The sequence below is a fragment of the Pseudomonas sp. MIL9 genome (genome assembly GCF_016887925.1).
Lineage (GTDB): Bacteria > Pseudomonadota > Gammaproteobacteria > Pseudomonadales > Pseudomonadaceae > Aquipseudomonas > Aquipseudomonas mohnii.
Window position 1 is genome coordinate 1 of sequence record NZ_JAFEHE010000012.1, and the last position, 57,671, is coordinate 57,671.

Sequence of the window (57,671 nt, forward strand, 5' to 3'; positions counted from 1 at the left end):
CTCGCTGTCGTTGGCTTCTATAAGAATGCCACCGTGGCGCACAGACGCCTCGGCTTGGGCGAGTCCATTCAATTACATGCCCTTTTATAGCCTCGCCCAGGCTCCGCATACCCTCTCCTACCCCCCAAGGGATATATACGCCGCAAAACCCTCATTGTTAGTTTGGCCCCCGACGCACTGATTCATCACTGCAAGGGAGCCCGCCTCGTGAACGACAACCAGCCAAGCGATATCGAATTCTGCAACGTGGTCAAACGCTACGGCCAGGTACAGGCTGTCAGTGGTTTGAATTTCGCCGTGCGGCGCGGTTCGTTCCATTCTTTCCTCGGCGGCTCGGGCTGTGGCAAAACCACCACCCTGCGCATGATCGCCGGGTTCGAACAGCCCACCAGCGGTGAAGTGCGCCTGGCGGGCAAGAGTGTGGCCGGCGTTCCGGCCTTCGAGCGGCCGGTGAACATGGTGTTCCAGCATTACGCGCTGTTCCCGCACCTGACCGTGGCACAGAACATCGCCTATGGCCTGCGCTATCGCACCCCGCGCCCCGACAAAAAACAACAGCTACGCATGGCCGATGAAGCCCTGGAAATGGTGCGCCTGAGCGGCTTCGGCCAGCGCAAACCGAGTGAGCTTTCCGGCGGCCAACAACAGCGCGTGGCCCTGGCCCGGGCACTGGTCAACAAGCCCACCGTGCTGCTGCTCGATGAACCGCTGGCGGCACTGGACCGCAAGTTGCGCAAGGAGATGCAGTCGGAATTGCTGCGCTTGCAACGTGAGGTCGGCATCACCTTCGTGCTGGTCACTCACGACCAGGAAGAAGCGCTGTCCATGAGCGACAGCATCAGCGTGATGCACAACGGCTCGATCATCCAGACCGCCACCCCGGAACAACTGTACGAAGCTCCGGCCAGCCGCTACGTGGCCGACTTTATCGGTGAGTCCAACCTGTTCAACGGCACCGTCCGCCATCTGAACGGCAGCTCGGTGGTCCTGCGCACCGAGCAGGGACTGGAACTCACCAGCCCGCTGACGCCCACCGGCAAGGCCCTGAGCGCGAACGCCGACGGCTGCATCGCCGTGCGCCCTGAACTGATCAGCATTGCCGGTGCCAGCGCCGACATGGCGCGGGAGGTGACCCTGCAAGGCTGCGTCGAGGACCGCATTTACCTGGGCAACACCACCGAATACCGCGTGCGCACCCAGGCCTTCGGCGTGGTCTGCGTGCGCGTGCCGCGCCAGCAGGACCACGGCGCCAATGCATTCGAACACGGCGCGGCTGTACGCGTCGGCTGGGATCACGCCAATGGCCTGGCCATGGCGTTGTAAGTCGTCGATTCGTTTCATCAACCGGATGGGGAGCGTGCTATGGACCAGAAGACCTTTATCAAAACCCTGCGCAGCTGGCAGAACGGCTCGATCAGTCGCCGCGACTTTCTTGGCCGTACCGGCCTCGGAATCGCCGCGGCGGTGGTCGCCACCCATATGCCCGGCCTGCTGACCTCAACGGCCGAGGCCGCCGAGCAGGGCAAACTGGGGGATCGCCTGTCGCTGGCGACCTGGCCGAACTACCACAGTCAGGAAAACCTCGACGCGTTCGCCAAGACCACAGGTGCGCGCGTATCGATGAGCGTGTTCGGCTCCAACGAAGAAATGCTCGCCAAGTTGCAGGCCGGCGGCAGTGGCTGGGACGTGCTGGTGCCGACCAACTACACCATCAGCACCTACGTCGGCCTGGGCTTGATCGAGCCCCTGGACCTGTCGCGCATTCCCAATTTCGATGCCTCGGCGTTCCAGCAGAAGTTCATGGCCCAGGGCACGGTCGACGGCAAGGTCTACGCGGTGCCGAAGAACTGGGGCACCACCGGCATGCTCTACGACACCGGCAAGCTGAAGAACGGCCCGACCAGCTGGAAAGAATTCTGGGCCGCCGCCCAGGGGCCTGCCAGTGGCCGCACCATGGTCCACGACTATCAACTCACCGCCATCGGCAACGCCCTGAAAAGCTTCGGCTACAGCTTCAACTCCCTGGACCCGAAAGAACTGGCCGATGCCGAAAAACTGCTGATCGAAGTCAAGCCACACCTGTTCGCCATCAACTCCGACATCCAGCCGTCGATGCGCAGTGGCGACGCCTGGCTGGCCATGTCGTGGACCGGTGACGCCTCGCAGCTGCATCGCGACAACGCGCAGATGCAGTTCGAGCTGGGCAAGGAAGGCGGCGAGCTGTGGAGCGACTTCTTCGCCATTCCGAAAAACTCGGAGCACAAGGACGCCGCCTACGCCTTCATCAACTACCTGCTCGACCCGCAGCACAACAAGCTCGAAGTGCTGAGCCACGGCTACCCGAGCGGTGACAAGCGAGTCGATGCCCTGCTGCCGACGGCCATGCTCAGCGATCCGATCATGTACCCGGCCGCCGAAGCCCTCAGCCCACTGGAATTCGGTGCGGCAGCGACGCTCACCAGCCCGGCCCGCGCCGAACTGATGGCCCGTTTCAAATCCGCCTGATCACTTGCCATGGCCAACGAGGAGTCGCCCATGAATGCCGCCGCCCACCCGCAAACGGTGCAGCCGGGCAGTGCCCTGTCAGTCGAGGTGCGCCCACGGCGCAGTCTCGGCCGGCGGATCACCCTGCTGATGCTCTTGCCTTCGACCCTGTGGTTCCTGCTGCTGTTACTGATGCCGCTGGTGATCATCCTGGTCTTCAGTTTCGGCGAGCGCAGCGCCGTGGGCGGGTATGCCGGGGGCTTCACGCTGGCCAACTACCTGAACCTCGGTTCGCGGGCGGCGGCGTTCGGCAACACGCTGGTGTTGGCGCCACTGGGCACCCTGGTGTGCCTGGTGGCGGCCTACCCGCTGGCGTACTTCCTCGCCGTCAAGGTCAGCAAAAACCGTTCGCTGTTGCTGACGCTGGTGATCGTGCCGTTCTGGACCAGTTTCCTGATCCGCACCTACGCGTGGATTTTCATCCTCAGCGGCAAGGGCATTCCGGCGCTGCTGGCCAGCCTTGGCCTGGAAGATGTGCGGCTGATCAACACGCCCTGGGCCGTGCTGATCGGCATCGTCTACGGCTACTTGCCGCTGATGGTGTTCCCGATCTACGTCAGCCTGGAAAAACTCGACAAGCGCCTGCTCGAAGCCTCGGCGGACCTGGGTGCCAGTGCCTTCGAGAGCTTTCGCAGGATCACCCTGCCCCTCTCGGCACCGGGGATCATCACCGGGGTGATGCTGGTGTTTATCCTGCTGATGGGCGAGTTCCTGATCCCGGCCATTCTCGGTGGCGGCAAGGTGTTCTTTGTCGGCAACGCGCTGGTCGACCTGTTCCTGCAATCGCGCAACTGGCCCTTCGGCAGTGCGCTGGCGATGACCCTGGTGGCGATGATGTTGCTGATCATCGGCCTGTATTTGAAGCTCGTGGCGCGCTACGGCGGCCGCCCTGCCGACGGAGGCCTGTGACATGTGGCTGCGCAGCTATTCGACTTCGCTGTACCTGTTTCTCTACGCGCCGATCGCCCTGATCATCCTGTTCAGCTTCAACGCCGGGCGTAGTGGCCTGGCCTTCGAGTGCTGCTCGGTGCAATGGTTTGGCCGTGCCTTCGACAACCCGTTCATCATGGAAGCCCTCGGTCACAGCGCCTTCATTGCCTTCTGTTCGGCGGTGCTGGCGACGCTGTTCGGCACCCTCGCGGTGTTCGGTCTGCAGCGCGCCGGACGCAAGGTTCGCCTGCTGTTCGATGCCCTGACCTATTGCGCGATCATTGTCCCGGGCATCGTCATCGGCATCTCGACCCTGATTGCCTTCATCAGCCTGTTCGACCTGATCAACCCGCTGCTGGCGAGCTGGATGCCCAGCGTGCCACGGTTGAACATGGGGTTCTTCACCGTGATCGCCGCGCACTCGCTGTTCACCATGGCGCTGGTCATGGTGATCGTGCGCAGCCGTGTCGACTCGCTGGACAAGGCGCTGCTGGAAGCCTCCGCCGACCTGTACGCCCCGCCCATGCAAACCTTCTGGCGGGTGACCCTGCCGCAGATCAGCCCTGCGATCATGGCCGGGTTCCTGCTGGCGTTCACCTTCAGCTTCGACGACTTCATCATCGCCTTCTTCGTCGCCGGTTCCGAGACGACGTTGCCGATCTACATTTTCTCTTCCATCCGCCGCGGCGTGACGCCAGAGATCAACGCGATCTCGACGGTCATCATCTGCGTGTCGCTGGCACTGTTATTCACTTCCCGCTCTCTGCAAAACCGCCAGACCGGCGTTCAGGAGTCGCACCATGCGTGATCAGCTATACATCAACGGCGAGTGGGTCAGCCCGGACCTGGGCGGCTATCTGGAGGTCGTCGACCCGGCCACCGAACACGTATTCCACCGGGTGGCGGCCGGCACCGAAGAGGACGTCGACCATGCCGTGCGCGCCGCCAGGCGCGCCTTCGACAATGGCTGGAGCCAAACCACCGGCGCCGAGCGCGCGCAGTGGCTGGAGGCCCTGGCCGATGAACTGGAAAGTGGCCAGTCCGCGCTGGCGGAACTGGAGGTGCGCGACAACGGCAAACCCTTGCCCGAAGCGCAGTGGGACATCGGCGATGCGATCGGCTGTTTTCGCTATTACGCCGGCCTGGCCCGTGAACTCGACGAACAGCAGGACCAGCCCCTGGCATTGCCGGACGCCCGTTTCCGCTGCCGTATCCGCCACGAGCCGATTGGCGTGGCCGGGCAGATCATCCCGTGGAACTACCCGCTGCTGATGGCCGCCTGGAAAGTGGCTCCAGCCCTGGCGGCGGGCGCCACGGTGGTGTTGAAGCCGTCCGAGCTGACGCCATTGACAGCGCTGGAGCTGGCCGCCGCCGCTGACCGTATCGGCCTGCCGGCGGGCGTGCTCAACGTGGTCACCGGGCTCGGCGCCGAGGCTGGCAGCCCGCTGACCGAGCACCCCGGCGTGGACAAACTGGCCTTCACCGGCAGCGTGCCCACGGGCGCGAAAATCATGTCGGCCGCGGCCCGTGACATTAAGAACATCAGCCTCGAACTGGGCGGCAAGTCGGCGTTCATCGTGTTCGACGACGCGGATGTCGAAGCTGCCGTGGAGTGGATTCTGTTCGGAATCTTCTGGAACCAGGGCCAGGTGTGCAGCGCCACCTCGCGCCTGTTGGTGCAGGACAGCATCGCCCCGCGTTTGATTGAACGACTGGTGGAAGAAACCCGCAAGATCACCATCGGCCCGGGCCTGGAGCCGGGCGTGCTGCTGGGGCCTCTGGTCAGTCAGGGCCAGTACGACAAGGTGCTCGGTTTTATCGATCAGGGCCTGGCCAGCGGTGCGCGCCTGCTCACCGGCGGCCGCCGGCCAGCACATTTGCCAGAGGGTTACTTCATCGAGCCGGCGATCTTCGACGAACCGGGACACAGCAGCATTCTCTGGCGCGAAGAAGTCTTCGGCCCGGTGCTGTGCATCAAGCGCTTCAACACCGAAGAACAAGCCGTGCAAATGGCCAACGCCAGCCGCTTCGGCCTCGCCGCTGCGGTGATGAGCGCCGACCTGCAACGCAGCGCACGGGTGGCCAACCAGTTGCGCGCCGGGATTGTCTGGGTCAACTGCTCGCAACCGACCTTCGTCGAAGCGCCGTGGGGCGGCATGAAACACAGCGGGATCGGCCGTGAGCTGGGGGAATGGGGCCTGCACAATTATCTGGAGGTCAAGCAGGTCACCGAGTACGTCAGCGAGCAACCCTGGGGCTGGTATTTGAAGTAAACAGACCGACCGCTTCGCGAGCAGGCTTGCTTCCACAATGTGATCTTCAACGACCTCAAAAACCGAGGTTGCTCACGGTCCCTGTGGGCGCTGGCTTGCCCGCGATGACGTCGGCACCGCCCACAAAACTGTCGACCGCCAGGCCGCCGTTGCGAACAGTCTCGCTCCCACACTCGTCGTGAAGGGTTAAGATGAAACGCCCTTCAATACACGACGGAGTTGATCAATGCGCATTGCTTTGCTGTCCGATGTCCACTTGTCCGTCAACGCGATCCCTTTTCCCGTCGTGGATGCCGATATTGTCGTGCTCGCCGGAGACATCGCCCGGCCGGCTGCCGCCATCGAGTGGGCCAAAGCCTGTCCTGCTCCGATCGTGTACGTCGCCGGCAATCATGAGTTTTATGGCAGCGACCTGACCTCCACCTGCGAGCAGTTGAAACGGTTGTCCCAAGGCACAGCGATTCACGTATTGGAGCGCTCGGAGTATGTCCACGACGGCGTACGGTTTTTGGGCTGCACCTTGTGGTCTGACTATCGTTTGTTCGATGACGCACAGGACCGGGCCCAGGGCGTAGACCTGGCGACGGCGCTCATCCGCGACTTCAGCCACATCAAAATCTCCCCCGATTTTCCCGACCTGTTCACGCCGGCCATCTCCCAGTTGATGTTCCTGCAGACCGTCGCCTGGCTGGATGAATGCTTCAGCCGCGACAGCGCCCTTCCCACGGTGGTGGTTTCCCATTTCGCGCCGACACGCTCGAGCATCAGCCCGGCCTTCGCGAATTCACCGATCAATTCGAGTTTTGTTTCAGACCTCGAACAGCGGATCAAGGACTGGCAGCCGGCGCTTTGGTTGCATGGCCACACCCACGGGAGCTTTGATTATCGAGTGGGCAACACCCGCGTCATTTGCAATGCCCGGGGCTACGCAAAAAATGGCATCAATGAAAACCCGGACTTTGATGATGCCTGTGTGATTGAGCTGGATACCTGACGCGTCAATCATGCGCGCTGAGGGTCGTCCCTATTCGACATTCAGCTGCTTTCACGCCATGGCCGCCGCACGCGCGTGGTACAACAGCCCTGTCTACCAGGACGCGCGCAGTATCGGCTTGACCGCCCCACCCGGGTGGTATTGAGTCCACGAACCACGTGATCACAGCAAACACACTATGGGGGTCCATCTCGTGAGCAATAAGCCCTACGTCCCACCCAAGGTCTGGATAAACGACGCCCCGTCCGGCGGCCAGTTCGCCAGCATCAACCGCCCAACTGCGGGCCCGACCCATGACAAGGCGTTGCCGATCGGCAAGCATCCCCTGCAGCTTTATTCACTGGCCACACCCAATGGCGTGAAGGTGACCATCCTGCTTGAGGAACTGCTGGCGCTGGGCAAAACCGGCGCCGAGTACGACGCCTGGCTGATCCGCATCGGCGAGGGAGATCAGTTCTCCAGCGGCTTCGTCGAGATCAATCCGAACTCGAAGATTCCGGCGCTGCTGGACCGCAGCGTCGAGCCGCCGATCCGTGTCTTCGAGTCCGGTTCGATCCTGCTTTACCTGGCGGAAAAGTTCGGCGCCTTCCTGCCCACCGATCCCGCAGGGCGCACCGAAACCCTGAACTGGCTGTTCTGGCAGATGGGTGCGGCGCCCTACCTGGGTGGCGGGTTCGGGCACTTTTACGCCTATGCGCCGGAGAAGTTCGAGTACCCGATCAACCGTTTCGCCATGGAAGCCAAGCGTCAGCTGGACGTCCTCGACCGCCGTCTTGCCCAAAGCCCGTACCTGGCCGGTGACCGCTACACCATCGCCGATATCGCGGTCTGGCCCTGGTACGGCCAGTTGGTGCGGGACAAGGTGTACTCGGCTGCCGAGTTTTTGTCTGCGCATGAGTACACCCATGTGCAACGCTGGGCCGAGGAGATTGCCAACCGGCCGGCGGTCATTCGGGGTCAGCGTGTCAACCGGACGTGGGGGGATGAGGCGAGCCAGGTGCCTGAACGGCATCAGGCCGAAGATCTGAATTAACCGCGCCCGCTAGCCACCGCCTCAAGCAGCAGCGTCCCAGTCGGCGGCAAGGTCGACTGGGACGCTTGCCAACGACATGACCATTACGCCACGGAAGAGGCGGTCGTTCCGGAATCAGGGCCAGCGTCCCGATCAATCCGCCTGCACGGTGACCTGATGCTGCTCACCCAGGCCGGTAATGCCCAGGCGAATGGTCTGGCCGGGGCGCAGGAAGACAGGGGCAGGCTTGATCCCCAGGCCCACGCCAGGCGGTGTGCCGGTGGAAATCACATCGCCAGGTTGCAGGCTCATGCATCGACTGAGGTAGGCAATCAGCTGTGGCACAGTGAAGATCAATGTCCGCGTATTGCCTTGCTGGTAGCGGTGGCCGTCGACCTCCAGCCACAGGTCCAGCACATGGGGATCGGCGACTTCATCGCGGGTCACCAGCCACGGGCCGAGCGGGCCGAAGGTGTCGAAGCCTTTGCCCTTGTCCCAGGTGCCGCCGCGCTCCAGTTGCCACTCGCGCTCCGACACGTCGTTGATGACGCAATAACCGGCGACGTGCTCCATGGCGTTCGCCTCGTCGATGTAGCGCCCGCCTTTGCCGATGACCACCCCGAGTTCGACTTCCCAATCGGTCTTGAGCGAGCCGCGCGGGATCTCGATGTTGTCATTGGGGCCGCCGATGGCACTGGTCCATTTGCTGAAGATGATCGGCTCTTTCGGCACTTCCATGTTCGACTCGGCCGCATGGTCGGCGTAGTTCAAACCGATGCAGATAAATTTACCGACCTGCCCGACACAGGCACCGATCCGTGGCAGCCCTTCAACGAGGGGCAAGCTCAGCGGGTCGATGGCCGCAAGCGCCGCCAGGCTGTCCGGGTACAGGACCTGTCCGGCGATATCCGGCACATGACCCGAGAGATCGCGGAGCCGATTGTCGGCATCCAGCAGGCCGGGCTTCTCCGAACCTTTTTCGCCATAACGCAACAGTTTCATGGGGTTCTCCTGCTTGATCGAAAAATACTGACCGGTTTCAGATGCTCATGCCGCCATCGATGACATGCACACCACCGGTGGTGTAGCTGGACGCGTCGCTGCCCAGGTACAAGGCCAATCGGGCAATTTCCTCGGGGCTACCGATACGCCCCATCGGCTGGCGGTCGAGGAATTGCTGGTAGACCCGGGTTTCGTCGACGCCCTGTTGTGCCGCCTGGGCCGAGATACGCTGGCGCAACGACGGAGACTCCACGGTGCCGGGGCAGATCGCGTTGCAGCGAATGCCCTGGCCGATGAAGTCCGCCGCGACGGCCTTGGTCAGCCCCACCACCGCCGCCTTGCTGGCAGCATAGGCGAACCGGTTGGGTACGCCCTTGATGCTGGACACCACCGACGACATGTTGATGATCGAGCCGCCGCCACGCGCCAGCATGCCCGGCAGAAACGCGCGGATCATCCGGTACATGGCGGTGACATTGATGTCCATCGAACGCGCCCAGGCCGCTTCGTCGCACTCTAGGATGTTGCCGCTGTGCACGTAGCCAGCGCAGTTGAACAGCACATCCAGGCCACCGATACGTTCACAGGCCTGGCTGATGGCGCTCGCCGACGTCACGTCCAGCGTGAGGGCGGTGATGCCTTCGACACCTTCCAGCGCGCGGATATCGATATCACTGGCAAACACCTCGGCACCGGCCCGGGCAAAGGCGATGGCGCTGGCCATGCCGATGCCCTGCCCGGCCGCCGTGACCAGCACCCGCTTGTGTTGCATGTTCATGCTGTTTCCAGTTTGGCAGTGGCGATGGCGACTTTCGGGGACCGGCCGAGCATCGAGGCGGGAATGGCCAGGATCAGCCCACCGCTGACGAACAGGCACAGCGCCAATACGTAAGTGCCATTGTTGATATTACCGGTGAGGTTTTCCGCCACGGCGGTGATCATCGAACCGGTGAAGCCGGACAGGTTGCCGAAGGCGTTGATCATGCCGATACCGGCCGCTGCGGCGACGCCGGACAAGACTGTCCCCGGCAGGGTCCAGTAAATCGGCATCAGGCTGAGAATCCCCGAGGCGGATACGCTAAGAAACAGCACGGACAGCACCAGGTTGTCGGCGAAATAGGCGCTGAGCATCAGCCCCAGGCCACCGATGAACGCCGGAATCGCCGCATGCATGCGTCGCTCTCCGGTACGGTTGGAGTGCCGCGCATTGAGCAGCATCGCGACCACGGCCACCGCGTAAGGAATGGCGGTCAGCAAACCGATGTGCAGGCTGTTGGTGATACCGGTGCTCTTGATGATCGAAGGCATCCAGAACGCCAGGCCGTAAAAGCCGGTGTTGAAGGTCAGCAGGATCAGGACCAGCAACCACACCCGCGGATTGAAGAACACTTCGCTCAGGCGTGAAGCCTTGCCCTGGTTATCGGTTTGCAGATTGGCCTTGAGCATGGCCTTTTCTGCCGCGGACAGCCATTTGGCGGAATCGATGTTGTTCGCCAGGCAGACGATCACGACGAACGCCATGATGATCGAAGGAATGCCCTCGATGATCAGCATCCACTGCCAGCCGGACATGCCGTGCACGCCTTGCATGCTGTTCATCAACCAACCGGACAGTATTCCGCCCAGGGTCAGGCTGATCGGCATGGCCATCAGGAACCCGGACATCACGCGGCTCTGGCGGTGAGTCGGAAACCAGTAGTTGAGGTACAGAATCACCCCTGGGAAGAAGCCCGCTTCACAAATGCCCAACAGGAAGCGCAGCATGTAGAACATCGTGCTCGATTCGATGTGGAACACGCCCGCCAGCGGCACGGTGAATGCCACGGCCATGGAGATCACGGCCCAGGTCAACATGATCCGGGCGATCCAGAAGCGTGCGCCGAAGCGATGCAGCAACAGGTTGCTCGGTACTTCAAACAGGAAATAGCCCCAGAAGAACATACTGGCGCCCAAGGCGTAGACGGTGTTGCTGAATTGCAGCTCGTTGAGCATGTCGAGCTTGGCGAAGCCGATGTTGACCCGGTCCAGATACGCGGCCATGTAGCACAGGAGCAGGACGGGAAGGATGCGCCAGATGACTTTGCGGTAGGTCCGGTCTTCAAAGTCTTGTTCGCTGGCTTGCGCCTGCGCGGGCAAATGCTCGGATATGGTTTGCATGGAGGTAACCCCTGGGCATGTGGACATGCCTGATTGTTTTTATCGAATGGGTTACGCCGAGTGAGCGGTTCACTCGGCGGTGATGCCGGCTACAGCGCCTGGGTGGTTTTCTCTCCGTTGACCAGGCGCGTCAGCCCCAGTGGATTGCGGTTTTTGAGCGCCTCGGGGAGCAAGGCGTCGGGGAAGTTCTGGTAGCACACCGGGCGCTGGAAGCGGTCGATGGCCAGGGTGCCCACCGAGGTGCCACGGGCATCGGAAGTCGCCGGCCAGGGGCCGCCGTGAACCATGGCATCGCAGACTTCCACGCCGGTGGGATACCCGTTGACCAGCACGCGGCCGACCTTCTGTTCGAGTACGGCCACCAGGTCGGCAGATTGCTCCAGCTCCGCCGGTTCACCGATCAGGGTGGCGGTCAGTTGCCCGCGCAACCCTTGCAGGGCCGCCAATAGCTCAGTCCGGTCAGCCACCTCGACCACCACGGTGGCCGGGCCGAAGATTTCTTCCTGGAGCAATTCGTTGCCCGTCAGCAACAGGTTGACATCCGCCTGGAACAATTGCGCCCGGGCCTGATTGCCTGCCTGCGCCTGCCCGGCCAGATGGGTGATCTGCGGATGCGCGAGCAAGGTTTCGCAACCGTGCACATAACTGCGCAGGCCGCCGGCGTTGAGCATGGTTTGCGCCGGCTGATCGGCCATCAGGGCACTGAGTGTCTGTACGAAGCGGGTGAATGCCGCAGAGCGTATGCCGATGACCAGGCCGGGATTGGTACAGAACTGCCCGGCGCCCATCACCACCGACGCGGCCAGCTCGCTGGCGATACGCTCGCCACGTACTTGCAGGGCCTCGGGCAAGACCAGCACCGGGTTGATGCTGCTCATCTCGGCGAACACCGGGATCGGTTGCGCACGTGCAGCCGCCATGTCACACAGCGCCCGGCCGCCCTTGAGCGAGCCGGTGAAGCCGACCGCCTGGATCTGTGGATGCTTGACCAGCGCTTCACCGACGCCAGCACCGAAAATCATGTTGAACACACCCGCCGGCATCCCGGTTTTCTCGGCGGCACGAATGATCGCTTCGGCGACCCGTTGCGCCGTCGCCATATGCCCGCTGTGGGCCTTGAACACGACCGGGCAGCCGGCAGCCAGCGCGGCGGCGGTGTCACCACCGGCGGTGGAGAAGGCCAAGGGAAAATTACTGGCGCCGAACACCGCCACCGGGCCGATGCCCAGGCGGCATTGACGCAGATCGACTCGCGGCAAAGGTTGGCGTGCCGGAAGCGGCAGGTCGATGCGGGCGCCGTAGAAGTCACCGCGCCGCAACGCCTGGGCAAACAGACGCATCTGACCGCTGGTACGGGCTCGTTCGCCCTGGATACGGGCGGCTGGCAACGCGGTTTCCTGGCTGACCAGGGCGACGAAATCATCGCCCAGCGCATCCAGTTCAGCGGCGATCGCTTCGAGAAATTGCGCCCGGCGCTCGGCGGACAGATTGCGGTAAATCGGGCTGGCCTGGGCGGCAGCCGAGGCAGCGGCGTCCACTTCCTCGACCGTAGCCTGAATGAAAGCCGTGGGCAGTGGTTGCCCGGTGGTCGCATCAATGCTGTGCAGCACCACCGACCCGGCGGCGCTACGGCCACCGGCGATGAAATTGTGTCCGGACAGTTCGGGCATGACAGTCTCCTGACCCTGATTGGAAGCTGGTCGATACTCTACTGTCGCGAACCGATTCTTTCCCAATGGCATTTTTGGATTAACCGATAACGAAACGTTATCGAAAATCGCGTTTTTTTGGCAGCGGCCAGCCCCGCAGGAGCCGGCACGTTTCAATTGGCCGTATCGCTGGCCAGCCGCGCGTTTTCCTTGAGGATCTCGGCGAACTCCAGGGCCGCACCGAGCAGATGCTCGCCCTTGCGCGTGAGGATCCCGTAGTCCTGTGGCACCAGGTGCAACGGCGTATCCAGGGTTTTCAACTGTCCGCTGTCGAGCAGCGGATTGACCATGGCGTTGGGCAGCATCCCGATCATCGCCCCGCGTTGCAGGACCTGGAGAAAGGTCTGCATGGAAATGGTATCGACGGTGTTTTTCGGCATCCCTACCCCGGCTTCGGCGAAGGCCAGCTCCATGCGTGCGCGAATCGGCGTGCCGACCGGGTAGAGAATCCAGGGCAAATCCACCAATTGCTGCAACGAGGTCGGGCCAGCGCCGGCCAATGGATGACGGCTGTTGACCACGATGCAGAACGGCTCGGGCGCCAGTGGCTGGAAATCATAGCGCTGCTGCTGGCTTTGTTCGGTGAAGCGGGCAACCGCCAGATCGAGCTTTTTCTCTTCGAGCATTTCCATCAGGTGATTACTGGTTTGCTCCACCACTTCAATCGACAGCAAGGGCCAGCGTTGCTTGATCTGCAGGATCGCCTCCGGCAGCGCCACCGCCGTGGCGGCAAAAATCCCGCCGACCTTGAGGTGACCATGACCGCCCTCGCGCAGACTGCCGATCTGCTCGACGAACGAGCGGGCATCGTTCAGTGCGATCTGCGCGTAACGCAGCACATGCTCGCCCAGCGCCGTGGGCGGCATGCTCCGCGGCTGGCGTTCGAACAGGGCAAAGCCGAGCAGGCTTTCGATTTCCTTGAGCATCTTGCTGATGGCCGGCTGGCTGAGGTTCATCTGCTGCGCCGCCAGGTGCATGTTGCGCGTGCGCCCCAGCGTGTCGATCAGCAACAGATGGCGGAATTTGAGCCAGCCGCAGACGCTGGAGAAGGACAGTTCTGACATGGGCATTCCCCGAAGAAGCAATAACCGGAAGTTATCGAATACTGAATATATCTCATTGGAGTTTATCGACTGGCCGCCCTAGCGTGAAGGCTTTACGAACCAGGAAGATTCCTCATGTCGCTACTGCTTACGCCTGAAAACACCCTGCCGGTCGACGGTGTGGCCGGTACTCTGATCGGCCGCGCCTGGGTTCCCGGCCAGATCGCCGGGCCATCGCCGATTGTCCTGCGCGCGGACGGTGTGTTCGATCTGTCGGACCGTTTCGCGACCTTGAGTGACTTGTTGGAATCGGACTCGCCGCTGTCGGCCGTACGCCAGACTCCCGGCACCTTCATCGCCAGTGTCGAGGCCCTGCTGGCCAACACCGGCCCCGATGCTGATCCGACCAGGCCTTACCTGCTGCCGCCCCTGGATTTACAGGTGATCAAGGCGGCCGGTGTCACCTTCGCCGCCAGCATGATCGAGCGGGTGATCGAGGAGCAGGCCGGCGGTGACGCCGCAAAGGCCGAAGCCGTTCGCGCCACCGTGCATGGGGTCATCGGTGACAACCTGCGTTCGATCGTGCCCGGCTCCGAGCAGGCCATGCGTTTGAAAGCCTTGCTGATCGAACAGGGCATGTGGTCGCAATACCTTGAAGTCGGTATCGGTCCGGACGCGGAGATTTTCACCAAGGCCCCGGTACTCGCCGCCGTCGGCAGCGGCAGCCGCATCGGCATTCACCCCGGTTCGCAGTGGAACAACCCGGAACCGGAAGTGGTGCTGGCGGTGAACAGCCGTGGCCAGATCCATGGCGCAACCCTGGGCAACGATGTGAACCTGCGGGATTTCGAAGGCCGTAGCGCCCTGTTGCTGAGCAAGGCCAAGGACAACAACGCTTCCTGCTCCATCGGGCCGTTGATTCGCCTGTTCGATGAACACTTCAGCCTCGACGACGTGCGTGCCTGCGTGGTCGACCTCGAGGTGCAGGGCGAGGACGGTTACCGGATGCAGGGCTCGAGCTCCATGAATCAGATCAGCCGCGACCCGCAGGACCTGGCCAGCCAGACCCTCAACGCCAATCACCAATACCCTGACGGCTTCCTGCTGTTTCTCGGTACTCTGTTCGCCCCGACCGAGGATCGCGATCATGCCGGAAGCGGCTTCACCCACAAACTCGGCGACCGGGTCAGCATCAGCAGCCCGTTGCTCGGCAGTCTGCACAACCGCGTCACCCACAGCTGTGACGCCGAGCCCTGGACCTTTGGCGTGAGCGCCCTGCTGCGTAACCTGGCTGCCCGAGGACTGCTCGCTCGCTGAAGCGACCACAGATTGTCGATTCATCCAATGACAAGAGAGACCCGATCATGAGTGACATTCCAAAACGCCGCCTGCGCAGCGAGCAATGGTTCAACGACCCTGCCCACGCGGACATGACTGCCCTGTACGTCGAACGCTACATGAACTACGGCATGACCCGTGAAGAGTTGCAGTCGGGCCGCCCGATCATCGGTATCGCCCAGACCGGCAGCGACCTGACGCCGTGCAACCGCCATCACCTGGAACTGGCCCAGCGGGTCAAGGCCGGCATTCGTGACGCCGGGGGCATTCCCATGGAGTTTCCGGTGCACCCGATCGCCGAGCAATCCCGTCGACCGACCGCCGCGCTGGACCGTAACCTGGCCTATCTGGGGCTGGTGGAAATCCTCCACGGCTACCCGCTGGACGGCGTGGTGCTCACCACCGGTTGCGACAAAACCACCCCCGCCTGCCTGATGGCCGCCGCGACCACCGACCTGCCCTCCATCGTCCTGTCCGGCGGGCCGATGCTCGACGGTCACCACAAGGGTGAACTGATCGGCTCCGGCACCGTGCTCTGGCACGCACGCAATCTGATGGCGGCCGGGGAAATCGATTACGAAGGCTTCATGGAAATGACCACCGCAGCATCGCCTTCGGTGGGCCACTGCAACACCATGGGCACCGCCCTGTCGATGAATGCACTGGCCGAAGCCCTGGGCATGTCGCTGCCCGGCTGCGCAAGCATTCCGGCGCCCTATCGGGAACGCGGACAAATGGCCTATGCCACCGGCAAGCGCATCTGCGAACTGGTGATGCAGGACGTCCGCCCGTCACAGATCATGACCCGCGAGGCCTTCGAGAACGCCATTGCCGTGGCCTCGGCACTGGGTGCCTCAAGCAACTGCCCTCCGCACCTGATCGCCATCGCCCGGCACATGGGCGTCGAATTGAGCCTGGATGACTGGCAGCGCATTGGCGAAGACGTGCCGCTGCTGGTCAACTGCATGCCGGCCGGCAAGTACCTGGGCGAAGGTTTCCACCGCGCGGGCGGTGTGCCGGCGGTCATGCATGAACTGCAAAAAGCCGGGCGACTGCACGAAGACTGCGCCACGGTCAGCGGCAAGACCATCGGCGAAATCGTCAGCGGCACCCTGACCAGCAACGCCGACGTGATCTATCCCTTCGAGACCCCGCTCAAGCACCGCGCCGGTTTCATCGTGCTCAGCGGCAACTTCTTCGACAGCGCGATCATGAAGATGTCGGTGGTCGGCGAGGCGTTCCGCAAGACCTACCTGTCCGAACCCGGCGCGGAAAACAGCTTCGAAGCACGGGCCATCGTGTTCGAAGGGCCGGAGGACTATCACGCGCGGATCGACGACCCGTCGCTGGATATCGACGAACGCTGCATCCTGGTGATTCGTGGCGCTGGCACCGTGGGCTATCCCGGCAGTGCCGAAGTGGTGAACATGGCCCCGCCGGCGGCACTGATCAAGCAAGGCATCGACTCCCTGCCCTGCCTGGGCGACGGGCGCCAGAGCGGCACTTCCGCCAGCCCGTCGATCCTCAACATGTCGCCGGAAGCGGCGGTCGGTGGCGGCCTGGCGTTGCTGAAAACCAACGACCGCCTGCGCGTCGACCTCAACGCCAGATCGGTCAACCTGCTGGTCGATGAAGCCGAAATGGCCCGGCGCCGCGCCGAGTGGACGCCGAACATCCCCGCCTCGCAAACCCCCTGGCAGGAGCTTTACCGCCAACTGGTCGGGCAACTGTCCACCGGCGGCTGCCTGGAACCGGCGACCCTGCACCTGCGAGTCATCGCCCGCAGTGGCGGCGAGCCTCGGCATTCGCACTGACGGGTCGCTGCACGGCTCTGCTGTCCCGGCACCGGCCGGGTTGGCAGGCCGTAGTGACTGTCCATGCGCTTCACTCCACGACAAAAGACAGGGCCGCCAATAGCAATCATTCGGCGCCAAAGGCCTCTTACCATCCTGGTTCTTCATCCAAAAACAAGAGAAGAACCATGGCCGCCATCCTTCAGAAACAGGGCGACAGCACCGATTTTTCGGTCGCCGCCGTCGCCGACACACACCGCATGAGTAAACCCTCGCTGACGATGGCCTGGTGGGGCATTTGCAGCGCGATGTTCTGGCTTGTCGTTTCCGCCACCCTGGCGATGACCTTCGGCACTCAAAACGCGATCATCGGCCTGCTGTTGTCGGTCGTGACCTACGCCGCCATCAATGGCGTGATTGCGCGCTATGCGATCAAGACCGGACTGTCGGTCGCGCTGTTTTCGCGGGTGCTGTTCGGGCGCAAGGGCGCGGTCCTCGCGACCTTGATCTTCTTCGCCACCGCGACCTATTACAGCGTGTTCGAAGGCTCGGTGATTGCCATTGCAATTCAACAGTACGTGCCGTCCTTGTCGATCAATCAGGCCTACCTGTTGGTGGTGCTGTACAGCGTGCCGTTGATTTTCGGCAGCGTGCAAAACTGGATGGACAAGCTCAACGGCGTGTTGCTGCCCTTCTACCTGATCGGTCTGGTCGCGCTGGTCGCGGTGACCATCGAACAATACGGCTACAGCGCGGCCTGGCTGCAGATGGGACCGGCGAGCGGCCCGGTGGCGAATGGCTGGTGGGATTGTTTCAGCTACTTCATGGGCGTGTGGATCCTGATGATGTACACCTGGGACTACGCTCGTTTCGGCCGCAAGGAAGACGCCACCTACCACGCCCGCTTCAACTTCGGCCTGCCCTTCTACACCTTCACCTTTTTGATCAATGGCCTGGTCGGGATTTTCCTGGCCGGGACCATTCCTACCCCCGGCGGCCTGAGCGAGGTGTCGGTGGTGATGGCGATCGTCGAGCTGATGGGGATCTGGGGCCTGATCTTCGTCTGGATCAGCCAGACGCGCATCAACTCGGCGAACTTCTACCTGGCGGCCACCAACATGCAGGCCTTTTTCGGCGGCATCGGACTGGCGAAAGTGCCTTACATCGCCTGGGCCATCGCCGTCGGCGTGCTGGTTTACACCCTGATGCGCCTGAACGTTTTCGCTTACATCCTGCAGGCGCTGTCGTACCAGAGCATCTTCGTGGTGGCCTGGGTGGCGATTGCCCTGGCGCACATTTTCTCGCCGCGCTACCCCCAACTGTTCCAGGACCGGATCGAATACCAGGTGGACAGGGTCAGCGCCTTCAACCCCTGTGGCCTGGGGGCGTGGTTCCTTGCCGCCGCCCTGGGCATTGCGCTGCTCAACTGTGGCCATGCGGCCCTGGCCACCTGGTCCGCACCCGTGACCTTCCTCAGTGCCTTCAGCGCCTATTGGCTGCTGCTGAACAACGCCAGGCGCAGCTGGTTCGTGCGCGCCAGTTGCAGCTGAAACCCGGCCACCGCATCGCAACCCTCAGTGCACGGGCAATCAACTTCCAGTGCGCTTTGCGCCAAGCCAGCCAAGGGTTCGAGCAGGTAGTTTGGTGTCGTGGGTTAGACGTTCGTCCTGACCTTCACCTGGATAACAACAAGATTTCTGGTGACCCATGAGTACAGTAGATCCGATCACCCTGGCCGTCGTGCGAGGCGCGCTGGAAACCGCGCAACGTGAAATGACCATCACCCTTGAGAAAACCGGTCGTTCGAGCGTTTTCAACCTGGCTCACGACTATTCGAATGCACTGTTTGACCACCTTCCGGAAATGATCCTGCAAGGCCAGGACATCCCGATTCACCTCGGCTCGCTGATTCCGGCGATGAAATGCGTCGCCGGCTTCTTCGGTGATGACGTCGAAGAAGGCGATGTGATTTATCACAACGATCCGGCCTACATGGGCAGCCACATCCTCGACTGCTGCATGTACAAACCGGTGTTCTACCAGGGCGAGCTGGTGTTCTGGGCCGTTTGCAAAGGCCACCTGACCGACATCGGCGGCCCGGTGCCCGCCGGCTATAACCCCGATGCCAAGGAAATCTACGCCGAAGGTTTGCGCATCCCGCCGGTGAAACTGTGGTCGCAGGGCAAGCGCCGCGAGGACGTGATCAACCTGCTGCTGACCAACATGCGTGCCCGTGCCTATCAGGAAGGCGATCTCAACGCTCAATACGGCGCCTGCAACGTTGGCGAACGGCATTTGCTCGAATTGCTCGATCGCTATGGCGTGGAACAGGTGCGCGCGTGCATCGCCGAGTTGAAGGACATGGCGGACCGCCACATGCGTGCCCTGCTGCGTGAGGTGCCGGACGGCTTTTACACCGGCACCGCGGTGCTGGAAGACTCGGGCCATGGGCTGGGCGAACTGTCGATCACCGCGCAGGTGGAGATTCGGGGTGATGAAGCGCACATCCTCATCGAAAGCCCGCCCCAGGTGCCCTATTTCATCAACTCGTACGCCGGCAACTCGGTGTCCGGGGTTTACCTGGGGCTGATGATGTTCGCCCAGGTGCCGCCACCGTATAACGAAGGGCTGTACCGCTGCGTGTCTGTCGATCTGGGCCCACCGGGCACCCTGTGCAACGCCCAGGAACCGGCGCCCCACGTCAACAGCACCACCACGCCGATGGAAACCCTGGCCGATGCGGTGCGCCAAGCCCTGGAACAAGCCGCTCCCGACCGTGTGACCGCCTCCTGGGGCCACGCCAGCGGGATCAACATTGCCGGCCACGACCCGCGCAATGGCAACGACGAGTACGTGACCATGGTGCTTGCGTCGATCATCTCCGGTGCCGGTGCGAACAAGGCCATGGACGGTTGGCCGGCGTGCGGTCCGCTGTGCTGTTTCGGCGCGCTGATGTCCGGTGACATCGAGTTGCTGGAGTACTCCTACCCGATCCTCATCCATCGCTACAGCCTGATGACCGACAGCGGTGGTGCCGGCGAATTTCGCGGTGGCTCGGGTACGCGCATCGAAATCGAACCGCTGAACCACGCCATGACGGTGGTGGGTTTTGGCGAGGGTCGGCAACTGCCGACATCGGGTGCCGCGGGCGCGAACAACGTCTTGCTCGAACCGAAACTGGGGCGGCTGATCCATCGCAAGGCCGATGGTGAGGAACAGTCCTTCATCTACAACGCGCAACTTACCGCGCAACCGGGCGAACGGGTGATCAACGTCAACCCTGGCGGCGGTGGCTACGGCAATCCGTTGCGTCGCCCGGTGGCCAGCGTTGTCAACGATGTGCGCAACGGCCTTGTATCCCGCGAAGGCGCGCGCCTGGAGTACGGCGTGGTGATCGATGGCAATGGCCAGGTCGATGACGCCGCGACCCGCGCCTGCCGTGCGGCGAACTAATCGAGCCCGGCCCCTTTGAGCAATCTGGAATCCCTCATCATGAACAAGCAACAATATCGTCTGGGCATCGACGCCGGCGGCACCTTCACCGATTTCATCCTCGCCGACCGCAGCGGCAACGTTCAGCTGTTCAAGGCACCCTCGACACCCCAGGACGGCACGATCGCGATCCGCAACGGGCTGGCGCAAATTGCCGATGCCATTGGCCGCACGCCGGCCGAGATCATTGGCGACTGTGACCTGTGCATCAACGGCACCACCGTGGCCCTCAACGCCCTGATCGAAAAGACCGGGGTCAAGGTTGGCCTGCTGTGCACCGACGGCCATGAGGACAGCCTGGAAATCCGCCTGGGCCACAAGGAAGACGGGCATCGCTATGACGCCAGCTACCCGCCGGCCTACATGCTGGTACCCCGCCACCTGCGCCGGCCCATCGGTGGCCGAATGCTCAGTGACGGCAGCGAATACGCCGCGCTCGACGAAGACGCGATTCGCCAGGCCATCGAGTATTTCCGCGAGCAGGACGTCAAGGCCGTGGCCATTTCCTTCGTCTGGTCGGTGCGCAACCCGGACCATGAATTGCGCGCCGCCGCAATGGTACGCGCGGCATTGCCGGGGGTGTTCGTCTGCACCGGCAGCGAAGTGTTCCCGCAGATCCGCGAATACACCCGCACCTCGACCGCCGTGGTCAACGCGTACCTGAGCCCGGTCATGGGCCGCTACATCGAACGGATCGACGCGCTGTTCGAGGAGCTTGGCGCGCAGCAACCGACGCGCTACTTCCAGTCCAACGGCGGCCTGGCGCCGGGCGTGGTGATGCGCGAGCGGGCGGTGAATGCCATCAACTCCGGCCCGGCCTCCGCGCCGCAAGCCGGGTTGTGCGTCGCGCAGCCGTTCGGCATCGATAACGTGATCACCGTGGACATGGGTGGCACCTCGTTCGACATCACCCTGAGCAAATCCGGGCGCACCAACTTCAGCAAGGACACCGATTTCCTGCGCTATCGCATCGGCGTGCCGATGATCCAGGTGGAAACCCTCGGGGCCGGTGGCGGCTCGATTGCCTACCTTGATGACTTCGGCATGCTCCAGGTCGGTCCGCGCAGCGCGGGTGCCAACCCCGGACCGGTGTGCTATGGCAAGGGCGGCACCGAGCCCACCGTGACCGACGCCAACCTGGCCCTGGGCTACCTGGCCGACGGCGCGCTGCTGGGCGGCAGCATTCGCCTCAATCGCAAAGCGGCCATCGACGCGATCCGCAGCAAAATCGCCGAGCCATTGGGCATCAGCGTCGAACGTGCGGCCATCGGCATCATCACCCTGGTCAACCTGAACATGGTCAGCGGCATTCGCCGGGTCTCGGTAGAGCGCGGTTATGACCCGCGGGACTTCGCCCTGATCGGTGCGGGCGGTGCGGCGGGCATGCACGTCATGCGTCTGGCCGAGGAAATCGGCAGCCAGGTGGTACTGATTCCGAAAGTGGCTTCCGGGCTGTGCGCCTACGGGCAGATTCTCTCGGACATCCGATACGACCAGTTGACCACCCTGCCCATGCGCCTGGACGACGATCTGGTCAACCTGCCCCTGCTCAATCAGACCCTGCGCGACTTGCGCGAGCGCGGCATGAACAACCTGCGCGACGATGGCTTCGGTGCCGACAACAACGTGGAGTGCCTGTACAACCTGGAAATCCGCTACCTCGGCCAGATTCACGAATGCAGCGTCGAGCTGACCTGTGATCAACTGGATCAGTCGAGTCTGGTGGCCTTGCGTGAGGCGTTCCACACGCGGCACAAGGCACTGTTTTCCTACAGCGAGCCTGAAAGTCCCGCCGAGCTGGTCAACCTTGAGTGTTCGGTGATTGCCCGTCTGCAACGCCCACCGATGCCGGAACTGCCGGCGCCCGACGAAGACGCCGCACCCCAGGCGAGCAGCTACCGCTCGATGCTGTTCAGCGCTCAGTCGTCCTGGCAGGAAACCCCGGTGTACAACGGTGACCGGCTGCAATCCGGACAAAGGGTGCGAGGCCCTTGTGTGATCGAGGAGTCGACCACCAACATCGTCGTTCCTCCGGGCTGGCAGGCGACGCTGGCGCCCTCGGCCACCTACCGGCTGACGCCTGATGATTGACCGCCCGTAAGCATTGGCAAATGATGGCAAACCAGCGGTGCCGAGGGTTCTCTACCTCGGCACCGTCCTCATAATAAAAAGATACGAGGGCCGCCATGGCGTACAAACTTTCCACCCGCTCCTGGCCCGACAGTCAACGCCAGCCGCTCTGGGCCCAGGCCATCGGCAGCGCCTATTTCCCTTTGTCCCTGGAGTTCGCCCCCAGCAGCACCTTCAGCGGCAGCCTGCAGATCTGGGAAACCGGCAGCACCCCGCTGACCCTGTCACGCTTGCGCTCCAGTCAGCTGGGCTATTCGCGCAGCAAGGCCCAGGTCAGTGAAGATCATGAAGCCTGCTACCTGGTCACCGTGCCGCGTCGCAGCGAAGTGCATTTCGAGCAGGACGGCCGCGCCCTGCATTGCCAGCCCGGCGGATTCATCTTCGAACGGGGCGATGCCCCCTACCGCTTTCACTATGCCAGCGACAACGACCTCTGGGTGTTCAAGCTCCCCGAACGCGCGTTGCATGGCCAATTGCGCGGGGCCGAACGCTACACCCGCTTCTGCTTCGACGCCAAACGCGCACTCGGGCGGATTTTCGTCGATCAACTGGCGATGTGTGCCGCCCGCTTCGACGAATGTGACGAACCCGCCCGCCACATGCTGTTGGAGCAGGCACTTTCAACCTTGTTAATGGCCTTGCGCGACGATGAGCGAGTGCTCAGCAGTGAAAGTTCGAACCTGGCAGCCATGCATTTGCAACGCATCGAACATTACGTCGACAAACAACTGGGCAACCCGGACCTGGCGCCCCAAGTGATCGCACAGGCGTGCGGTCTGTCCGTGCGCTATTTGCACAAACTCTTCAGCAGCACACCATACAGCCTCGGGGAATGGATTCGTCTGCGCCGCCTCGAAGCGGTCCACCGAGGCCTGCACGACCCCAATTGCCACCTGTCGATCGGCGAACTGGCCATGCGTTGGGGGTTCAGTGACCAGGCGCAATTCACCCGAAGCTTTCGCCAGCATTTCGGCTGCACCGCCAGGGAAGTGCGCAGCGGTGCCGCGCGGACACCGGGTGTATCGAAGCCGTGTGTCTGAGCCGGGATTCAGATCCCGGCCCTTGACCATCAAGGATCGACCTGCCCCATCAGTTCGGCCACCGACTCCTGGCGATTGGCGTAGCGCTGCGCCAGGACCGCACAGACCATCAGTTGAATCTGATGGAACAACATCAGCGGCAGGATCAACACGCCGATGGTGCTGCCGGCGAACAGCACCTGCGCCATCGGCACGCCGGTGGCCAGGCTTTTCTTCGAGCCGCAGAAAAGAATGGTGATGCGGTCTTCCTGATTGAAGCCAAAGGCCTTGCCCAGCACGGTCGACGCCGCCAGCACCAGCCCCAGTACCACGCAGCAGGCGACCACCAGCCCCGCCAGGTCCCGCAACGGAATCTGGTGCCAGATGCCTTCGTTCACCGCTTCACTGAACGCCCCGTAGACCACCAGCAGAATCGAGCCCTGATCGACGAACTTCAGCCAGCCCTTGTTGCGTCCGACCCAGGCGCCGATCCAGCGTCGTGCGATCTGCCCGGCAACGAACGGCAGCAACAGTTGCACGCTGATTTTCACAATCGCATCAACGGTCGAGCCGCCGTCGCCGTGCACGTTCAACAGCAGCGTCACCAGCAATGGCGTCAGGAAAATCCCGAACAGGCTGGACGCCGCCGCGCTGCAAATCGCCGCCGGAACGTTGCCGCGTGCCAGGGAAGTGAAGGCAATCGCCGACTGCACCGTAGCCGGCAGCGCGCAGAGGTAGAGCATGCCCATGTACAGGTCATCACCGATCAACGGCGACAGCACAGGCTTGAGCACCAGGCCGAGCAGCGGAAACAGCACGAAGGTCAGGCTGAACACCAGCAGATGCAAGCGCCAGTGACCGGCGCCGGCGATGATCGATTCGCGGGACAATTTGGCGCCATGCAGAAAAAACAGCAGGGCAATGGCGATGTTGGTCAGCCAGCCAAAGCCTACCGCCACCTGGCCACTGGCAGGCAGCAAGCTGGCGAGTAGAACCACGCCGACCAGGGTCAGGGTGAAGTTGTCGGGTAAAAAGCGCGGGCGCGTCATCGGGATCATCCGGTTTTGCCAGGAAGGTATCGGCGACTCTAACCCGCTGACGGATTACCGACTAACGCTAACAAGCCAGCGGATGTCGGCTAAAGGACATGCCGACCATGTCAGTTGAAGCTCATGCCACTCCGGCGCCTGACCTCTGAGGAATCATTTCGCCACTATTCAACTGACAACCTCTTCATTTTTCTATAGATTCCTGTCGCATTGCACCTGCGAGGCAGGGACCGCACATGAGGACCGGCATTGGCTACAGCACGGGCAACGACCCATCGGGCGCTGTTTTTCCAAGTACTGGCCACTGCGCAGATCGCTACGCTTTTCCCGCCTATTTTCAGGTTCGAACCTGCCTCCCCTACTTCTGAATGACTAAGGAACGTCATGATCGACTCAGTAGTTTCAATATCCGAACAAGCGTTTTTCAGTATCGTCACGTCCGCGCTGGAAGCCTACAAACTGGAACATGTCTTGACCAACGGCGACTCGGCGGCGGAGGTAGAAACGTTCGGGCATTTGTGGGGGTACTGTCAGCGAACCATCGGCACCCAGACGATGTATCGAGTGGTACTGGCAGACACTTCCACCGCCGTTGAAAGAGATCAGAACTCCGTCATTTATACCGATGAAGCTCAGGACCTGAAACAAGGCTTCATTGATACGTTTTTCCCGGAAGTTTGCTATCTGGGGGACTATCACAGTCATCCGTACAGTCACGAGAATGACGAGATCAAAACCGAACTCGAACTTGAACGAGGTCACTACTACCGATTCTCCGACGCGGATTTCCGGTCCGTCAAAGCCTTGCAGGACGATGCACTGGACTATCGGGTCGGCCTGGTTGCCACCGTGTTCGAGCGTGAGCGGAAGGTCAAGCGAACGCTGAAAAAACTGGATGGTGAAAGCTGCATCCGGTTTCAATACCTGAACATGACGATCTGGTTGAAGGCTTACGTCTGGACCTCGGACGACAACATGAACTATCGACGCAAGGCGGACAAGATGGTGCGCCTGGTCTGTCCGAGTTTGAATTTATTGGCCGAATGATCAAGGTCTGCTCAGGGCTGCCGACACAGACACTGGCGGTCCACGACCCGCTCTAAAGCGCAGCGGGTCAAGCGACGCTTGATTGTTTATGGATGTTTATCATTTCAAGGCCGAATACCATGTCATCGAAAGATTCACTTCTGAGTCGCCTTCGGCCTCAGTTCACTGAAGGCCTGGATATGCCGGGCAACGCTGTAAAACCGACCCCGCCACCGTCTGCGGACTTCAGATGTACCCCGCCACGCTATACGCTCAATGAAGACGTCGTTCTATCAGAATCGGTACGCGCTCAACTCGACGAAGCGCTATTGAAAATCGAGCACTATCAGAAAATTTACGTTGAATGGGGTTTCGGCGCGGTGGATCCGGCAGGGAAAAGCCTGATCCTGAACTTCTATGGACCGCCCGGCACAGGCAAGACACTCACCGCAGAAGCCTTCGCCGGGAGTCTTGGCAAAAAAATCATGCTGGTGAGCATTGCCGATCTTGAAAGCAAGTTCATGGGCGATACCTCAAAAAACATTGTCCAGGTCTTCGAAGCGGCAAAAGCCGAAGACGCTGTGTTGTTTTTCGACGAGGCCGATACGCTGCTCGGCAAGCGACTGTCTTCTGTTACCCAGGGAATCGACAACGAAGTCAACGCGATGCGCTCGACGTTATTGATCGAACTGGAGCGCCATGAAGGCATCGTGATTTTCGCGACAAACTTTGCCAAGAATTACGATTCAGCCTTCGTCAGCCGCATTTCCCAACACATCATGTTTGAACTTCCGGGTCATGATGAACGGCGCAACATCTGGTCGAAAATGCTGGTGCCAGGCATACCGCTTGCTGATGACCGCGACATGATCCTCGACAGTGCCGCTCAATTATCCGAATCACTTTCAGGTCGAGAAATTCGCACCTGCATGCGCTTGGCTTTGCCCAAGGCGCTGGTTCAATCCACCACTCCCCGCCTGTCGGCAAGCCATATCCAGGCAGCCATCGATCAAGTTCGGACAGCTGTTGCAGAGTTGGGCTCAACCGCGACCCATCACGCCTCGAATTCAAAATTGGACGTTGCCAGAAAACTGCTGGGCGTCAGCTAAAGGAGTAGAACATGGGATTTTTCAGTAGTTTGGGCAGTGCGATTTCCGGCTTCGTCTCGGATGTGGTCGATACCGTGGCCAGTGTGGTTCCGGCGGTCATCAACAAGGTCAAGGAAGTAGCGGTCAAGACCATCAGTTGGCTGGCGGATGAAGCCGAAACGTTTGTCGGCGACGTACAGAAAATATGGCAGGCGGTAAAACCTCACATCAGCAAGGCACGCGTCGCCTTGACCACGCTGGCGAACCTTGCGCCATGGCCGGTGGTGAAATTGATGGCCCAAGGCCTGGAACGCGCACTGGCGTTTCTCGAAAACATTGAAAGCCACCCGCTGATGGGCCAACTGAAAAAGGCCATCGACTGGGTTATCAAGCATGCCAAGGACATCAAGGAAAAAGTCCTCAACGACATCGAAATCAAAGAAGCCGAAGCACGAGCAGAAGCCTTTCAGGCAGCCATGCAAGAAGTGCCTGCCGCTGAACAACCCGCCGTACGCGTGGCTGCTCTGATCAACAGTTACATGCTGGTGCGCGCAAAAATCCTCAAAGCCGTGAACGCCGGTGAAGTTGAAGACTTCAACCATTACCTGCGGGTGAGAGCTGCACAAAAATTGCTGGCGTTCTACGAAAAGAGCATGACGTCGATCGAAACGCTGGCGGACGTCAATAACGACATGATTGCGTTGATGGACATTTCAGCCTGCCTGATCTCCAGCGCACCAAGCTTGACGATTGAGCAAGCCAGAACGCTGGATCAACTGACCACCCAACACTTCGGTAAATCAGTCATTCCGTTCGTCTTCGAAGAAATGATCCTGGCCTGGAACGTAGACCTTGAGAAGCTCGAGGCAAACTGGAAAGAGCTGAACCAGACTCTGGCCCGCGACAAAATCCTGGCTAAACGACTGACCCTGGCCAAACGTCTGGAAACCCTTACTCCGGAAGAACAGGTCGTTCTCAATGACCTGCTGAAATCGGTCGACACCGACGCCGTCAAGTTGCAAACGCTGGAAAATTCCGTTCGTGAGAAGTGCAATTACGTATATGCATCCGAAGGCTTTCTGCAACTGCTCGAGAAAGGAGAAGAGGGTCTCACGGCAGAGGGCAAGGGCTATATGATCGAGCGTAGCAACGAGGTGGGCAAACTCATCATCGATTGCGCGCAAAATCAAAAGAAATGGGATGAGCTCACGCAAGACCAGCAAGCGCTGATCGTCGACTTTGCGAACATATTCGAAGAAGACTGCCGCGCACGAACCGAGGCCTTTACCCTGGTCGAGGTCGCGGCATGATTGTCGATGTCCTCAACTTTCTGACACCGAGCAACGAACCCATCCAGATTGCGTTTTCCTCGATCATTGTCGTGGGCGTACTCAGCACTATTGTGTGGGTAAAGATCAAGGCCCGGGAGAAATCCTGGGAGATGAAATGGCAGGGTAAAAAAGACCAACAGCAGGATACGACGCTCGAGGTCGAACACGGTTCGATTCATGAACTCAGCCAGGCCGTAGCAACCACCGCAGAGAAAATTGCCAACATCATGCCCGGCATGCTGCTGATACTGGGCCTTCTCGGGACCTTTTTGGGATTGGGTCTGGCGCTGGACAAGGCCTCGACGATTCTGCAGAACAGTGGTGGCGCATCCGTCGGCGCGATGGGCGGTGCCATGCAGGACCTGACCTCGATGATGCAAGGTCTGGGCACCAAATTCAAAACCTCTACCTGGGGGATTATCGCGTTTATCCTGCTCAAGGTCTGGGAGTCGATCAATGGCTTCGAAGACCGCCGGCTGATCTGGTGCATCGGCAAGATGAAACGCGAGTTGGACAACACGCGCCAGCAACAGGAAAAAGCCAAGGCCGGACAAGCCGAATTCCTTCAAGCTTCGATGATGGGATCAGCCAAGGTTATCGTCTCGGCGCTGGCCGTCCAGACCGAATCCATGAAAGCCGAATGGCGGCGCATGGCCGAGCAGCGCCTGCAAGCGGACCAAGTGCAAAACACTCGCTGGCAGGCCCATTTCGAACAGTTGAACGACGGTATCGTCAACCTGGCAAGGGTGGCCACGGCCACGCTGAATCGCAGCAATGAGCACCACACAACCGCTGAGAAAAGCCTCGTTCACCTGGCAGGCATTGCCCAATCGTCGGATCAAACCGTGTCGGCCCTCAGTGCCCAGACAGCGTCGCTGATAGATCAATCGCAGCGGATCAACGAACAGCGCCTGCAGGCGGATGAGACGCAAAATGCTCGTTGGCAGCACAATTTCGAGCAGGTCAGTCAAGGCGTCGTCGATCTGGGCACCGGGGTTGCAGCAGTCCTCCAGCGCGGTGAAGAACACCACGCAACCGCTCGGGAAAGTCTCACTCACCTCACTGAAATTGCGCGCTCGTCGGATCAATCCCAGGCAGCACTGCGTCAATTCACGCAGAGCAGCCAGGACAACCTCGCCGCCCTGCAGCAAGCAGGCGCCAACATGGGCGATGCCGCGCTGAAGGTCGGCGCATCGGCAAGCGATCTGCAAGTCGTGGTCAATGACTTGAGCAATCAGATGACCGTGGTTCTGAACGGTGTCAAAGACGGCCTCAACGACACGCTGAAAACGATGAACGATGACTTCAGCGTAAACCTGCAGAAAATGGGTTCGGATCTTGAAGGCGCGACAGCTGGATTGTCGGTGGTCATGAATGAGGTCAGCGTAAGTCTGGACTCGACCATCCGGAGCATGAGCAATGACCTCAAGGTCAACCTGTCGAACATGTCGACTAACCTCGACAAGGCAACCGACAACATCTCCACGTCCATCGTTGACATGTCCGGCTCCGTTAACGCGGCCATGAATGAAGTGGCGAAAAACATGAAATCCACCGCCAACATTCAGATCGAGAGCAGCGAAGAGTTCAAGGAAATCAGCGGCAGCCTCAACGCCAGCGTCATCACCATGACCTCGATGGTCGAGAAGGTGACAAAGGACATCAAGTTGAGTCTGACGGCTGTTTCGCAGAACGGTCAGCGCATGGCGGATCTGGACAGCCGATATGCCAATGTCAGCAAAATGCTGGAGCAAATCCCGGACACTCTGAAGACGCTGGCCTCGGCCCCTGAGCGTCCCGTACCGGATCTCAAACCGCTCCAGGTCTCCCTGGATCAGCTGAACCATGCCGCCGCAAGCATTCGTGAAGCACTCTGCGCCAGGCAAGAAGCCGAGGTCCTGGAGCAAGCATGAAGGACAAACCAAACGAATGGGTATCCATCTCTGACCTGATGGCCGGAGTGATGGCGGTGGTCATGCTGCTGCTGGTGGTGTCGGTACTGCAGAACCAATTTGCGGAACTCAAGCGCCAGGAGGAAAAGAACAAGAGCCTGGTGACCGACCAGGAGCGGCTTAGCGGTCTTTTGCAGGAGATGCAAAAGGCACTTGCCGACCAGGGGGACGCCGGGTTGGTTTCATTCGACCTGGCGGGCGGCAAGATCACCCTGGGTGACAAGATGTTCGCTCGCAGCAGCGCCTGTGTCACCGATGAAGCTCATCGTGAACTCAAACTCTTGAGCCCGAAAATCGCCGCTTTCATCGACACCTCCAGTCAGGCCCAGATTTTGGTCGAAGGCCATACCGACAACATCCAGGTGGGTCGGCCAGTGACTGACTTCGCGAAATACTGCACGGTGTATGACGATAACTTCACCCTCTCCGCCGCTCGGGCACGCGAGGCGCGTAAGTTGTTGATCGAGATGCTGGGAGAGCAACAGGCCAAACGGGTGATCGTTGCAGGCTACGGAGACTCACAGCCCTTGCCGAACATCGATCCTTCAGACGAGAAGAATCGCCGGGTTGAAGTTCAGTTTGTGAATAAACCCGAACATCAGGCCAGACTCTAGTGGCGGTTGTACGGGCTCAACCCCGGTGAGAGATATCTGAACGAAGAGTGCGAATCGCAAATCAGGCAGCGCACACACCCGTCGATGGCCCCCTTCAGGGCACCGTTCAATATCCCTGTTGAACGGTATCCTGCCCCCCCGACTTCACTGGGATTCTTTAACGCCACGGGCGCAGCTCCGCCCATTTCCCCTCCAGCCACCCTGCCCTGCGCACGCTCAATGTTTGGTTGCCGCATTTCGGGCACCGCTCGTACCAATCACCTGGCCCCAGGCAATCGCTCTGGGGCGCCGTGACTTTCTTCCAGCCGCATTTGCCGCATGCAAAAGTGAACGGCTTGGGCTTTATTGGCATCCTCTGTCCCTCAAATAGTCATTTCATTCCAGCGCTCGACTCAGCAGCGAGCGCCATGATCCCCAGGCAACGCCTGCGCCCTTACGTCTGCGGGACCAGCGCCTGCAACAGCACCAGCTTTCGCGTCAGTTGCTCGACGTGCGCTTTTTCTGCGCGCAGGGCGGAGCGAAGCTCCTTGTTTTCCATTTCCTGGATCCGCGCCCAGCGCATCGAACTGCGGCAATCGAGCATCATCTTCCAGATGCCGCGCAGTCTCAGATACTGTAGCGACAAGGCCAACAGGATCATCCCGAGTAACGCCAGAGCCAGCAGCGAAAACATGTCCAACATGTCCATATCCATTTCCTTCATGAGTCCAATCAACGTCAAAGACAGGAACACGATATGTAGCGTTGAGCGACAGGTCTAGAATGTAGACTTATACAGGTAAACAATTCGAGCAGATGAGGTGACCATGAAACGCATGCAAGACATCAAGCAGGTTCGCTGGGACCTGGCACTTCGCTATCGCTTGATCGAGACGGTTGCCTGGTGGGAAGGCCGGCTGACCACGGGGCACTTGATTCAGAGCTTCGGGATCAGTCGTCAGCAGGCATCGAAGGACATCAATACCTACATCACCGAACATGCGCCCAAAAACCTTACATATGACAAGCACCTCAAGGGCTACGTACCGAGCAAGCAGTTCAAGCCGCGGTTCATCGACGACAGTGCCAATGCCTATCTGCATCTGCTGAACCAGACCCATTCCCGAGCGCCGCATATAGAAGGGCTCGCCCTGGCGTATGCCCACACGCTGGTCCTGGAGGTGCCCGACCGCACGATTCGTCCCGAAGTGTTGCGCCCATTGCTCAAGGCTTGCCGCGACAGCGAGGTGATTGCAGTCGAATACGTGTCCCTGGCCAACCCGGAACCGGAAACTCGCCTGATTGCACCTCACACCCTGATTTACACCGGCATGCGCTGGCATGTCCGGGCCTATTGCGAGAAAAATCGTGAGTACCGGGATTTTGTGTTGAGTCGCCTGCGTGGCCAACCGGAGTTCGAACGCAAGACCGACAATCTCATCGACGAAGACGAGGACTGGAACACGGAAATCGCTGTGGTCATCGAACCCGACTCACGTCTCAAGCCGGCCCAGAAAGCAATCATCGAAGCGGACTTCGGGATGGCGGAGGGCGTGCTGGTCATTCCCACACGCCGGGCCTTGGTCAAATACGTGTTGCAACGGTTCCAGATCGACCCGAAAAAACACGACCCCAAGGCAGCGGCCCAGCAGATCGTGGTGAAGAACCTGGATGAGTTGAAGCCATGGCTTTACGAGTGAGTCATCCTTGCCGGGCTCGCGACGCATTCTGACCACGGCTGCATTCATCGTGTCCTTTCTCATGTGTCAGGACACCTTTTATGCGCTCCACATTCACTCCGTTCGCCCCCGACAACCAGCGTGCCGCCGATACGTGCCCGCTTTCCCTGAAGTGGTGCTTCCAGCTGCTGCTGGAGCTTGGCGGTCACCGGAATTTTCTCGGTCGGCACGGTTTCAACGATGACGACCTGGCGCTCGGGCTGGGCCTGGAGAAATGGGTCGACGATGATGAGTACAATGCGGCCGAGGCATTGACCACGTTGCGTCAGGATGCGCGCAAGTTTCAGGCCGCTCATCCACAAGCCTCCTATCCTGATCGCCTGGCAAGCAATCTCGGCGAATTGGGGGCGTTGTTGAACCTGAGCGAGGCCGAGTTGCGAATACTCGGCTTCTGCGTACTGATGCACAACGATCCGGTGCTGAGTGACGCCACCGATCAATTGGGGATGCTGGGCTTCAAGCGCGCAATGAAAGTGTTATCGGTACTGTTGGGCCTCACCCTGCCGGAGGTGGAGGCAGGCCTGGGGCTTGATAGCCCGCTGATCCGGGCTGGCTTGCTGGAAATCGGTACCGGCCACCGCGTATCCATGGCATTGAGTTCCATACTCCTGGTGAGCAACACCCAACTGCCCGCGATGCTGCGATACAGCAAGGGCACCCCGCTGGAGTTTTTTTCTTATGCATTCCGCTTGAGCCCGCCGGGCAGCTTGAGCCGAGAGCACTACAGCCATGTCAAACGCCCCCTGGATATCGCTCAACGCTACCTCGCCAAGGCCCTGGTGCAAGGCAAAGCGGGTGTGAATATCTTGCTCTACGGGCCACCGGGCACCGGCAAGACGCAACTGACCCGCTTGCTCGCCAAGAGCCTGGACAGCGCGCTGTATGAAGTGGCCTGTACCGACCGCGATGGCGATCCGGTGTTTGCCAAGCAACGATTGTGCTCCCTGCGCGCGGCCAATAGCGTATTGCGCTCACAACGGGCGCTGTTGGTACTCGATGAGATCGAAGACATTTTCCTGACTGTCGGCGCAGACGCCAATGCCCGCTCCCATAAGGGTTGGATCAACCGCATGCTCGAAGAGAATTCGCTGCCGTGCTTCTGGTTGAGCAACAGCATCGAGGCCATCGACGCCGCCCACATCCGTCGCTTCGACTTGGTGATCGAGGTGTCTAACCCGCCACAGGCGCAGCGCAAACGGATGTTGCGTGAGTGTGTCGCCGGCAAACTCAGCGACGAGTTGGTCGAACACCTTGCGGCCAACGAGCAGGTCACCCCGGCGGTCCTGGAACGCGCAGTACGGGTGGGCCACAGCGTCTCGAAACGCGCAGGCACCATGCTCGACAGCACGATCCGCTGCATCATCGACGGTACCTTGAAAGCCCAGGGTTTTGACAAGCTGCAGCAGGGCGATGGCAACGGCCTGCCGGCCTTCTATTCACCGCAATGGATCAATGCCGACCTGCCCCTCGCCGGACTGGTCGATGGTTTGCGCACCCACCCCCATGCACGGCTGTGTTTCTACGGGCCGCCAGGAACCGGCAAGACCGCTTTTGGCCGCTGGTTGGCGCGAGAGCTGGGCAAGCCATTGATGGTCAAGCGCGTGTCCGATCTGGTCTCTCCCTACGTAGGGATGACCGAACAGAATCTTGCCGGAGCCTTCGAACGCGCGCAGCAGGAAGACGCGGTCCTGCTGCTCGATGAAGTCGACAGCTTTCTGCAAGACCGCCGCAATGCACGCCAGAGCTGGGAGATCACCGCGGTGAATGAAATGCTCACACAAATGGAGAGCTATCGCGGGCTTTTCATCGCCTCCACCAACCTGATACAGGACTTGGACGAGGCTTCCTTGCGGCGTTTCGATCTGAAGGTGCATTTTGGTTATCTGAACCAGGTCCAGGCCCTGGCCTTGTTTGCAGCGCATCTGAAGGCGCTGAACCTTGAAGACCCGGAACACTCCGCCGGCCAGCGGCTACGCGGTGAAGGGCGTTTGACGCCTGGGGATTTTGCCAGCGTGGCACGACGGGCACGGTTCAAGCCATTTTCGAACGCTGAGGAAATGGCACAGGCGTTGCTGGCCGAGTGTCGACTGAAGTCTGCCAGCCTGCAGCGCCCCATCGGGTTCATCCAATGAGTGCGCCTTGAAGGGTCACGCCGCAGTCCGGGTGCTATCCGAACGCCTGTTCGAGCAGGCGTGGCAGAACCTCTGCCGCCCTGCCGGTGAGGCTGAATTCGCGATCCCCTGCCACAGCCTCCGGTTGCAGATTGATGTGTACGACCTGTGCGCCCTGTTGCAAGGCCATGCGGGGAATCTCCGCCGCCGGCTGCACCAGTCCGGACGTCCCGACCGACAGCAGCACATCACAATCCTTCGCTGCCGACACGGCCTTGCGCCACACGTCATCCGGCAGCGACTCGCCGAACCAGACGACGCCAGGCCTGACCTTGCCGTTGCAATGCCGGCAACGCGGCGGCTCGATGCGACGCCCCTCTTGCGCTTCAACGGGTTGATCGGCACCGAAGCTGTACGATCGCGCGCAGGCAAAACAACGCGGTGAACCCAGGCTGCCATGCAAATGCAGAACGTCGGCACAACCGGCGCGCTCCAGCAAGTCATCAACGTTCTGGGTGACAACGGTCAGCCTGGGAATGCATCGAGCAAGGGTGGCTATCGCCCGATGCGCGGCGTTCGGTTGCGCCGCAAGCACCTTGGCCCGCCGCCACTCGTACCAGCTCCACACCAAGGCGGGGTCGTTGCGGAAGGCTTGGGCAGTGGCCAGCGCTGCGGGATCGAAATGCTCCCACAGCCCGGTCAGGGCATCACGAAATGTCGCGATGCCGCTCTCGGCGCTGAGGCCTGCACCGGAGAAAACCACGACGTGGCGTGCGTTGCGCAACCGTTGAGTCTGGAACTCCATCACGACCTCTTGCGGGCCATCGGTATGGCCGAATCAAGCACTCGGCCAGGACCCGGCTTCTTCGGGTGGGTGTTTGACCGCTGCCGGCAGGCAACGCACGTCATAGCCAACCATAAACAATGCACGCTCCAGCGCCAGCAAGGTCACACTCTGCTGCGCTTGGGCTCGCAGGCGGATCACCTCGCGCAAAAGGCGATTGGTCATCCGTACGAGCTCGGCCCAAGTCTGAGTCGGGTTCGGTTCCCGGGCAGTGCTTCGATACAGCTGGATAAACTGGAAGCCACCCCGGGAGGGATCGCGGGTTTCGACCTTGTTGCTCGGTGTCTTGGTATTGGGGCCCCAGCGAAACGCCAGGTCCGCCGGTACAACGCTCTCTCCAGCGGCTTCGAGCCACTGACGCGCCAACAACCCCAAGGCAGCCCCTACCCGCCCATCGTAGATGATGATGTTCTTCGGGTCAGCGGCGGCGTAGATCTTGGTCATCGCCGAGTTCATCAGCAGGCCCTTGCCATCGAACGCCTTCAACGACTGCGTGCATCCAGGCCGGAGCAATTCGACCGCGGCGAGGATCGAGCCGCACAGGGTCTTGGCCGCCGCTTGCGCCTTGACCCAGACCAGGGAAGCATCGTCCTCCTTTCGCGCGACGCCGCCCCAATCGAATATGTCCAGACAAGCCTGCAGCGCAGCCGCGTGATCGTTTTCGGCCAAAGCGGTGCGAAGTCGGGCCGCGATGCTGGCGAAGTCATGCGGTGCAGCGCTCTCAGGCCAGGAGTAATGCGCTTGCGCCTGAGCCAGGGTCAGGCACCACCAATCGTCGCCTTGGCTTCGCGCGTTCCAGGGTTTCCAGGAGTGATGCGTGGTGGTGAGATAACGGTGCTTGAAAGAGCCTGGCGCGCCTGACCACAACGTCGCCAAATGACGGGCGAAGGCCTGCTGGACTGCACTCAGGCTTCCCGCCGGCGTGACGTCAGCGGCGGCCAGTATGGGCAGCGGATCGACCGAAGCCGTCCCCGCAACCGTGGTCAACCAGACAGCTGTGGGCCGACTAGGTCGGATCCCCACAACGCCCAGTTGCTCAAGAATCGGCAGCAAATAGGTGATATTTCGCGGACCGTACCCCCCTGCCGGCAATCGTCGGGCGATTTTGCACAAGGGGCCAGCCTTGCCATGATCATTGTCAGACTCAATCGTGCAGGGATTGCCCGCATGGTGGCCATTGTCGTGCAGATACTCCACCACCGCTTCGAAGGCTGCCTTGGGAATCACGATCCCTGATTGGCCGGCAAGCACCTTGACCCGATCCGGCGTCACGCTATCGATATCGAATGTTGAGCGCCGGGAAGGCGTTCGAAGGGCTCCCAACGTCCCCATCATTGGCCACAGCGACGAGATTGTCTGGGCTGCCGATTGAATCATGCTGACTTCCTTGCCGAATACGGGATTGAGAAAAATGAGCGGGTGACATTAAGCCTCCCCGCGCCCCTTGCGCAAGAATTCGACCTGCGCCTCCATCGTCTTGTACTGCCGGAACAACTCATACCCTTTCCTGGCGATCACCGCGACGCCCACAGCAGCCAGAATGTTTTTCAGCATGACAGATCCTCCCTTGTTCGATGACGCGAGCATGCGGGTGCGGTGCGACAGATTGAGTCGTGCTGAAGGTAAACCGTTAGCCTCCCTTCACCACTGGATTTTTTTCATACTTTGCCGATAAACCGTGCCGAAGGCCTGAAATCCCACTAAGGCACGACACAAAATGTCGTCGCGTTACAGGACACTCAGTACGACCTGTATTTATCACACGTTTATCGTCCCTCGACTCGAGCGTCCTCGAACATTGATGTTCAGGTTGATTCACGCACACAAGGAAAAGCAATGAACGCGCCTCAAGATCTCAACCGCCTGTATTCCGATGTTTCCGACAGCATCGCCAGCGCCATGGCTAACATTCTGGAGCTCAATGTCGAACACAGGGACGGCAAGCGCGAACTCGGCAACATGACCGAGAAGCTGCGCACCATCCAGACCCGCTTCGATGACGAACTCGTCCAACTGAAGACGCACGCCGAATGGGACATGTTTACCATGGCGTTTTTTGGCGAAACCAACGCAGGAAAGAGCACGATCATCGAGTCGTTGCGCATCCTGTTCAAGGAAGAATCCCGTGAGGCGCTACTGGAGCAAAACGCTCACGACCTGGAGAAATACGAAAAGGCGCTGGCCGAGCATATCGACCGATTGCGTGAAGGCCTCTACAGGGTCTATGAGGAATATGCATCGCAGATCACCACCCTGCGCACCGCAACGGCCCGTCTTTCGGTAATTCTTCAGGAAGAATCAGCTGCCAGAAACCGTATCGCTGAAGCGGAGGCAGAGGCCAGAAAGCGTTTGGCTGAACAGGAAGCCAGTACCCGCTTGAAAGCCGAACAGGAAGAAGCCGCTCAACGATTGCAAATTGCACAGCAAGCATCCAGCGCCAGGATCAAGACCCGGCTGATGGTCTGTACCTTCGGCGCCATGGTGCTGGGGGCAGTCGCTTCGGCCATGTTCCTGAAGCTGGCGGGAGCCTGAGATGAGCAATTTCGAGCTCGACGAACTGTTCGATGAAGCGACCGCCGTACCTGAGCCGGCGTTCGGAAAAAGATCCTTTACCCCTATCGAGACGAACTCGGCAGCCCTCGATGAATTGCTGAATCAGCGCCTGGACGGCGTTTTTTCCGGGATCATGGCGTTCGAACAAAAAAAGGCCCTGGCCCTGCGCATAGACGGACGAATCATCGGTACGGGCGAGGCAGATTTCACCAAGGGCAATACGTTCTACACCCTTAACTACAAGGGCAAACGCTTCCAGTTGATTGACGTCCCCGGCATTGAAGGTGACGAAGGCAAATATGCTCATATGGTCCGTGAAGCGGTGGCCAAAGCGCATCTGGTTTTCTACGTCAACGGCACAAACAAGAAGCCTGAAAAAGCCACCGCGCAGAAGATCCACTCCTATCTGCGTCTCGGCACCCAAGTGTGTCCACTGGTGAATGTGCGCGGCAACGCCGATGCCTATGAGTTCGAGGAAGACCGACAGGCCCTCGAACATGGGGGTTCGGCAACGGCATTGCAGCAGACCGTGGGCGTACTCGAATCAGTGCTGGGCGCCAATGCCATACGGTCCGGTCACTGCGTTCAGGGATTGCTGGCCTTTTCGGCCCTGGCCCTTGAACCCGCGACGCAACGTACGACCATCCACCCTTCCCGTGATCGCGACCTGGTCATCCAGCAACGCAATTACCGCAAGCACTTCGCCTCGTCGAAGGCCATGTATGAATTCAGTCAGATCAAGTCGGTCGCCCAGGTGCTTCATGGAAAACTGGGCACCTTCAAAGAAGACATGATTGAAAGCAACAAGACCAAGGTGCGCGAGCTGCTGGTGGAAAACCTCGGCATCCTGCAAGAGCTCCATGACAGCCATGAGACCTTTCTGGCCCGGACCGAGGCGGAATTCGACAAGTGCCGTGTCGCCGTCAAGGATGGATTAGCCAGATTCGAACGACTGGTCCAGGACGGTCGTAAAAACCTCTGGAAGGGACTGTTCATCGACTTGAGCGCCGCTGCCGACAAGATCGTCGAGGAAAATTTCGGCGAAAACGAGTTGATTTCCAGCAAGATCCAGCGCGTGTTTCGGGAGCGTCAGGAGCGGCTAAAAGAAGATCTGCAGACACAGTTCGAAAAGTATCTGGAAGAGTTGCAGGATGATTTGGTCCAGGCCATGCAACGACTGCTGGAGGACGTCTCACGGGTTGAATTCGAACAGGCAATCGCTTACACCCACTCAGACATTGACTCCACCTACAAGACACCGGAGCTGGGGCTGGGTCTCGATCTTGGCGACTATGGCTGGATGCTGTTCAACGTCGGCTCCTATGCCCTGGCCGGGGCGGGTATCGGTACGGCATTTCCCGTCGTCGGGAACATTATTGGCGCGGTAGCCGGCGCCCTGGTGGGGGTCCTGATCAACGTCATGAACTTCTTCGTCGGCAAGGACAAGCGCGTTCGTAAAGCCCAAGCTCAGGTCCAGGAAAAAATCGACGAGGCACGCGACCAGGCCATCGGCTCATTGCGTGAGGAACTGAAAGATTTGCTCGCTCCGGTCCGCCGCCAGATCGAAGACAAAGTCCTAGGACAGGTCAACGACATCCATACATCTCTGACTCGCCCGCTGCACATCATCAAGCAGCAGATGGCGTTGATGAACCGTACTAAAGATCAATTGGAGAAAATGCCCCATGGAACACTTTTCGCAATTCAATGTTGATAAACAGGCGGCGATCAAAGGCCTGGATGAACTTCGGAAAATCTTGAAGGAACTGGGCGAGTTGGGCACTGATGTCTGCGCCGAAATGGAAAAACTGGACTCGGCGGTTCAGGCGATCGAAGCCGACGTGTTGCGCATTGCACTGTTGGGTGCATTCTCCGATGGCAAGACCAGCGTGATCGCCGCGTGGCTCGGCAAAGTCATGGCCGACATGAAGATCGACATGGATGAATCCTCCGATCGCCTGGCGATTTATAGCCCCGAGGGACTTCCTGGCAAGTGCGAAATCGTCGACACCCCTGGACTTTTCGGCGACAAGGAAAAGACCGTCGACGGCGAACAGGTGGTTTATGAGGATCTGACGAAACGCTACATCTCCGAAGCGCACTTGATCCTCTACGTAGTGGACGCCACCAACCCCCTCAAGGAAAGCCACAACGCGATCGCCAAGTGGGTACTGCGTGACTTGAACAAATTGTCTTCGACGGTTTTCGTGATCAACAAGATGGATGAAGTGACCGACTTGACCGAACAGGTGCTGTTCGACGATCAGGCCACCATCAAGAAGGACAACCTGAAAGCCAAGCTGCAGCGTGCGGCCAATCTGAGTGCGGACGAACTGACGCGCCTGAACATCGTCTGCCTGGCCTCTAACCCCGGTGGCCGAGGCCTGGAGTTCTGGTTCGGCAAACCCGAGCATTACGAAAGTCGCTCTCGGATCAACGATCTGAAGGCCATGACCAGTCGCATCCTGCAGGACAATGTACCTGCAGTATTGATTGCCAAAACGGGTATGGACGTCGTGCGCGATGTCGTCGCTCAACATGTGCTCAAAGCCCAGGAACAACAAAGCAAGCTGGAAATTCTGGATCAGCAGAACAACGAGGAATCGGTCCGTATCAACCAGGATATTTCCAAGGGCCGTCGCGAAGTCAAACGCCTCGCGGGTGAGCTGTTCGAGGAGCTGCGCAACATCGAGAACGAGTTGCTCGGCAAACTCCGTCCACTGTCACTGGAAGACATTCGTGGTTATCTCGAGGATGAAATCGGGTACACCGAAGAAGGCGTCGGCTACAAGCTCAACCTGAGGATCAAGGCCTCCATCGATCGCTCGTTCGATCAATCATCCAAGGTCACCAGCCGTATTTCCCAAGACATCGGCCGTCAACTCAACTCAAGTGAAAGCTTTCTCAATGCCATGAGCGAAGGCGCGCTCAAGTCACTGGGCGGCGCTGCCAAAGGCATCGCCAACCTGAGCCCCGATGCCATCAAGGGTGCTGTATTTGCCGCGCGAAACATTCTGGGTGACGTGACCGGCGTGGTCATCAAGTTCAAGCCCTGGCAAGCTACCAAGATTGCCGGTGCCATTTCCAAATGGGCGGGTCCGGCAGGCGCGGCCTTCAACCTGACTTCCGACCTTCTGAGCGCTTACAAGGCCCATGAACTCGAGCAGGAACTGAAGACCGTCAAAGAGTCCATCACCGTGGTCATCAAGAGCTCGTTCAAGGACATCTACGACATTATTGGTGATGATGAAAAACTGCTCGATTTCTTTGCTCCTCAGCTCAAGGAGTTCGAGAAGATCATCGCAGTCGTCACCGAGCGTTCGGAGTTCATCCGCAATCGCCAGCAGAAGCTCAATCAAGTGCAAGAGAAACTTGGCGCGCTCGGGCTTCCTGCTCTCGCAGCGCCTTCAATAAAAGCGTTAACGACCTGATCCTGCCTGATCGCCGCCAGGCATGAAGGCCTGGCGGCCCCTTCCCTCAATGCAACCCGCTGTTGCCCAGTTTCACCCGGGCATAAAAGGTGATGGCCACCGCCGGAATCAATGCCGAATAACCAGGTTTCAGAGCCGTCTTGAAATTGGTGATGACCCGCCCGACGGAGTTCCCCAACAGTTTGGGCACCATCGACAACACGTTGAAGGAGGCGGCACCGGCAATGGTTCCCATCGTCATTCCTGTGCTCACCCGGCCAGCGACCTGCGCGCCGCCGTCAGAGGTCGGCGACTTGAAATAGGAGGTCAACGTCAAGCGCTCCGCCAGCGCATCGACGTGCTTGAAGTAGTGCTCCGCCGAAAGGGTTTCCAGGACTTTCTCAGGTGAATGGCACAACACATGCCCATCCGCGAAAGCGTTACTGAAAAACGTGCGAACCAAGGCGGCCTCGAGTTCCAGGATCGTCGCACAGTCATGCAGGTCGTCACCCAACTCGAAATGCGCTACCAACATTTCAAGCACTTCGGCATAAGGCAAACCACGGCGTCGCGTCATGTTCGCCAGGCAATGTCCGCCCAATAGCTGAAACTCCCGTGTGAAGGCGTAGAGCTTATCGCTTTCGTTGTCGTCCAGATCTGTCCAACTGCTGGTTTTGAGGTGTTTGATCGCTTCACCCAACAAGGCGGGATGCGACTGCTCGATCTGTTCAAAGAGGTCGTAGAGCAAATAGTCATCACGCACGTGATCCTCCTGCGAGGCCACTTCCTTGCCCATGGGCGCGGGGTAATGCTGGCCCTGGAATCCGGCGAAACCGGTGCTGGCCAATACTTTATGCAGCTTCGGCCAGTAATCCTGGTGGCCGAAGCCGTCCATCTCAACGTTGTCGAAGTTCGCAACCTCGTGGCGACCCAGGCACTTCTCGTCTGCGTTCATCAACAGGATCCGGTCATTCCTGGAGAAGGCATTGATCAACCGGCCATTGATGCAGGCCTTGAGTCCTCGCGCTTCTTCGGCACCGACTTCGACGGCCGCCGCCATCAGCAACACATCGCCGATGGTGAGACTGCAACCACCCGGTTGGCGAACCAGTTTTCTTAGCGCGCTGACCAGCACTCGACCGCCCAACGAGTGACCGATCAGATTGATTTCGGTCACGTAGGGGTGCCTGGCCAACAGGTAATCGTCCAGCTCACTGAGCAGCACCTCGCCCATCTCCACCGCCCGACGTCGGCTGCGCGCAAAATGTGCCACCCGCTCCGCGGCGAATGCCGCCACGGCGAAATAGGGATGGACCCGGCTGGCACCCGCGATCAACTGCCGGGAGGCATTTGACATCTGCATGAAATGACCCGAGCGCCAGAAGCCGAGGATATTGATGCCACTGTGCAGCGTCGAAGGAATTTGCTTGGACAACAGCCGACGATCCCTTAGATCGTGCCCGGCGGAATAACCATGAACGAACACATTCGCCACCTCACTGGCACCGTGTGGCAAGGTCAGGAACTTGAAGTGTTTAACCAAGTATAAAAACTCCATTTGAATCAGGACGGATCTACATCAGAGGCAGACTCGGGTTGCATGATTTCGATCAGCGCGCAGTCGTCGATACGACGAGGGTGAAACAACTTCTTTTGCATTTTCCCGAACTTCAATAAGTGATAGCTTATCGCCATTCCGCGACAGAATGCATCCGGGAAATATCTCTGGAGAGGCTCAAGCACGGGCGCTTTGCGCCGACATCAGCTTGACGTTCACCGCCAGGCAGTGTCCTCCGCTGCCGCACTCTGCCCCCCCCTGCACAAGGAAAACACTGTGCCGTCAGCCAAATCCCATTCCACTGTCAGTCGCCAGTGGGAACTGCTCAAGCACTTGCCCAAACGCGAATCGGGCATCACGGTGACCGAGCTTCTGGGGCGACTCGAGGCGTCCGGCTACATCATCAGCCGGCGCACCGTCGAGCGAGACTTGAATGATTTGTCCCTGGTGTTCCCCTTGCAGTGCAGCGAGGACACGCCGCAAGCCTGGTACTGGACGCCCGGGGTTAACGTCGAATTGCAAGGCATCACGTTGACCGAAGCCTTGAGCCTGGCGCTGGTTGAAGATGCAATCCGCCCCCTGCTGCCCGCCAGCATGCTGAGCGTGCTGGAACCTCGTTTTGTGCATGCCCGGCGCAAGCTCAAGGGACTGGAGGACGACAACCCCGCCGCCCGTTGGCTGGAAAAGGTTGCCAGTGTGCGACCGGACCTGAACCTGCAGGCGCCGGACATTGATCCGCAGCGGCTCGAATCCCTGCAAAAGGCACTGATCAATGAGTGTCAGGTGCAGTGCCAGTACTACTCCGCCCATACCGACAAGCTCAGCGAAATGACGCTCAACCCCTTGGCGATGGTGCAGCGCGGGCTGGTGACCTATTTGATTGCCACGGCGCATCCGTACACCGATGTGCGCCAGTTCGCGGTGCATCGTTTTCGATCTGTCGATCAATTGGACAAGCCTGCCGAGGGCCTGCACGAGTTCGACCTGCGCGCCTACCTGGGCAGCGATGCGCTGCAATTCGGATCGCCGGAAAAAATCCGCTTCCAGGCTTGGGTGAGTGAACGCAAGGCACGCCTGATTCGCGAGACGCCCTTGAGTCCGGACATGACGCTGGAACCCCTGGAGGACGGCTATCGGGTGCATGCGACGCTGAGCAACACCTGGCAGTTGCACTGGTGGATTCTGTCCCAGGGCGACGCAATGATCGTGGAGCGGCCAGTCGAACTGCGGGCGCAAATCGGCGAGACGCTGCAACGGGCGGCAGCGGCCTATCAACCGCTGGAAGAGGTCGCGGCAACCGTGGGTTCGCACACCCATGGGCTGACAGCCACGCTGTAACAAACGCACGCGGGGCCGTCCTCCGAGGACAGGCCCTGCGTCACGCGTTGTTCAGTTTGCCTTGAGCAGCGCAGCGACTTTTAACAAGGCCTCGTCGATCTCGCCCAATGGGCATTCAGCGGTCAGGTATTCCGGGCGCGGTTGAAAACCGATGGCTTGGCACAATTGAGCCTGTAGCGCCTCCCGTCCTTGAAGCTCGGTATTTCCGATCTGCAGCAGGAATTGACCCTGCTTGTAACTGACGTAAAGGTGTATCTCCCTGCCAGCGTGTTCGTGATGGAAATACAGGTAAGGCTCATCCGCTTCCCCCGATACGGATTCGTAGTACGGAAGCGAGAGTGGTTGTAACGCTGCACCACCTTCTCGCTGTAACCGGGCATGCAGGGCATACGTGTTGAGTTCGGCATGCGCACCGCTCATGCGTTCTCTGGCGAGCAAATAGATGTCCTGCACATCGTCATTGACGAAGCGCATCTGGCGCCTGCTGCAATAGTTGAATGCCTCGGGGGTTTCGATCAGCAGTTTTTGCCAAGGCACCTCTGGATGGGCCGAAGTGATGATGCGCTGCAGTTGAGGCTCCAGCGGCTGCTCAGCGTCCAATTGGTCCCAGAGTTTGAACAGGATATTGCGCGCATCACGCGCTCCGCCGAGCAATCGCTTCCAACTGCCCTGCTCCGTCGCGCCATTGACCAGAAAGGACCAGTTACTGCCATTGCGCAAGAAGTAATTGCCGAGGGTGAGCAAGGCCCTCTCCCATAGAAAATCCTTGAAGCTCGCGAGACCGCGTGGGGTAAACGTCTTCTGGGCCATATCGAAACTGCGCTGGAATGCCAGTTGCGCGCTGGCATGGTCCACAGACTGAGCGTCCTCACTGTCGTCGAACAAGCGAAGTGCTTCGCTGCGCTCCAGGAGAAAATCGATCTGCCCACGGAAATACAAATGAGATTCCGCTTGTTCTATCAACCCTCGCCAATTGTGCTCTGCCAGGATCAGTTTCGCCTTCTGCACCTCTTCCGACGCCTGCGCGCCATTGAATCCAGTCACCGGGCCAGGGGTTGAAGCGATGTATTCAAGAATCTGCACGGCATGAGGAATCAACTCGCGCAGGCCATTGATGCTGCGTCGCACATCCTCGGGCCTGACGTAAGTAGTGTTGACGGCAAGGTTCACCACCACACGCATCCATTCCTGAAACGCTTGCGGCTGGCTGTCACCATGCGCTCTGAGAAATTCGATGTAGGCGACGAACTCAACGATCTGCGGATAGCTGATCGACAACGGTTCGGCAATGGCCGTCTTGAAGAATGCCTTTTCGTCGAAGACTCGGTCGTCCGGTAGCTTCAGGGCGAAACCTGTTTGCCCTGCGCTCCACCCTTCAAACAGCATCAGGACCGTTTCCGAAAAGGCCCGGTCGAGCCAGCCATTTTCCTCATACGTCTGATAGGTGTTGCGCTGATCCGCAGCCCTCAGCTTGACGAATTCATCGTTGTAGCGAGATTGACTGCTGTCGCGGGTCGCAATGGCAATCAGGCGCAACATGTTCATCACCGCATCGTCAAACAGGTGCATCGCCGTGGGTGATGGATCGCGATTGTCCTGGTTACAAATGTTCCAGAAAAAATCGGCCCACTGGGTGTCCAGACGCCAGGCGAAAAACTTCGCCACGCTCGTCTGAACGCTGCCCATGTTGCGCGTTTCACCCTCGAACTGTTTTTCCAGAACCTGTTCATAACGGGCCTTGAATGTTTCGAATGGCGTGAGCGGCATCCCGCGGGCGTTCATTTTGATATAGAGATCATCGGCCAGGCCAAAATCACGCAGGTCGAGTTTCTGAAAGCTGATGACGGGGCGCTCGCGATCCACCAGGCGAGCGAACGTTGCCGTCGGTGTTTCGAAGAAAAGCTCGTGGATGGCCTGCACCATCGTGAGGGCGGACTGGATGGTAGGGTCCAGTCTCCAATGGCGAAAATACCAGGGCTGGTCGCAAATCAGCGCAGCGATGGACGCTTCGGCGGTAATGGCGTGGTCCGGTTTGAATTGGCTGAGCGCATCAAAGAATTCCGTACTGCTCGGGCGAACACTGTAGGTGAAGCGTGAGGCCTGATCGTCGCAGAAAAGCGTTCTGAACAGCTCCAGCTGATCGTCCCGCAGCGCGATGTACCAGTGAAGGAGGAACAGTGTGGTCAGACGCTGCTGACCGTCCAACGGTTGAAGCTGCCCCGCCTCATTGAGGGTGCCGTAAATGAAATCCAGGTTGAGGGGGAGTTCCGGGGCGTCCTCCGGCAACTGGAATGCCTTGTTCAGTGCAACGAGGAAATCGTTGCGCACATCGATGCTGTCGGATCGTCCTTGCGCGTAATCACGCTGAATCAGCGGGATGCGAATGCTTTGACCGCCCTGGAACAGATCAGCGAACACCATCTGGCTTCCTGCGCCGCTCATACGCTTGGCTCCTGCTTGTCCAGAAAGAAATTGACGAGGGTATTGCACATGGCTTCCAGGTAACCCTGACTATCCTTGACGCTCCAGAAAAGCAGGTGGTCCACGCCCTGGCTGTAGCATTTGAGGAACAGGTTTCGCGTACACAGCGGTACAAAAATGCCACGTTGATCAAGTTCCAGTATCCGCTCCCGTTTTACGGCAAACACTGCATTGCCGTAACCACGATTCGTTTGAGCATCAAGCAGCGTAAGGTTGCCGATACTGTCATCAACTTCGCTGTCCTCTTTGAAGGCCGCCAGGACGCGAGTGTGCAAATCGTGAAACTGCGTGTCGGTAGCGGACTCGGTTTGCGCGAAGTACGCCGCGATGGCCTGGCAAAGATCCCGTTGATCGTCTGCGCCCGTCAGTTGCTTCCGAGCCAGTTGCAGCCATCTGTCTCGTTCAGTTTTACCTTTGGGAATAGAGGTGGTCACCGACCGGACGTGCTCGATGTCCCAGCTGTTCGCCTTGAAACTGTCGAACTGAAAACGAATGTTCGAAGCCGGGTTTTGCAGCAGGCTGGTCAGGTTGAAGAGCAACAGCGTTGTCCGGATTTTGAGCGCATGCTTTTGGCCGTACTCCAGGTCGCCGAGGAACTGTTTAATCGTTGCCCTCAGAACGTCAGCCGTTGCTGCCTCAGGCATCGCCGTGCCGGTTAACTTCAGGAATGCAAGGCTACGAAGCTTCTGTTCGAATTGTCTTTTTGGAATGTCTTGCGACAGTCGGAAAATGGCATCGACCGTTGTGCCCGATTGCACCAGAAAGCCGATGATATGGTACAGACGCCGGTCTTCGAACCACTCCTCCAGCAGCATGTATACCTGCTTTACCCTCAACCATTCGCTCGCGGTCGTGGCGCCTGCTGCCGAAAGCCTGCGGTTGTAAGTGTGGAAAACCGAGTATCGCTCGTCCGGGTCAAAAGAGGGCTCTGCGTCGAGGCGGGCAATCAGCGTGAACAAGAAGCCGATGCGGTTGTGGCCGCCGCTGGTCTTGTTATTGAGGAAATACCAGAACGCGTCGTTCTGTAGCGCTTTTTCCAACTGATCCCATTCATGGGCAATCTGCAACTGCTGGAGGCTAACAGCACCCTCGGCATCGTCCCGTTGGCGCAAAAACAACGCCCGGATAAGCTCGTCGTTGGTCAAGGCTATCTTGCCCACATTCAGCCGGGTAAAGGCGTCCACGGCATTTTCCCGGTCGGAGAGCTCGTACCAGATCACACGGGTCTTGTTGAGCAGTGTCGATTTGATCTCCTCGAATTCGTGGTCCCGCGATTCGAACCATAGTTCGATGGTCTGGATCGCCTGGTACAGATAGAAATAGTCAACGTTTCGGGTGGCGGTGTCCTCAGAAGGATCGTCCAGAAAGTCCCGCAACTCCGGTCGGGTTTCGTATGCCAGGCTGAACAGTTTTGATCGATATTTGACGGCCATCCGCTCATTGAAATGACGAAGTATCAGTAGCAGCGTTGTCAGCCGCTGTTGACCATCGACCACCTCGTATTGACCCTGGCGTGTGTCTTTGAGCACTAACGGTTGCAGGCAGTAGTACTCGTGGGGCTGAGCATTTTCACGCTTGGCAAACTCCCGGACATCCTCGAGCAATTGCGTGACTTGCATCGGCTTCCATCGATAACCGCGCTGGTAGGCGGGTATCCAGAACTGGTTTGGCTGTCCATTTGCGTGGGTGATGAGGTCGTGTACCGACTTGGTATCGAAAACGGCGCGCGTCATTGCGAGAACATCCCTTTTTAACCCATGTAAAACGTCTGCGTGAAGGTGCGAGAGTTGCCAGGCTTACAGCATGATGGCGCAAAGATATCATTCATTGACTGGCGTCGCGACCAACATGATTCGGCAAGCGTATTCAGACTTTTGATCGTCGCTCAGACGCTCCCCTGCCTTGCGCGACTGCGCGGCTCAATTCAGCAGCTCAGTGATCCACCGGGCGTGCCGGGCGATTTCCTCGGCCTTCTCTTCGGGCACTGCCTGTCGCGCCCGGGCGAAGTGGGTCAGGGTCTGCTGTTTATGGCGCAGCAGGCGCTGCCACTTGGTCAGGAACGCCGGGCTGCGTGCCTGCATCTGCAGCGGGCCGAAGTACAGTTCCTCGGCGGTATAGGTCACCGGCCCGTCGCGCTCGGCGACGATGATTTCGTAGTCGAAGCGGTTTTCCCGAAGTACTTCCTCGCAAAGGATTCGGTAGCCATTGTCCATCAGCCATTGACGCAGCGGCTGCTCGCCGCCGTTGGGCTGCAGGATCAGGCGTTCCCGGCCGCTCAGGCGCGCCTTGCCGCTGTCGAGGATGTCGCGGATCGTCTCGCCACCCATGCCACAGAGGCTGATCGCCGTGATGCCGTCTCCCGGCTCGATCGCCGCCAGGCCATTGGCCAGGCGCACGGTGATCCACTGCTCCAGGCCGTTCTCGCGCACGGTGCGTTCGGCCGAGCGCAGCGGCGTCACTGCCACCTCGCCGGCCACCGCCGCCGCGATGGCGCCACGACGCATTAATGCCACCGGCAAGTAGGCGTGATCCGAGCCGATATCGGCCAGGCGTGCATCCGCTGGCACATGCGCCGCCACGCGCTCCAGGCGCATGGACAATGTCTGTTGGTTCAACTGCAGCCCCTTTTCACCACGAACGTCCAGCACCGCAGGCCGGATCGGGACGCAATTCTGTCGAGCAACGCCATAGATTTCAAATCCCGGCGACCAGGACCATGGTTTGCCCCCGTCAGTCCCTTCCCCCGACAGGTCACCACGGTCAGGCGCACACCGTCCAGCCCGAGTGCAGTATGATCGCAAACACGCTTTGAGCCGTTTGATACGGGGGCAACGGGATGACTACAAACACCACACGACAAGGCTGGTCATGGGTCTTGCCCTCGTTGCTCGCCCTCAGCCTGGTGCTGACAGCGGGATGTTCAGGCAAAGCCGCCAAGGCTCGCTATTCGACGTCGAGCGCCGGCTCGAACTGTTACGCAAAAGCGCTGCCCACTTCCGGTGAAGGCGGTCTGGCATGGGGCGACACCTTGAACATGGCTCGCAAAAAATCCCTGGATAATTGCATACGCTATGCCGGCCGGTCCGGTGGCACGCCGGACACCTGCCAAGTGGTGTTGGCGCAATGCAGAAAGTAATGGCGCGGCAGCAAAAAAGGTTCTTCACGGAATCCCGGGATACAACGCTAATGCAATACTTGTAGGAGCCAGCTTGCTGGCGATGGTCGTGAACGATAACGCGGGGAACCTGACGCCCCGCGGTGTCCTCCAGCTCATCGCGAGCAGGCTCGCTGCTACAGAGGACGGTGCCCACGTTGCAATGCCCCTTAAAAAAACGCTTCTACCGCTCTGAATCGCGGTTTCTCCAGATGCAAAACGCCGACAAGCCCTAGCGACCGATCAGCGAACTGGCCAGCAACGCCTCCAGTCCCATCGGCTTGGCAAAATGATATCCCTGGGCCTGCCCTGCGCCCATTTCACGCAGCAAGTCCAGTGTCGCTTGATCCTCGACACCTTCGGCCACCACGCTGAGGTCGAGCGATTCGGCCATCCGCACGATCGCCCGGACGATCGCGCGACTGCGGGCACTGGTGGTCAGTTCGAGGATGAACGACTTGTCGATCTTCAAGCCGCTGAAACGGTATTGATGCACATAGCTCAGGGATGAGAACCCGGCGCCGAAGTCATCGAGCACCACCGACATACCGTTGTCGGCCAATTGCTGCATGGTCAGCCGGGCAATCGCCGGCTCGGCGACCAGCGCACCTTCGGTCAACTCCAGGCAAATGCGTGACGGTTCGACCCCGTGCCGCGCCAGCAGCGCCAGCACTTCATTGGCGAAGTCCGGGCGCGTCATGCTGTAGCTGGAGCAATTGACGTGCACCGCAGGCCAATTGGCGTGCTCGGGTTGTGCGAGGATCGTTGCAACGCTGGTGAGCATGTACAGATCCAGCCGGCCGATCAGGCGCAAACCCTCGACATCCGGCAGGAACTCGCCCGGCGCGATCACCCGGCCGCCCGGTTGATGCCAGCGGACCAGCGCCTCAAGGGCCAGCAATTCGCCGCTTTCAACGCTGACAATCGGCTGGAAATACGGCAGCAGTTCGTCCGTACGCTTGAGCGCGTTGCGCAAGGCCCCTTCGCGCTCCACCTGGTCCGAGACTTCCCGGCGCACTTCCTGGTTGAACACCGCGTAACTGTCGCGCCCGGCGCTCTTGACCCGGTACATCGCCGCGTCGGCATCGCGCAGCAAATCCGCCGGTTCGTGATGGAACTGACTGTCGGCACTGACAATACCGATACTGCAGGACGAAAACACTTCATAGCCATTGATGAAAAACGGCAGGTCAAACGCCACCAGGATCCGTTCGGCGATTTCGATCACCACGTCCAGCGGCGCTTCGGGCGCGAGGACCGAAAACTCATCGCCGCCCAGGCGCGCCAGCATGTCGGCGTCGCGCAGGCATCCGCGCAGGCGATGGGCGGCCTGCATCAACAGCAGGTCGCCAAAATGGTGGCCGAGGCTGTCGTTGACCATCTTGAAACGGTCCAGGTCGATGAACATGACCGCCAGGTGCCCGCCTTCCCTGCCGAACTGCGACCAGGCCGAATTGAGGCGCTGTTGCAGGTAAGTGCGATTCGGCAGCCCGGTCAGCGCATCGTGGGAGTTTTCGTGTTGCAATTTGGCATTGGCGTGATCGAGTTCGCGGGTGCGGTTCTGCACCCGCGCTTCCAGCTTGAGGTTGGCGGCGTGGATCGCTTCGGCGGCCGTGCGCCGCGACAACGCCGTATCAATGTGCCGCGACACGAACGTCAGCAGATCCTGATCCCGCAGGGTATAGCGCACCTGCGAGGTGTAGCTTTGCACCGCCAGCACGCCACGCACCACGTCGCCATCGAACAAGGGAATGCCCAGCCAGGAATGGGATCGGACGGACTCGTCGGCCAGTTCGATTTCGCCCTCGGCCGCCAGTCGCTCGGCTTTGTCAGAGTCAATCAGGCAAGGTCGGCGCTGACGGATAACGTATTCAGTCAAGCCCCGGCACCCACGCCGCGCTGCCGGGCTGGTCGTCTGCCGCTCATCGACGTAATAGGGAAAGGTCACTTCACTGGTCGCGTCGTCGAACAGCGCGATGTAGAAGTTTTGCGCGAACAGCAAGTCACCGACGATGCCATGCAAGGTTTGAAACAACTCAGCCATGTCGCCCGGTTGACTCGATAGCTCCGCGATCTGGAACAACGCGCTCTGCAGGTGTTCGGCGCGCTCCCGATCCGCCACTTCCTGCCTCAAGGCTTCGTTGAGTGCCGAAAGCTCCAGGGTGCGACGCATCACGGTTTCTTCCAGGTCCTCGCGGTGCAGAATCCGGTCCAGGGCCATGGCGACGTGGCGGGCCACCACAAGGAACAGCGCGCGATCTTCAGCACTGTAGATACGAGAAACGTCGTAGACCTGCATCGCGAGCATGCCGAACACGTCATCCGAGGCATTTTTCAACGGGGCGCCCATCCAGAACTCGGGACGGTCACCCACACAGTAGAAACGGCCTTCGGCTTCAGCCGCGAGGATACCGGCGGCGTCGATCAGCAACGGCTGGGCAGTGGTCAATACCTGCCCGGTCAACGACAGGTGCGATGGGTCAAGGTATTCGTAGTTTTCGGACTCCAGGGCATCGACGTCGATGATGTCGACGTAATACGGGTAGTCGATCTTGCCGCTATGGGGGTCATACAGCGCGAGATAGAAGTTCTCGGCATCGATCAGGCTGGCCAGCAGCCGGTGAACCCCCACCAGAAACACCGAACGGTCGCGGGTCGAACTGGCCAGGTAGGTGATCTCATACAGCACTCGCTGAGTGATCTGCGCACGGGCAAGGGTATTGGTCTGGACCTGAATACCCAGCCGCAGGGCAAAGTCGGCGAGCGCCGGGTCTGCGGCTTCGCTGACCGGCGCGAGTAGCCAACCCAGTTCACTTTCGCCCTTTCCGGTGGGCCAGCGGTGCAATCGCCGGGTCCGGCAGAACGTGTCGAACTCTTCGTTCGGGATGCTGGACGGCCACTGCATCCAGGCGTCGCCCTGACCGACCCGATGCAATTGTTCACCGGCGCGGTAAACCGCCCACGCGGAGGTATGGGCCCAGTTGCGCGCTGAGTCCAGCATTTGCTGGATCATGTTCTCGTTGCCAGCGTAAGCCATGCCGACAGTACCCGACGTCCCTTTTGGTTGAGATGCGACAACGTCGCAGTCGTTCGATTGCCGCGGGGAGTCGGTCAATTGACGAACACTCATCAGCGCTCCCTGAGCCAAAAACTGGCGATGCCCACTTACTGATTGCTAGCAATATGCCAGTGAGCTTTTTGTTTATAACTTATGGCGATTTTTTTCAATGGTTTTATTTGCTTTGGCGCCAACAATGAGACAGACAACAAATTGCTCGCCGAAAGTTGTCGATTTTTACCCGGAACTCTTTACTCGCTGTCTTTCGTCTCTGCGTCAGTGTCGCCCGACCAGTCACCGTTGCAGTCACTATCGCCATGCACGGAAGACAGATCCTGTCTTCCGTGCACCTGAGCGGTTACTGCCCGATGGCGGGATATTCGTCGTTACGATCGGGCCAGGGCGTCAAAATCTGAAAGCCATCGTCAGTGACGGCCACCATGTGCTCCCACTGGGCCGATAGCGATTGATCCTTGGTGACCACCGTCCAGCCATCCGCCAGGGTTTTCACATGACGTTTGCCCGCATTGAGCATGGGCTCAATGGTGAAAATCATCCCGGCTTTCAATTTCAGGCCCTGGCCCGGATAACCGTAATGCAGGACCTGCGGCTCGTCGTGGTAGATCTTGCCGATACCATGGCCGCAGTATTCGCGCACAACGCTGAACCCTTCCTTTTCCGCGACCGCCTGGATGGCATGACCAATGTCGCCCAACGTGGCGCCGGGGCGGACGAGTCGAATGCCGGCACACATGGCTTCATAGGTCGTCTTGACCAAATGCCGAGCCTGCGCACTGGGCTCGCCAACGAAGTACATGCGGCTGGTGTCGCCATACCAGCCATCCTTGATGACAGCGATATCGATGTTCACGATGTCGCCATCCTTCAACGTCCTGTTCGAAGGGATGCCATGGCAGACCACTTCGTTGACGGATGCGCACACGGTCTTCGGAAAACCGTGATAGCCAATGTTGCCCGGAATGGCTTTCTGCACGTTGACGATGTGGTCGTGACAGAGGCGATCGAGTTCGTTGGTGGTGACCCCGGCTTTCACGTGGGGAGTGATCATGGCCAGCACTTCGGCGGCCAGCGTGCCTGCTGCGCGTGACTGGGCGATTTCCGCGAGGCTGTTGATCCTGACGTTCGCCTTCATTGACTGGCTCCTGAGATTGCATGGGGCTGGGAGCCTTGAGCGATATCCGCGACAGCACAGAGCTGTTTCAGATCCAGTCCGCCCGCCGATTCGGCACGAATCAGCAAGCGGCAAATATCGCTGTGATCGAGGTTTGGATGTAATTCCGCGAGCATCCCGATGCGCATCCAGTGCTCGGCTTGCGCATTGATCGAGCGACTCAGCGCGTCGCTGGCGACACGCAGGTTCTCATGCATGTTTTCTGAAATTTTGACGATTCCCATGACTTCCACTATATGAAATGCATATGAACCGTATATTAACCGGTTCGAGCATGGAATCAAATCAACCTCATGAAATGGGAGCGCCCCCGCTCCCCCGGAGTGATAAAGCGTTCGATACAAATGGAAACGCCCCAATCAAGGGGCGCCATGACCAGCAATCAGGTGTGTCGGGAAGCACCGCTGCCCTTTACCTGTTCGGTAACGCCAGGCGATCAATGGCCTTCGGACGCATTGAACATGGTTTTGGCATAGATCAGTCCCAAACCATAGGCGCCACCATTGGCGATGGAAGTTTTCACGGTGGCATCGTAGGTGTCGGTACGAGCCCAGTCACGTTGCAACTCGAGCAGGTATTGCAGGGAAGTCATCGGGCGCGCGCCAAGCTGGATCATGCGCTGAATGGCCATTTCATGAGCCTCGACCGACACATCACCGCACGCGTCCGCAATGAAATACACCTCGAACCCCTGATCCAGGGCGGAAAGCGCCGGGCCCACGATGCACACAGATGTCCAGAGGCCCGCCAGCACGATCTTGGCCTTGTCGTGACGGTTCACCTCCACCGCAATGCGCGGATCTTCCCAGGTGTTCATGCTGGTGCGGTCGATGACGGACTTCTCGGGGAAGACCGATTTGATTTCATCGAAGATGGGCCCGGAAAAGCTTTTCTCTGCGACCGTGGTCAGGATGGTCGCGACCCCGAACTCTTTTGCAGCCTTGGCCACCAGGGCAGCGTTGTTGCGCAGATTCACAGCGTCGATGGACTTGGTCGCAAAGGACATTTGCGACTGATGATCGATCATGATGAGGGTGTGATCGTCAGGGTTCAGCAGGGTCTTGCCGGGCACGGCGGATGCGGTAGGCATGGGAGTCGCTCCATTATTGAATGAAAAACCACCCTTCAACTATGGAGTGCCCGACGACGCCGTACTTGTATCCCTGTGCTTTGTTTTGGCCGTGACCGGCTCACTGGATCGACAGGACGAATCGGCATTCACCCCGGGTCTCGTCGGCGCAAGAGGGTTGATCCCCTTGCGCTCGCGAAGGCTGACAGTTCCCTTAAGTGCATCTCCCTTGCTCAAGACGGTGAGCACGCCAATCAACGATCACGCATGGGGGCGCTTTCCGGAGCGCCCCACCGTCCCATCTTTTTGAGGCCGCTTCGCTACCCAGAGCAAGTTCCCTCGCCACAGGTTGCTATTCATTCGTTCAATCCCTTGACTGAGCGGCGTCAGGCAATCGTCACACTGGCCCGCGCCGTGTGTAGCTTTTTATAGCTTTCGATCAGACGCAAATGTCGATCGAGCCCTTCCAGCTTCGTGCTCGTCGGGGTCAGGCCGTAGAAACGCACACTGCCGTCGACCGAGCCGATCGCAGCGTCCATGCGCTCATTGCCGAACATCCGGCGGAAATTGACTTCGTAGTCGGCCAGTTCCAGATCGTCGTCCAACTGCATTTCCAGCACCACGTTCACGGCTTGATAGAACAGGCCGCGCTCGACGGTGTTGTCGTTGTACTGCAGGAAGGCTTCCACCAGATCCTTCGCCTGTTCAAACTTCTGCAAGGCCAGATAAATCAGCAGCCTCAACTCCAGGATCGTCAACTTGCCCCACGGCGTGTTGTCGTCGAATTCGATGCCGATCAAGGTGGTGATGTCGGTGTAGTCGTCCAGCTCGCTGTCTTCCAGGCGCTTGGCCAGGGTTCTCAGCCCGACTTTGCTCAGGTTGTGCAGGTTGAGAATGTCGGCGCGGAACGTCAGCGCCTTGTTGGTGTTGTCCCAGACCAGATCGTCGACCGGATAGATTTCCGAGTAGTCCGGCACCAGAATGCGGCAGGCCTTGGCGCCGATGTGCTCATAGACCGCCATGTACACTTCCTTGCCCATATCCTGAAGGATGCCGAACATGGTGGCGGCTTCTTCGGCATTGGAGTTTTCCCCTTGCCCGGAGAAGTCCCACTCAACGAATTCGAAATCGGCCTTGGCACTGAAGAAGCGCCAGGACACCACACCGCTGGAGTCGATGAAGTGCTCGACGAAGTTATTCGGCTCCGTCACGGCCTGTCCTTCAAAGGTCGGCTGAGGGAGATCGCTCAGACCTTCAAAGCTGCGCCCCTGCAGCAACTCGGTGAGGCTGCGTTCCAGTGCCACTTCAAAGCTTGGGTGCGCGCCGAACGAGGCAAACACGCCACCGGTACGCGGGTTCATCAAGGTGACGCACATCACCGGGAACTCCCCACCCAGCGACGCATCCTTGACCAGCACCGGGAAGCCCTGCTCTTCCAGCCCTTGAATGCCAGCCAGAATGCTCGGGTATTTTGCCAGCACGTGCTGCGGCACATCCGGCAGTGCCATTTCACCTTCGAGAATTTCGCGCTTGACCGCGCGTTCGAAGATTTCAGAAAGGCATTGCACCTGGGCTTCTGCCAGGGTGTTACCGGCACTCATGCCATTGCTGAGGAACAGGTTCTCGATCAGGTTGGACGGGAAATACACCACCTCGCCATCCGACTGGCGCACAAACGGCAGCGAACAGATGCCACGCTGTGTATTGCCGGAGTTGGTGTCGTACAGGTGCGAGCCCCGCAACTCGTCATCGGGGTTGTAGATCGCCAGGCAGTACTCGTCGAGAATTTCCGCCGGCAGCGCATCCTGGGGGCCAGGCTTGAACCAGCGCTCATCCGGGTAATGCACGAACGCCGCGTTGGCGATGTCTTCTCCCCAGAACTGATCGTTGTAGAAGAAGTTGCAATTGAGTCGCTCGATAAACTCGCCCAATGCCGACGCCAACGCGCCTTCCTTGGTCGCGCCCTTGCCATTGGTAAAGCACATGGGCGAGTGCGCATCGCGAATGTGCAGCGACCACACATTGGGCACGATATTGCGCCACGAAGCGATTTCGATCTTCATGCCCAGGTCAGCCAGGATCCCCGACATATTGGCGATGGTCTGCTCCAGCGGCAGATCCTTGCCCGCAATATAGGTGCCCTCTTGCGAGCCCGACTGGGGCATCAACAACGCCTGGGCATCGGCATCGAGGTTTTCCACTTCTTCGATCACGAACTCAGGCCCGGTCTGCACCACTTTTTTCACGGTGCAACGGTCGATGGAACGCAAAATGCCCTGGCGGTCCTTGGCGGAGATATCGGCAGGCAACTCGACCTGGATCTTGAAAATCTGGTTGTAGCGGTTTTCCGGGTCAACAATGTTGTTCTGCGACAGGCGGATATTTTCCGTGGGAATACCGCGAGTGTCGCAATACAGCTTCACAAAATAAGCCGCACACAAAGCCGAAGAAGCCAAGAAGTAATCGAACGGACCAGGTGCCGAGCCATCGCCCTTATAGCGAATAGGCTGGTCGGCCACGACAGTGAAGTCATCGAACTTGGCTTCAAGTCGAAGGTTGTCGAGAAAGTTGACCTTGATTTCCATGCGGGATTACCAAAATGACGAGCTAAACGAAATGGCCGCCATTATCCGGCTTTTCGGCCGGAAGTCTTGTGCTTTGAACGGGAAGGTGACGGGCTGATGGAAGG

44 protein-coding genes are annotated in these 57,671 nt (G+C 59.7%); 25 read left to right on the forward strand and 19 right to left on the reverse strand.

Going from position 1 to position 57,671, the window contains the following annotated elements; genetic code table 11:
- Positions 1–207 precede the first annotated feature (207 nt).
- From JQF37_RS14945 to yghU, 7 genes are all read left to right on the forward strand, one after another.
- Positions 208–1,323 (forward strand): ABC transporter ATP-binding protein, encoded by a 1,116-nt coding sequence (locus tag JQF37_RS14945; protein ID WP_130207257.1) that lies wholly within the window; start codon positions 208–210, stop codon positions 1,321–1,323.
- 39 nt (positions 1,324–1,362) lie between these two features.
- Entirely contained in the window at positions 1,363–2,505 is a 1,143-nt protein-coding gene (locus tag JQF37_RS14950; protein WP_047530069.1) for a spermidine/putrescine ABC transporter substrate-binding protein, read from the forward strand.
- Between the two features lie 30 nt (positions 2,506–2,535).
- Positions 2,536–3,453, forward strand: coding sequence for an ABC transporter permease (locus JQF37_RS14955; protein ID WP_090462509.1), 918 nt, complete (start codon positions 2,536–2,538; stop codon positions 3,451–3,453).
- A 1-nt stretch (position 3,454) separates the two neighbouring features.
- Complete coding sequence (locus tag JQF37_RS14960) at positions 3,455–4,282, forward strand: ABC transporter permease (protein ID WP_130207255.1); 828 nt, start codon at positions 3,455–3,457, stop codon at positions 4,280–4,282.
- On the forward strand, positions 4,275–5,747 hold the full coding sequence (locus JQF37_RS14965) for an aldehyde dehydrogenase family protein (RefSeq protein ID WP_130207253.1): 1,473 nt from the start codon (positions 4,275–4,277) through the stop codon (positions 5,745–5,747). The genes JQF37_RS14960 and JQF37_RS14965 overlap by 8 nt, the downstream gene beginning before the upstream one ends.
- Before the next feature lie 226 nt (positions 5,748–5,973).
- A complete protein-coding gene (locus JQF37_RS14970) occupies positions 5,974–6,741 on the forward strand; it encodes a metallophosphoesterase (protein WP_103404417.1) in 768 nt (255 codons plus the stop codon).
- A gap of 193 nt (positions 6,742–6,934) precedes the next feature.
- Entirely contained in the window at positions 6,935–7,774 is an 840-nt protein-coding gene (gene yghU, locus JQF37_RS14980) for a glutathione-dependent disulfide-bond oxidoreductase (protein WP_130207249.1), read from the forward strand.
- Between the two features lie 132 nt (positions 7,775–7,906).
- On the opposite strand, the gene JQF37_RS14985 is transcribed toward yghU, so the two are convergent.
- The 5 genes from JQF37_RS14985 to JQF37_RS15005 form a co-directional block, all read right to left on the reverse strand.
- Positions 7,907–8,755 (reverse strand): ureidoglycolate lyase, encoded by an 849-nt coding sequence (locus tag JQF37_RS14985; RefSeq protein ID WP_130207247.1) that lies wholly within the window; start codon positions 8,753–8,755, stop codon positions 7,907–7,909.
- Between the two features lie 37 nt (positions 8,756–8,792).
- Entirely contained in the window at positions 8,793–9,533 is a 741-nt protein-coding gene (locus tag JQF37_RS14990) for an SDR family oxidoreductase (RefSeq protein ID WP_130207245.1), read from the reverse strand.
- Positions 9,530–10,912: an MFS transporter gene (locus JQF37_RS14995; protein ID WP_130207243.1), complete on the reverse strand. Its 1,383-nt coding sequence runs from the start codon at positions 10,910–10,912 to the stop codon at positions 9,530–9,532. Before JQF37_RS14995 ends, JQF37_RS14990 begins: the two co-directional genes overlap by 4 nt.
- Before the next feature lie 89 nt (positions 10,913–11,001).
- The gene (locus JQF37_RS15000) at positions 11,002–12,582 is read right to left on the reverse strand and encodes an aldehyde dehydrogenase (NADP(+)) (RefSeq protein ID WP_130207241.1); all 1,581 of its coding nucleotides are present in this window, start codon (positions 12,580–12,582) and stop codon (positions 11,002–11,004) included.
- Between the two features lie 152 nt (positions 12,583–12,734).
- A complete protein-coding gene (locus JQF37_RS15005; RefSeq protein ID WP_130207239.1) occupies positions 12,735–13,685 on the reverse strand; it encodes a LysR family transcriptional regulator in 951 nt (316 codons plus the stop codon).
- Positions 13,686–13,799: 114 nt separating this feature from the next.
- Between JQF37_RS15005 and JQF37_RS15010 the strand changes: the two genes are divergently transcribed.
- From JQF37_RS15010 to JQF37_RS15035, 6 genes are all read left to right on the forward strand, one after another.
- A complete protein-coding gene (locus tag JQF37_RS15010; protein WP_130207237.1) occupies positions 13,800–14,981 on the forward strand; it encodes a fumarylacetoacetate hydrolase family protein in 1,182 nt (393 codons plus the stop codon).
- Positions 14,982–15,028: 47 nt separating this feature from the next.
- Positions 15,029–16,816, forward strand: a complete 1,788-nt coding sequence (locus JQF37_RS15015; protein ID WP_047530089.1) for an IlvD/Edd family dehydratase — start codon at positions 15,029–15,031, stop codon at positions 16,814–16,816.
- A 167-nt stretch (positions 16,817–16,983) separates the two neighbouring features.
- The gene (locus tag JQF37_RS15020; RefSeq protein WP_130207235.1) at positions 16,984–18,345 is read left to right on the forward strand and encodes an allantoin permease; all 1,362 of its coding nucleotides are present in this window, start codon (positions 16,984–16,986) and stop codon (positions 18,343–18,345) included.
- 157 nt (positions 18,346–18,502) lie between these two features.
- On the forward strand, positions 18,503–20,248 hold the full coding sequence (locus tag JQF37_RS15025) for a hydantoinase B/oxoprolinase family protein (protein WP_130207233.1): 1,746 nt from the start codon (positions 18,503–18,505) through the stop codon (positions 20,246–20,248).
- Positions 20,249–20,287: 39 nt separating this feature from the next.
- Complete coding sequence (locus JQF37_RS15030) at positions 20,288–22,378, forward strand: hydantoinase/oxoprolinase family protein (protein WP_130207231.1); 2,091 nt, start codon at positions 20,288–20,290, stop codon at positions 22,376–22,378.
- A gap of 95 nt (positions 22,379–22,473) precedes the next feature.
- Positions 22,474–23,457, forward strand: coding sequence for a helix-turn-helix domain-containing protein (locus JQF37_RS15035; protein WP_130207229.1), 984 nt, complete (start codon positions 22,474–22,476; stop codon positions 23,455–23,457).
- A gap of 29 nt (positions 23,458–23,486) precedes the next feature.
- Here JQF37_RS15035 and JQF37_RS15040 read toward each other — a convergent pair whose 3' ends face one another.
- Positions 23,487–24,485 carry a bile acid:sodium symporter family protein gene (locus JQF37_RS15040; RefSeq protein ID WP_130207227.1) on the reverse strand — a complete coding sequence of 333 codons (999 nt, stop codon included), beginning with the start codon at positions 24,483–24,485 and terminating at the stop codon, positions 23,487–23,489.
- Positions 24,486–24,869: 384 nt separating this feature from the next.
- On the opposite strand from JQF37_RS15040, the gene JQF37_RS15045 reads away from it, so the two are divergent.
- The 5 genes from JQF37_RS15045 (at position 24,870) to JQF37_RS15065 (ending at position 30,496) form a co-directional block, all read left to right on the forward strand.
- Positions 24,870–25,532 (forward strand): hypothetical protein, encoded by a 663-nt coding sequence (locus tag JQF37_RS15045; RefSeq protein WP_130207226.1) that lies wholly within the window; start codon positions 24,870–24,872, stop codon positions 25,530–25,532.
- A 119-nt stretch (positions 25,533–25,651) separates the two neighbouring features.
- Entirely contained in the window at positions 25,652–26,620 is a 969-nt protein-coding gene (locus JQF37_RS15050; protein WP_130207224.1) for an ATP-binding protein, read from the forward strand.
- An 11-nt stretch (positions 26,621–26,631) separates the two neighbouring features.
- Positions 26,632–27,909, forward strand: a complete 1,278-nt coding sequence (locus tag JQF37_RS15055; protein WP_130207222.1) for a hypothetical protein — start codon at positions 26,632–26,634, stop codon at positions 27,907–27,909.
- Positions 27,906–29,843 carry a hypothetical protein gene (locus tag JQF37_RS15060; protein WP_189340401.1) on the forward strand — a complete coding sequence of 646 codons (1,938 nt, stop codon included), beginning with the start codon at positions 27,906–27,908 and terminating at the stop codon, positions 29,841–29,843. The genes JQF37_RS15055 and JQF37_RS15060 overlap by 4 nt, the downstream gene beginning before the upstream one ends.
- The gene (locus tag JQF37_RS15065; RefSeq protein WP_130207220.1) at positions 29,840–30,496 is read left to right on the forward strand and encodes an OmpA family protein; all 657 of its coding nucleotides are present in this window, start codon (positions 29,840–29,842) and stop codon (positions 30,494–30,496) included. The genes JQF37_RS15060 and JQF37_RS15065 overlap by 4 nt, the downstream gene beginning before the upstream one ends.
- A 433-nt stretch (positions 30,497–30,929) precedes the next feature.
- Here the strand turns inward: JQF37_RS15065 and JQF37_RS15070 are convergent, their stop codons facing one another.
- Positions 30,930–31,184 (reverse strand): hypothetical protein, encoded by a 255-nt coding sequence (locus tag JQF37_RS15070; RefSeq protein WP_130207216.1) that lies wholly within the window; start codon positions 31,182–31,184, stop codon positions 30,930–30,932.
- Positions 31,185–31,302: 118 nt separating this feature from the next.
- Here JQF37_RS15070 and JQF37_RS15075 point away from each other — a divergent pair, with 118 nt between their 5' ends.
- Positions 31,303–32,175: a WYL domain-containing protein gene (locus JQF37_RS15075; protein WP_130207214.1), complete on the forward strand. Its 873-nt coding sequence runs from the start codon at positions 31,303–31,305 to the stop codon at positions 32,173–32,175.
- 80 nt (positions 32,176–32,255) lie between these two features.
- Positions 32,256–34,346: an ATP-binding protein gene (locus JQF37_RS15080; RefSeq protein ID WP_130207212.1), complete on the forward strand. Its 2,091-nt coding sequence runs from the start codon at positions 32,256–32,258 to the stop codon at positions 34,344–34,346.
- 34 nt (positions 34,347–34,380) lie between these two features.
- Here the strand turns inward: JQF37_RS15080 and JQF37_RS15085 are convergent, their stop codons facing one another.
- The 3 genes from JQF37_RS15085 to JQF37_RS31715 are packed head-to-tail and all read right to left on the reverse strand — an operon-like array spanning position 34,381 to position 36,723.
- A complete protein-coding gene (locus JQF37_RS15085) occupies positions 34,381–35,130 on the reverse strand; it encodes an NAD-dependent deacylase (protein ID WP_130207210.1) in 750 nt (249 codons plus the stop codon).
- Positions 35,131–35,163: 33 nt separating this feature from the next.
- A complete protein-coding gene (locus tag JQF37_RS15090; RefSeq protein WP_130207208.1) occupies positions 35,164–36,546 on the reverse strand; it encodes a hypothetical protein in 1,383 nt (460 codons plus the stop codon).
- A 48-nt stretch (positions 36,547–36,594) separates the two neighbouring features.
- Positions 36,595–36,723: a hypothetical protein gene (locus JQF37_RS31715; RefSeq protein WP_262984242.1), complete on the reverse strand. Its 129-nt coding sequence runs from the start codon at positions 36,721–36,723 to the stop codon at positions 36,595–36,597.
- Positions 36,724–37,005: 282 nt separating this feature from the next.
- Between JQF37_RS31715 and JQF37_RS15095 the strand changes: the two genes are divergently transcribed.
- From JQF37_RS15095 to JQF37_RS15105, 3 genes are read left to right on the forward strand one after another with little or no spacing between them, the layout of a single operon-like run.
- Positions 37,006–37,701 (forward strand): hypothetical protein, encoded by a 696-nt coding sequence (locus JQF37_RS15095; RefSeq protein WP_130207207.1) that lies wholly within the window; start codon positions 37,006–37,008, stop codon positions 37,699–37,701.
- Between the two features lies 1 nt (position 37,702).
- Entirely contained in the window at positions 37,703–39,436 is a 1,734-nt protein-coding gene (locus JQF37_RS15100) for a hypothetical protein (RefSeq protein ID WP_130207205.1), read from the forward strand.
- Positions 39,408–41,153: a LeoA/HP0731 family dynamin-like GTPase gene (locus tag JQF37_RS15105; RefSeq protein ID WP_130207203.1), complete on the forward strand. Its 1,746-nt coding sequence runs from the start codon at positions 39,408–39,410 to the stop codon at positions 41,151–41,153. The genes JQF37_RS15100 and JQF37_RS15105 overlap by 29 nt, the downstream gene beginning before the upstream one ends.
- A 46-nt stretch (positions 41,154–41,199) precedes the next feature.
- Here the strand turns inward: JQF37_RS15105 and JQF37_RS15110 are convergent, their stop codons facing one another.
- On the reverse strand, positions 41,200–42,675 hold the full coding sequence (locus tag JQF37_RS15110) for a DUF726 domain-containing protein (protein ID WP_130207201.1): 1,476 nt from the start codon (positions 42,673–42,675) through the stop codon (positions 41,200–41,202).
- Positions 42,676–42,966: 291 nt separating this feature from the next.
- Here JQF37_RS15110 and JQF37_RS15115 point away from each other — a divergent pair, with 291 nt between their 5' ends.
- On the forward strand, positions 42,967–44,028 hold the full coding sequence (locus tag JQF37_RS15115; protein ID WP_130207199.1) for a WYL domain-containing protein: 1,062 nt from the start codon (positions 42,967–42,969) through the stop codon (positions 44,026–44,028).
- Between the two features lie 51 nt (positions 44,029–44,079).
- On the opposite strand, the gene JQF37_RS15120 is transcribed toward JQF37_RS15115, so the two are convergent.
- From JQF37_RS15120 to JQF37_RS15130, 3 genes are all read right to left on the reverse strand, one after another.
- Positions 44,080–46,470 (reverse strand): DUF262 domain-containing protein, encoded by a 2,391-nt coding sequence (locus tag JQF37_RS15120; RefSeq protein ID WP_130207197.1) that lies wholly within the window; start codon positions 46,468–46,470, stop codon positions 44,080–44,082.
- Positions 46,467–48,242, reverse strand: a complete 1,776-nt coding sequence (locus JQF37_RS15125) for a DUF262 domain-containing protein (protein WP_130207195.1) — start codon at positions 48,240–48,242, stop codon at positions 46,467–46,469. Before JQF37_RS15125 ends, JQF37_RS15120 begins: the two co-directional genes overlap by 4 nt.
- Positions 48,243–48,428: 186 nt before the next feature.
- Positions 48,429–49,124, reverse strand: a complete 696-nt coding sequence (locus JQF37_RS15130) for a tRNA (adenine(22)-N(1))-methyltransferase TrmK (protein WP_321197569.1) — start codon at positions 49,122–49,124, stop codon at positions 48,429–48,431.
- Between the two features lie 221 nt (positions 49,125–49,345).
- Here JQF37_RS15130 and JQF37_RS15135 point away from each other — a divergent pair, with 221 nt between their 5' ends.
- Entirely contained in the window at positions 49,346–49,645 is a 300-nt protein-coding gene (locus tag JQF37_RS15135; protein WP_130207193.1) for a DUF4189 domain-containing protein, read from the forward strand.
- A gap of 250 nt (positions 49,646–49,895) precedes the next feature.
- On the opposite strand, the gene JQF37_RS15140 is transcribed toward JQF37_RS15135, so the two are convergent.
- The 5 genes from JQF37_RS15140 to JQF37_RS15160 form a co-directional block, all read right to left on the reverse strand.
- Positions 49,896–52,793: an EAL domain-containing protein gene (locus JQF37_RS15140; RefSeq protein ID WP_130207191.1), complete on the reverse strand. Its 2,898-nt coding sequence runs from the start codon at positions 52,791–52,793 to the stop codon at positions 49,896–49,898.
- Positions 52,794–53,079: 286 nt separating this feature from the next.
- A complete protein-coding gene (map, locus tag JQF37_RS15145) occupies positions 53,080–53,874 on the reverse strand; it encodes a type I methionyl aminopeptidase (RefSeq protein ID WP_130207189.1) in 795 nt (264 codons plus the stop codon).
- The gene (locus tag JQF37_RS15150) at positions 53,871–54,137 is read right to left on the reverse strand and encodes a ParD-like family protein (protein ID WP_130207187.1); all 267 of its coding nucleotides are present in this window, start codon (positions 54,135–54,137) and stop codon (positions 53,871–53,873) included. The genes map and JQF37_RS15150 overlap by 4 nt, the downstream gene beginning before the upstream one ends.
- Before the next feature lie 212 nt (positions 54,138–54,349).
- Positions 54,350–55,003, reverse strand: coding sequence for a hydrolase (locus JQF37_RS15155; protein WP_130207185.1), 654 nt, complete (start codon positions 55,001–55,003; stop codon positions 54,350–54,352).
- A gap of 365 nt (positions 55,004–55,368) precedes the next feature.
- Positions 55,369–57,567: an OsmC domain/YcaO domain-containing protein gene (locus JQF37_RS15160; protein ID WP_130207183.1), complete on the reverse strand. Its 2,199-nt coding sequence runs from the start codon at positions 57,565–57,567 to the stop codon at positions 55,369–55,371.
- Between the last annotated feature and the right edge of the window lie 104 nt (positions 57,568–57,671).

What these genes read in the sequence shown, in the direction of transcription:
- JQF37_RS15010 (WP_130207237.1), top strand. Translation starts at nt 13,800, where the DNA reads ATGTCGCTACTGCTTACGCCTGAAAACACCCTGCCGGTCGACGGTGTG.
- JQF37_RS15050 (WP_130207224.1), top strand. Translation starts at nt 25,652, where the DNA reads ATGTCATCGAAAGATTCACTTCTGAGTCGCCTTCGGCCTCAGTTCACT.
- JQF37_RS15150 (WP_130207187.1), bottom strand. Translation starts at nt 54,137, where the DNA reads ATGGGAATCGTCAAAATTTCAGAAAACATGCATGAGAACCTGCGTGTC.
- JQF37_RS14965 (WP_130207253.1), top strand. Translation starts at nt 4,275, where the DNA reads ATGCGTGATCAGCTATACATCAACGGCGAGTGGGTCAGCCCGGACCTG.
- JQF37_RS14990 (WP_130207245.1), bottom strand. Translation starts at nt 9,533, where the DNA reads ATGAACATGCAACACAAGCGGGTGCTGGTCACGGCGGCCGGGCAGGGC.
- JQF37_RS15135 (WP_130207193.1), top strand. Translation starts at nt 49,346, where the DNA reads ATGACTACAAACACCACACGACAAGGCTGGTCATGGGTCTTGCCCTCG.
- JQF37_RS15040 (WP_130207227.1), bottom strand. Translation starts at nt 24,485, where the DNA reads ATGACGCGCCCGCGCTTTTTACCCGACAACTTCACCCTGACCCTGGTC.
- JQF37_RS14970 (WP_103404417.1), top strand. Translation starts at nt 5,974, where the DNA reads ATGCGCATTGCTTTGCTGTCCGATGTCCACTTGTCCGTCAACGCGATC.
- JQF37_RS15005 (WP_130207239.1), bottom strand. Translation starts at nt 13,685, where the DNA reads ATGTCAGAACTGTCCTTCTCCAGCGTCTGCGGCTGGCTCAAATTCCGC.
- JQF37_RS14955 (WP_090462509.1), top strand. Translation starts at nt 2,536, where the DNA reads ATGAATGCCGCCGCCCACCCGCAAACGGTGCAGCCGGGCAGTGCCCTG.
- JQF37_RS15015 (WP_047530089.1), top strand. Translation starts at nt 15,029, where the DNA reads ATGAGTGACATTCCAAAACGCCGCCTGCGCAGCGAGCAATGGTTCAAC.
- JQF37_RS15085 (WP_130207210.1), bottom strand. Translation starts at nt 35,130, where the DNA reads ATGGAGTTCCAGACTCAACGGTTGCGCAACGCACGCCACGTCGTGGTT.
- JQF37_RS15120 (WP_130207197.1), bottom strand. Translation starts at nt 46,470, where the DNA reads ATGAGCGGCGCAGGAAGCCAGATGGTGTTCGCTGATCTGTTCCAGGGC.
- JQF37_RS15035 (WP_130207229.1), top strand. Translation starts at nt 22,474, where the DNA reads ATGGCGTACAAACTTTCCACCCGCTCCTGGCCCGACAGTCAACGCCAG.
- JQF37_RS15160 (WP_130207183.1), bottom strand. Translation starts at nt 57,567, where the DNA reads ATGGAAATCAAGGTCAACTTTCTCGACAACCTTCGACTTGAAGCCAAG.
- JQF37_RS14985 (WP_130207247.1), bottom strand. Translation starts at nt 8,755, where the DNA reads ATGAAACTGTTGCGTTATGGCGAAAAAGGTTCGGAGAAGCCCGGCCTG.
- JQF37_RS14995 (WP_130207243.1), bottom strand. Translation starts at nt 10,912, where the DNA reads ATGCAAACCATATCCGAGCATTTGCCCGCGCAGGCGCAAGCCAGCGAA.
- JQF37_RS14950 (WP_047530069.1), top strand. Translation starts at nt 1,363, where the DNA reads ATGGACCAGAAGACCTTTATCAAAACCCTGCGCAGCTGGCAGAACGGC.
- JQF37_RS15105 (WP_130207203.1), top strand. Translation starts at nt 39,408, where the DNA reads ATGGAACACTTTTCGCAATTCAATGTTGATAAACAGGCGGCGATCAAA.
- JQF37_RS15000 (WP_130207241.1), bottom strand. Translation starts at nt 12,582, where the DNA reads ATGCCCGAACTGTCCGGACACAATTTCATCGCCGGTGGCCGTAGCGCC.
- JQF37_RS14960 (WP_130207255.1), top strand. Translation starts at nt 3,455, where the DNA reads ATGTGGCTGCGCAGCTATTCGACTTCGCTGTACCTGTTTCTCTACGCG.
- JQF37_RS15095 (WP_130207207.1), top strand. Translation starts at nt 37,006, where the DNA reads ATGAACGCGCCTCAAGATCTCAACCGCCTGTATTCCGATGTTTCCGAC.
- JQF37_RS15045 (WP_130207226.1), top strand. Translation starts at nt 24,870, where the DNA reads ATGATCGACTCAGTAGTTTCAATATCCGAACAAGCGTTTTTCAGTATC.
- JQF37_RS15080 (WP_130207212.1), top strand. Translation starts at nt 32,256, where the DNA reads ATGCGCTCCACATTCACTCCGTTCGCCCCCGACAACCAGCGTGCCGCC.
- JQF37_RS15030 (WP_130207231.1), top strand. Translation starts at nt 20,288, where the DNA reads ATGAACAAGCAACAATATCGTCTGGGCATCGACGCCGGCGGCACCTTC.
- JQF37_RS15070 (WP_130207216.1), bottom strand. Translation starts at nt 31,184, where the DNA reads ATGGACATGTTGGACATGTTTTCGCTGCTGGCTCTGGCGTTACTCGGG.
- map (WP_130207189.1), bottom strand. Translation starts at nt 53,874, where the DNA reads ATGAAGGCGAACGTCAGGATCAACAGCCTCGCGGAAATCGCCCAGTCA.
- JQF37_RS15075 (WP_130207214.1), top strand. Translation starts at nt 31,303, where the DNA reads ATGAAACGCATGCAAGACATCAAGCAGGTTCGCTGGGACCTGGCACTT.
- JQF37_RS15025 (WP_130207233.1), top strand. Translation starts at nt 18,503, where the DNA reads ATGAGTACAGTAGATCCGATCACCCTGGCCGTCGTGCGAGGCGCGCTG.
- JQF37_RS15125 (WP_130207195.1), bottom strand. Translation starts at nt 48,242, where the DNA reads ATGACGCGCGCCGTTTTCGATACCAAGTCGGTACACGACCTCATCACC.
- JQF37_RS15155 (WP_130207185.1), bottom strand. Translation starts at nt 55,003, where the DNA reads ATGCCTACCGCATCCGCCGTGCCCGGCAAGACCCTGCTGAACCCTGAC.
- JQF37_RS15140 (WP_130207191.1), bottom strand. Translation starts at nt 52,793, where the DNA reads ATGAGTGTTCGTCAATTGACCGACTCCCCGCGGCAATCGAACGACTGC.
- JQF37_RS15090 (WP_130207208.1), bottom strand. Translation starts at nt 36,546, where the DNA reads ATGATTCAATCGGCAGCCCAGACAATCTCGTCGCTGTGGCCAATGATG.
- JQF37_RS15060 (WP_189340401.1), top strand. Translation starts at nt 27,906, where the DNA reads ATGATTGTCGATGTCCTCAACTTTCTGACACCGAGCAACGAACCCATC.
- JQF37_RS15065 (WP_130207220.1), top strand. Translation starts at nt 29,840, where the DNA reads ATGAAGGACAAACCAAACGAATGGGTATCCATCTCTGACCTGATGGCC.
- JQF37_RS31715 (WP_262984242.1), bottom strand. Translation starts at nt 36,723, where the DNA reads ATGCTGAAAAACATTCTGGCTGCTGTGGGCGTCGCGGTGATCGCCAGG.
- JQF37_RS15055 (WP_130207222.1), top strand. Translation starts at nt 26,632, where the DNA reads ATGGGATTTTTCAGTAGTTTGGGCAGTGCGATTTCCGGCTTCGTCTCG.
- JQF37_RS15020 (WP_130207235.1), top strand. Translation starts at nt 16,984, where the DNA reads ATGGCCGCCATCCTTCAGAAACAGGGCGACAGCACCGATTTTTCGGTC.
- JQF37_RS15100 (WP_130207205.1), top strand. Translation starts at nt 37,703, where the DNA reads ATGAGCAATTTCGAGCTCGACGAACTGTTCGATGAAGCGACCGCCGTA.